Origin of the sequence: Mesobacillus zeae, from assembly GCF_003570705.1 — a bacterium.
GTDB lineage: Bacteria > Bacillota > Bacilli > Bacillales > Cytobacillaceae > Mesobacillus_C > Mesobacillus_C zeae.
Genome location: NZ_QWVT01000013.1, coordinates 57,672 through 115,342, shown reverse-complemented (window position 1 = coordinate 115,342; position 57,671 = coordinate 57,672). Strand labels below are relative to the sequence as shown.

Genomic DNA, 57,671 nt, shown 5'->3' with positions numbered 1-57,671 from the left:
AAACAAACCAATTGGAAAAGATTATTAAAGAAATTGGAAGCCATGTTGTCGATATGCATAGGTATGCCATAGTTTTTAAGACTTGACTGAATCATCATTGCATACCAATGAAGAATAAAAAAAATTAAAAATACTTGAAATATATTTATGTGACCTATAAAATGGAAAAGAATATAAGTGGAACGGAGGTGGGTAAGGATGTTTAATCAATCTGTTTTAGTGTGCGGCTTTTGGAATGAATTTTTATATTTTAGCCGTGCGAAATTTGCTGTTGCAGTTGTTAACGGGATACGTATGCCCTTTTTTAACAACTTAATAGCAGATCTAAAACGGTGAAAACATCTCTTAACCCACATTATATAAGACGGTTGAAGAGGAGCTTTTCATGCTCTTCTTTTTTTATGCCATCTTTTATTTAGCAAAAGCCATGGGGAAGTGCTGTGTTCCCTATGGCTTTTTTTGCGTATTTATATATTGAAGGAGGAGTAAACACATGATTGCATGCAGTGTGAACCAAGTAAAAAAGATGTACGGAGGCAGCTCCGTTTTTGACAATATATCATTTGAAATTATGGAAAAAGACAGGGTTGGTCTCGTTGGCCGGAATGGAAGCGGGAAGACGACGCTCCTTCGGTTATTAGCGGGTGAGGAAGTCCCTGATTCTGGACAAATCTCCTGGAAAAAGAATTGTAAGATTGGATATCTTGCGCAAATTCCTGACTTTAACAATAGCTTTACGACTAATGATGTTCTGAAGACGGCTTTTTCTGATCTCCAGCAAATAGAAGACAAGATGAGGAAGCTTGAGGAGGATATGGGCAGGGAAACAAACGAAGGGAAACTGCAAAAGTTCATGAATGAATACGGCAGCCTTCAAGAATATTTCATATTCAATGGAGGATATGAAACAGAAGCCAGTATTAAAAAGATCGTTAAAGGTCTGAATATAGATGATTTATTGGACAAACAATTTTCTATCCTGAGTGGTGGTGAAAAGACAAAGGTTGGTTTAGCTCTAATCCTTTTGAAGAATCCTGGTTTCTTACTGTTGGATGAGCCGACAAATCATTTGGATTTAATGGCAGTTGAATGGCTGGGCAGCTTTCTGAAAGATTATAATGGCACCGTGATCGTTATATCCCATGATCGTTATTTCCTGGACGAAGTGGCGACAAGGGTTATGGATCTGGAGGACGGAGAAATCAGTTGCTACCATACAAACTATTCGGGTTTTGTGAAAGAAAAAGAAGAGCGTTTGCTTAGGGAGTTCCATGCCTATGAAGAGCAGCAAAAGAAAATAAAGAAAATGAAGGAGGCCATTAAACGCCTGCGGGAATGGGCAAACAGGGCCAATCCTCCAAATGAAGGTCTTCATAAACGAGCAAGGAATATGGAAAGAGCATTAGAAAGACTGGAAAAATTAAATCGCCCCGCACTGAATCGAAAGAAAATGAATTTAGAGATGGTGTCTTCTAACCGGAGCGGGAAGGATGTAATCATGCTTCAAGGTGTATCAAAGAAATTTGGAGAAAAGCTGCTTTTCAGAAATGTCAATATGCATCTGATATATCAACAGCGTGCAGCAATTGTCGGGGAGAACGGAACGGGGAAATCGACCTTAATCAAATTAATTCTCCAGCAATTACATCCGGATGAAGGGGAAGTGAGAGTAGGAAGTAACGTGAAAATCGGATACTTATCACAGCATATTTTTTCAGATACTGAAGACGAGACAGTCATTGAGGCATTTCGCAATGAGGTAATCGTGACAGAGGGGGAGGCAAGACAAATTTTAGCGAAATTTTTATTTTATGGACATATGGTCTTTCGAAAAGTTGCCCAGCTTAGTGGGGGCGAAAGAATGAGACTTCGTTTAGCTCAACTCATGTATCAGGACATGAATGTACTGATTTTAGATGAGCCTACTAATCATCTGGATATTGAATCACGAGAAGTACTCGAAGATGCACTTGACGATTATAACGGAACGATTCTCGCAGTTTCCCATGATCGCTTCTTTCTAAATAAGTTATTTGAAAAGGTTTATTGGATTGAATCCAAAGAGGTTCATTGTTTTGAGGGAAACTATACTTGGGCCAAGGAGAAAATGTCTTGAAAAGGCTAAGCCCGCTCAATTTGCCACACAGCCGTGAATCTGATTTGTGGGCAGAATTGATAGCAGGATGACATATAAGTCTGATGTACAACAAACAAAAAAGCTGATGATTCCCTCGTATGGGAATCATCAGCTTTTTCCTGTCGGTATCAAACGTTCTTGAAACTTTCCAGAAAATGAGTCATGACCGACATTGTCTCCTCCAGCGACTGATGGTCTTCTGGTTTTTTTGTGCAATCCATAAAGCGGATTCATTGAGGGAACCTGAGAGAAAATGGAATAAAAGTGAAGCGAAACGCAGACAAAGAAATTGTCGCCTTCATGATTGTTTTTTATCAGGAAGAGAAAATGGAATAAACGCATTCTAATTGGTTGTAAAGAGTTTTTGTGAATTGCTTGTCACAAATTTCTCGAATTAGACCTTTTATTATTGCACGATACTTTGCTATGATATAGCTTGTAACGAACCTAATTGAAATGGTTAACTGGTAAAGGAAGTTGGTGAAATTCCAACACGGTCCCGCCACTGTGAAAGGCTGTATGCCTTAAGTCAGGTCATTTATCATTAACCCTATTGCATTCCAGCTTCGAGGTAAGGCTGTATTTGCAGGGGCTTTGGTGATTTGTTTTAATACCTCACTAAGGCCTTTTTGTGTTTCCAAAGGGGGAAGCCACTCTCATTTTTTTTTGAAAGGCTACATCAAAGAGAATCTGGAGATGAAGAAGATGAAGAAAGTTGTATCGTTGCTTGCGTTTTTTGTACTGGCGATCGGATTGCTGGCTGGCTGCGGTAATGGTCAACAGGCTGCCGAGAAGGACAAGAAAGCTGGAATGGAAAAAGAGCAGGCGACAATTGTCGTGAAAGATGCGGAAGGCAAAAAAACAGCCGAGGAAAAAGTCGACCTGAAAGGCCAGAATTTGCAGGACCTGATGAAGGAACACTTTAAAGTGAAGGAAAACAAAGGCTTTTTTGTTGAAATCGAAGGCATAAGCCAGGACGAGGCAAAAAACCTGTATTGGGTTTTTGAAATCAATGGTGAACAAGCGACCAAAGGGGCCAAGGATATTACCCCTGAAAAAGGCGACAAGATTGTGTGGGAGCTCATTGACTTTTCATAACAAATTCAGCTCAATCCCTGTGTCAAACACAAAGAGCATTGTCCTAATCGGCATGCTGACTGCCTTATCTGTCGCCGGCAGGATTTTCATGGCGCCGATTCCTAATGTTTCGCCGACTACTTCGATTCTCATCATTACAACGATCCTGTTGGGAGTCAAATATGGCATTATCCAGGCTGTCTTAACAATGGTCGTTTCCAATCTGATTCTTGGTATGGGAATCTGGACAATGCCGCAAATAGTGTCTTTATCGGTTATAGCACTTGTCACTGGGATATTAATCAGGCCGCTATTCAGCAAAATTCCTTTTTGGGCCATGGCACTCTATACAGGAATGGCAGGTCTGCTGTATGGCTTTGTCATTTCCCTGGCCCAAATTCCGCTGTATGGTTTCAAGTACTTCGTGTCTTATTATCTGGCGGGCCTGTCATTTGATATGATGCATGCGGCAGGGAATATCGGTTTCTATATCGTGCTTGCCCCAATCCTGTTTCCGCTGCTGGATAAATTACTCGTTAGGTATGTCAGCGGCATGAAGCTTAACCACTGATTTGGCTTTTTAGGTCCTCCCGGGGATGAACTCGGGGAATAGAAAAAACTACCCTACCGCACGGCTCCGCAGCTGTAGCCGTAAGGCAATGACGCCTGCTTCTTCATTTTTTATATAAAAAATTGCTTTGACTTGCTCGTTTTGAAAAGGTATAGTGAAATTGTGCACAAAGCTGTGTATTTAGCAATCAAAGCAACGAGGCTTTATAGATAAGACGTCTGTCTTTCTATAGAGCCTTTTTTTATGCAAAAAAAAATTTCCCGGAAGAAAGGGGCAATAGCAAGTGGAAAAGTTTTCGATGAACACAAATATTTTTATGGGCAAAAATTCATTGGACCGCCTCCTGGAATGGAAAAATAAGTCGATCATGCTGATTTCAGACCCGTATATCAGCAAGTCAGGGATGTTGAATGTGATTACGGATCGGTTGAAACAGGGAGATAACAGCATCCATCTGTTTGACCAGATTGTTCCAGACCCGCCTATTGAAACGATTGTTGAAGGCATGTCCTTGATGAGGAATTGCAGGCCGGAGATGGTAATAGCAGTCGGCGGCGGTTCAGCAATCGATGCTGCAAAGGCAATCAAATATTTTGCGGAAAAAGGGCTCGATTTTACTGATGTTCCTCTCATTGCCATTCCAACTACAAGCGGAACAGGCTCTGAGGTTACTTCCTTCTCGGTCATCACTGACGCCGGGAAAAATGTCAAATATCCACTCGTGGATGATGAAATGCTTCCTTCCGAAGCGATTCTTGATCCGAGCCTCGTACTTACTGTTCCTGCAGCAGTTACAGCAGATACGGGAATGGATGTACTGACACATGCGATTGAAGCCTATGTATCACTGAACGCAAACGATATTTCTGATGCAATGGCCGAAAAAGCTGTTCGGCTGGTATTCAGCTATCTGGAAGAGGCACACAAGAATGGCCAGAATTTAGTGGCCCGTGAAAAAATGCATATCGCTTCCTGTATGGCAGGGATCGCTTTTAATCAGACAAGCCTTGGACTTAACCACGGAATTGCTCATATCTGCGGGGCAAAGTTCCATATCCCGCATGGAAGGATCAACTCCATCCTTCTTCCGGCAGTTATCGAATATAATGCGGATCTAAAGGGATATAATGACCGGGATTATTCAATGGCAGCACAAAAGTATGCAGAACTCGCCAAAATTCTTGGACTTCCAGCTTCTAATCCAAGAACTGGAGTCAGGAGCTTGATTTCAGCCATTACTAAACTGCAAAATTCTTTGGGTATGCCTGTCAGTCTCCAAGCCTGCGGTGTAGAGGCAAAGACACTCTCAGAGCTGAAAGCTGAAATATCCAAGGCAGCGCTGAATGATGCCTGCACAAAGACCAATCCGCGCCAGCCGACAGAGGAAGAAGTACAGCAAATACTTGAAAAAATTTATTAAGACACAGAGTTTTAACAATTAAGCATATTGACTAGCTACTCGGTTAATCCTATAATTTAAGTAGCACAAAGGCGTGCCACCAATTTTCTAAGGCAATGGGGCTTTGAAAACAAATCGTTTTCATGGCCCCTTTTTGTTTTTTATTCGATGCTATCACGAGAAAAAATCATCATGAATCGGAGATGTTCCGCTTGGTTAGATTGCAAGAACGGAGGCACTTTTATATGTATGATCCGTCCTTAATCAGAAAGATTTGCAAAGAAGCCTCTTATTTAACTGAAGAAGAGATTGAGAAGATCATCGAGACTTGCCAGGCAATGGATGTTTGTGCAGAATCATTCGATTATGATGTTTTCATTGATATTCCGTCAAAATGCAGTGGGGAAGAAGCGATTGTCGTTTATCACGGAAATTCCGAAGCCCATACTTCACTTTACAATGAATCGCCAATCGGGAAAAAAGCATTAAGGGTAAACGAACCTGGTGTGTTGAGGACGATGGAGACAGGAGTCCATACGAAAAATATCAAGGCACGCACCCAGGAAAACCGCTATGTCATCCAGAATGTCTATCCCATCCGGCTAAACCAAAAGGTCATTGGCACAATTATCAACGAGCATGATACAGATTATGACATCCGTGCGAACTTCAATGTCCAGAGAAACAGCCTGCCGATGCTCACATCAACATTGAATTCAATTTATAGCATCAATAATCATCTGGTGGATGCCATACTCATCTTTGATAATAATGGGAATCTGCAGTTCAAGAATCTTAGGGCAGATACCATTTACAGGTCCCTTGGTTATATGGAGGATATTGAAGGAGTCCATTACGACAATTTGTCATTGGATGGCACCACCTTCAATGAAGTAATAAATCGTTCGGAAAGTCAGTACAAAGACAACCGGGAAGTAAAGATAGGTGATTACTTCTTCCTCGTCAAACAGGTAGTTGTTCCAGAGGATGATTTTCGGGTGGCAATGATTCTCCATGATATCACCCAGCTGAGAAACCGGGAAACCGAAATTGTCTTGAAGACGGTGGCCATCGGTGAAATCCACCATCGAATCAAAAACAACCTGCAAACCATTGCTTCCTTGTTAAGGATGCAAAGCAGGCGAAGCTCAAACAATGAATCAAAAACACTATTGAAGGACAGCGTCAACCGAATTCTTTCAATTGCAGCGACACATGAATTGTTGTCACAGCAATTGAATGATGACATCAGCCTTTGGGATGTTCTCCAAAATGTAGCAGGGAATATCCGGCGGTGCTATTCTGATAATGATCATATCAAGCTTGAAATATGCGCAAACGAAGATTTTAACATTGATAGTGATCGTGCAACCGTGCTGGCCCTGATTGTAAACGAGCTTGTCCAGAACTGCTATGACCATGCTTTTCACAATTTTGAGGAAGGCAAGATCAGGGTTGAAATCCAAAGACAGGGTAAAAGGGCGGGAGTGACAGTTACAGATAATGGCTCGGGATTCACAAATAATCAGAGTTTCGATCATTCACTTGGCCTAACCATTGTCAAAACGTATGTAAAAGACAAATTAAAAGGAACCATTGATTTTACGACAGAAGAAAATGGCACGACGATTAGTATATATTTCGACCTATAACAAAGTAGCTACAAGGCTGTAGCGAAAAATCTGAAGCAAAGAAGCTTAAGGTTATATGGTAAATTCCCGTAGCGGGATTACCTGTATCCTTAAGCTTCTTTGTTTCTAAAGGCAAGGAAGGCTTTTACGAAATGATGAATTATTTAGCGATAGACGCCAATTGTGAATAAAGGTACTGCCCGTAACTGGCTTGTCCCTTGTTTTCAAAAAGGCTGATTTATGAGAGGAGGATTTTTATGATTTTAAAATCAAAGCTTTTTGGTACAACGTATCAGTTTAAAGACATTGTTGATGTATTTGCAAAAGCCAATGAAGAAAAGTCTGGTGACCGTCTAGCCGGTATTACTGCCGGAAGTGCGGAGGAACGGGTGGCTGCGAGAATGGTTGTGGCCAACCTAACGCTTGAGGATATCCGTAACAATCCTGTTGTGCCATACGAGGAAGATGAAGTTACACGGATTATTCAGGATTCAGTCAATAAAAGAATTTTCGGTCAGATCAAAAATTGGACTGTCCAGGAACTGAGGGAATGGATCCTTGACGAGAATACGACTGGTGAAGATATCATCCGAATCTCACGCGGTCTGACAGCAGAAATGATTTCCGCTGTAACTAAATTGATGTCCAATCTTGATTTAATCTATGGAGCGAGAAAGATTCGTATTTCCGCCCATTGTAATACAACAATCGGTCTTGAAGGTACATTATCTGCAAGGCTTCAGCCAAACCATCCAACCGATGATCCCGATGGCATTGTTGCTTCCGTTATGGAAGGGCTTACCTACGGTATCGGTGATGCGGTAATCGGCCTTAACCCTGTAGATGATTCTGCTGAAAGTGTTGGCCGCATCCTGAGGAAATTTGAAGAAATTAAAAATAAATGGGAAATCCCGACTCAAATCTGTGTCCTTGCCCACGTAACAGACCAGATGGAAGCAATCAGAAGGGGCGCGCCGACAGACCTGATTTTCCAATCCATAGCAGGATCGGAGAAAGGCAATACAGCATTCGGTATCAGCGGAGGATTGATCGAGGAGGCACGTCAGCTTGCACTTAGTGATGGTACAGCTACCGGACCAAACGTTATGTATTTTGAAACTGGGCAGGGTTCTGAGCTAAGCTCGAACGCCCATCATGGTGTCGACCAGCTGACAATGGAAGCACGCTGCTATGGTTTCGCGAAAAAATACCAGCCGTTCCTTGTCAACACAGTAGTTGGTTTCATTGGACCTGAGTATTTATACGATTCAAAGCAAGTCATCCGTGCAGGCCTTGAAGACCACTTCATGGGTAAGCTTACCGGTATTCCAATGGGTGTTGATGCCTGCTATACAAACCATATGAAGGCAGATCAAAATGATATCGAGAATCTTTCCGTGCTGCTTTCTGCAGCTGGCTGTAACTTCTTCATGGGAATCCCACACGGAGATGACGTCATGCTGAACTACCAGACAACTGGCTATCATGAGACACCAACTCTGCGTGAATTGCTAAATCTGAAGCCAATCAAGCCATTTGAAGAGTGGATGATGAAAATGGGCTTTATCGATGAAAAAGGAAAAATGACTTCAAAAGCTGGCGACGCTTCAGTCTTTTTAAAGTAAAGGAGGGAGGAACAAACCATGGTGAATGATCAAGACCTTAAATCACTAGTAGCGACAATCGTAAAACAAATGATGAACGAAGATACTGTAGCCAACGTTAATCCAGCAGCAGAAACAGCAGCTGCTCAACAAAGTGCCTCATCTGAGGAACAGGATGCATGTCTTCCGGATATTACCGAGTTGGATCTTAAAAAGGAATTGCTTGTGCCAAATCCTTATGACCGTGAAGGATATTTGAAAATGAAGGAAAGAACTCCTGCGAGAATCGGAGTCTGGAGGGCAGGCCCTCGTTATAAAACAATGACTTCCCTAAGATTCAGGGCAGACCATGCAGCTGCGCAGGATGCTGTTTTCTCTTATGTCAGCGAGGATCTTGTTAAGAAGCTTAACCTTGTTCCAATTGAAACGCTTTGCAAGGATAAAGATGAATATTTGACAAGACCAGACCTCGGAAGGCAATTTTCCGATGAAACGGTTAACTTCATGAAAGTCAGAGTTAGAAGTCCAAAAGTACAAATTGTTGTCGGTGATGGATTAAGTTCTGCGGCAATCGAGGCGAATGCTGCTGATATCATTCCAGCCCTTAAGCAGGGACTGAAAATGTACGGAATTGAAGTTGGAGATATATTGTTTGTTAAGCATTGCCGCGTTCCTTCGATGGACGTAATTGGCGAAGCAACAGATGCCGATGTGGTTTGCCTTTTAGTCGGAGAGCGCCCAGGCCTGGTTACAGCTGAATCAATGAGTGCTTACATTGCCTATAAGCCAACGGTTGATATGCCTGAAGCAAGAAGGACAGTTGTTTCAAACATACACAAAGGCGGCACACCTGCTGTAGAAGCCGGTGCCCACATTTCAGAACTGATTAAAAGCATGCTCGATAAAAAGACTTCAGGAATCGACCTTAAATTATAGGAACGGAGGAATAAATAATGAAGAATTCGCCGATTCATGCCACAGTATTAAGCACGAAAATTATCTCGAATGTAAGTCCAGACTTGGCGGAAAAACTGGAATTAAAATCGCATCATAAAAGTTTGGGCATGATCACTGCAGACGTAGATGACATTACCTACACTGCGTTGGACGAAGCAACGAAGGCTGCTGATGTTGATGTTGTTTATGCAAAATCCATGTATGCCGGAAGTGCAAATGCCTCTACGAAACTCGCTGGGGAAGTTATTGGAATCATTGCCGGACCAAGTCCTGCCGAAGTAAAGAGCGGACTGAATGCAGTGGTGGAGTATATGGAAAGCGGTGTCCATTTCACCAGCGCCAATGAAGATGATTCAATTGCGTATTTTGCCCATTGTGTATCACGTACTGGCACATACCTTTCAAGTGTGGCTGGCATTAAGGAAGGCGAAGCCCTTGCCTATCTTATCGCTCCGCCACTTGAAGCCATGTACGGACTGGATGCGGCATTAAAGGCAGCAGATGTAAGTATTGCAGCATTCTACGGACCTCCATCTGAAACAAACTTTGGCGGAGGCCTCCTAACAGGCAGCCAATCAGCCTGCAAGGCAGCTTGCGATGCATTTGCAGCTGCAGTTGAATACGTCGCAGAAAATCCAACAAACTTCTAGGAGGTTGGCGATGAACTCTAAAGCGCTGGGTCTCATTGAAGTGAAAGGGTATCTGGGAGCAGTGCTGGCTGCGGATGCTGCATTGAAGGCTGCCAATGTGCGGTTAGTTAAGATCGAAAAAATTAAAGGTGCTTTAACAACCGTTATGCTAGATGGAGATGTCGGAGCGGTTTCCGCTGCAGTAGATGCAGGAGCGGCTGCCGTCACTGGAATTGCAACATTGATTTCTTCCCATGTCATTCCTAGAATGCATGAAGAGACGGAAATGTTAGTACGCACGCCAGTCCCGCAAAAAACTGAAGAACTAGAAGAGTGTCATCTGGCAGTTGATCCTGGTGAGCAAAAGGAAGAAGAACTTGTTCCGGTTCAGCTCGATGAGCAGGAAGAAATCCATCATCCAGAACAACTGGACGAGCAGGCAGAAAATCATGCCGTGGAAATGCTGGATACCCAAGAAGGGTATAAAGCTAAACCTGCAATAGAAAAAGCGCGTGCAGAAAGTTTAACAGCCATTCTTCCCGACTCTAGCGATCTTCCAAAACGGGTACAGCACCGTGAAAGGATGATTGTCGGGGGAAATAGTGTTAATCCTGACCTCCAGCGCAAAAGTGTCCAGGAACTGCGGACCATGGTTAGAAAGCTAAGAATTCCGGGAGTGAAACCGGCTTCAATAAAGTATTCCAAGAAAGAAGAATTAATTGTTCTTATTTCTAATCACTACAGAAAGGAGGATAAATAATGTCATTAGAAGATAAAGACTTATTATCCATCCAGGAAGCTAGAACGTTAGCGAAAAAAGCAAAAACAGCTCAGAAAAAGCTAGCCCAAATGAGCCAGGATGAAATAAACAGGATTGTAAAGGCAATTGCCGATGCTGCTTATGAAAACCGGGAAAGGCTTGCGAAGATGGCAAGCGAAGAAACCGGATTCGGCCGCTGGGAAGACAAAGTCATTAAAAACCTCTTTGGTTCCCGCGTGGTCTACGAAGAAATCAAAGATTTAAAGACTGTTGGAATTCTGAACGAAGATAAACAACAGGGGCTTATGGATATCGCTGTGCCAGTTGGTGTAATTGCTGGACTTATACCATCGACAAACCCAACATCCACTGTCATGTATAAAACGCTTATCGCAATCAAAACAGCTAATGCGATTGTTTTTTCTCCGCATCCTGGTGCATTGAAAAGTATCCTTGAAACAGTGAAAATCATTACTGACGCTGCAGAAAAAGCAGGTTGCCCTGAAGGCGCGATTGGATGTATGACAACTCCATCTGTGGCAGGAACATCAGAGCTGATGAAGAATAACGATGTGGCATTGATCCTGGCAACAGGAGGATCAGCAATGGTCAAGGCTGCCTATTCATCCGGCACTCCAGCAATTGGTGTAGGACCTGGTAATTCTCCTGCATTTATTGAAAGAACAGCTGATGTGAAAAAAGCAGTTAAGAGAATCCTAGATTCCAAGACTTTCGATAATGGGACAATTTGTGCTTCAGAGCAATCAATCGTTGTTGAAGAATGCATGAAAGAACAAGTTGTTCATGAACTGGTACAACAGGGAGCATACTTCCTTTCAGCCGAAGAAAAGAAAAAGCTTGAAGGATATATCATGAGGGCAAATGGCAGCATGAACCCTGCCATTGTAGGCAAAAGCGTCCAGCATATCGCAAACCTATGCGGCCTGAATATTCCTGCAAGCATTCGTGTCCTGATTGCTGAAGAAACAAAAATTGGTCACAACGTTCCTTTTTCAAGAGAGAAGCTTGCGCCAATCCTCGGTTTCTACACAGTGGAAAACTGGGAGGAAGCGTGCACGCTAAGCGCTGAAATCCTGAATCACGAAGGAGCAGGCCATACTTTCTCGATGCATTCAGAGAATGAAGAGATTATCAGGCATTTTGCCGTGAGAATCCCAGCATCGCGTTTCCTTGTAAACACTGCATCTGCACTCGGAGGTATCGGCGGAACGACTAATTTATTCCCTGCCCTTACACTTGGCTGCGGAGCGGTTGGCGGCAGTTCCACTTCCGATAACATCGGACCGATGAACTTGATCAATGTACGCAGGATTGCCAAAGGAATCAAGGAGCTTGAGGACCTGAAACCGAAATCCGGACAACAGGCATCGACTCCAGTCCAGTCAGATATGATTGAAATGATCGTGAAGCAAGTGGTCATGGAACTTTCAAAATAATAACAGCCTTAACCATAAAATTTTGAGGAGGAAATAAAAATGGCAAACGCAAACGCACTAGGAATGGTTGAAACTAAAGGCTTAGTTGGAGCAATCGAAGCTGCAGATGCAATGGTGAAAGCAGCAAGCGTTACATTGATCGGAAAAGAGCAAATTGGAGCAGGTCTTGTAACTGTTATGGTACGCGGTGATGTAGGCGCGGTTAAAGCTGCAACAGATGCAGGCGCAGCAGCAGCTGACCGTGTAGGCGAATTGGTTTCAGTCCATGTCATTCCACGTCCGCATACAGAAGTAGATGCAGTTCTTCCAAAGTATTCCGTTCAAAATTAATAACCCTTTGAATGCAGAGGCTGACTCTAAAGTCTAGGGTCAGCCCCGTATTCTTAAGCAAGGATGTGACAGAATGGGCTTGATTACCGAGAACGAATTAAGGAAGCTGCTAAAGGATCAGGATCTCTCCACTCTCAAAGAGTATAAGGTGGAAAAAGGGACCATAATCACTCCATCCGCCCAGACTTTTTTGACGGACCGCCATATTAAACTTTCCATTATTGATAAGTCTAAGGACGATCAACAGTCCAAAAACGAGAAGAGCAAAACTTCGAGCAAGGCTGACGAAAAAAATCAGTCCCAGAAGCCCGAACCGGTACAGCCTTTTAAATACCGCCTGCTGAACGGGGGATATACCAACCAAAAGCCGGAACAGATGACCGCGCTTTACGGGAATGTTCTTGTGAATAAGGATCATAACCGGATCATCTTTAGAGGGAAACTAGATTCATTCGAATCGAAAATTCTAGAATCCCAAATCAAAATTGCCCCAGTTTATCAAGGACTGGCAGATGATTTGCAGGAAGTGCTCGACTTTGTCAGGAACCTTGTCAGGTGCGAAGTCTTGAACAGCCCGGTTAAGGAAATCAAGCTTCTTGGGATGAGTGAACAGGAAATCAGGGAGATGTCCCACCATCCAAAGAAATTTTTTGGTGAAGGTCATTTCTTTCCAGATTACCGTCTGGGAGAGCCGGTCATTCTGCTGAATTCCCTTAGAAGCATGGTAAGGGAAGCGGAGATTGCAGCCTATCAGGCATTCAAAAAAGAGAATGGCGAGGCTGAGCGTGAAGATATTATCCAGGCTCTAAACCGGTTGTCATCGCTATTTTGGGTGCTAATGTTTAAAACCAAAACCGGAAGTTATAGTAAGTGAGGTGTGGTTCCATGGAGCCTTTTGATCAGGAAGTTGTAAAACGTGTTGTGGAGCAGGTAATCAGCACGGAGTTAATCGAAGTGGAGGCATCAGGCCGCCATGTCCATCTAGACCGCGAAACAGTGGATCTATTATTCGGCGATGGGTATCAGCTTACAAAGCTACGGGACTTATCCCAGCCAGGCCAATATGTGTGTGAAGAACGCATCACTTTGACCGGGCCGAAAGGGTCCATCAAGAATGTGGTTATATTAGGCCCTGAACGCAATAAATCCCAAGTTGAAATTTCCTTTACAGATGCTCTTATATTGGGAATCCGCAATGTTCCTGTAAGGGACAGCGGAAACACCGAGAACACCCCGTCCATCATTCTTGACTCTGGGAAGAACAGTGTTCAGCTTGAGAACGGAACGATTGTCGCCAAAAGGCATATCCATATGACTCCAGAAGACGCGAAACGATATCAGGTAACTGATAAGGAGATTGTCAGAGTGAAGATGTTTGGGATGCGGCCTCTCATTTTTGATGATGTGGTAGTCCGCGTCAATTCCAGATACGAGACAAGGATGCACATCGATTATGATGAAGCTAATGCCTGCGGATTTAAAAAAGGTATGTACGGCAGGCTGATTAAGAAACAGCCTGGGGGTGTCAATCAGTGAACATCGACGAATTAGTTGAGAGAGTAACTGAACTAGTCTGTCAGCAGCTGTCGGAAAACAGTAAGAGCGAGTGCCGGGCACCAGCGCGCAAGAAAGCGGTGGTTCTGGCCGACCAACCTGTCACCGGGATTGATGAAGCGCTTTCCTCTTGTTATTCAGTGAGGTATTACAGAGAAAAAGACAACGATTCTGACATTATCATCATTCCTTCATTGTCTGCAGCCATGATGGCAAACCTTGCAGCAGGTGTAGCTAGGACCTCCGGCGAGGAGTTTGTTCTGGCCATGCTGTTGCAGGGAAAGCGCGTCATTGCCCTGGCAGATGGTCTTGAATATAAGCGATATAAGAAGACTGCACCAATCCTCTTTTATAAAATGTATGAGGAATTGGAGCACAAGCTTGAGGGCTATGGAATCGAGTTTACTGGACTGGGCAACCTGAGTGAACTATGTGATAAAGTTCCGATGGAAACCGTCAAAACCCAGGGTGAAAAGGCTATACCAGAGTTAGAGGCGAAAGAAGAGACTGTTACGCAAAACTGCGCAATCGTCGATAGAAAGCTGATTACTGAAGTGGATCTGCGGAAGTTCTGCTTGAAAAACCAGAAGCTTGTAGCTGTCCGCCCTGATGCTATTATTACACCTCTTGCTAAAGATTATATCAGGACAAACAAGATTACGATCAAACGAGGATAGCGGAGGGATATTCGATGGAAATAGGCAAAGTTGTCGGAAGTCTCTGGGCGACCAGAAAAGATGAAAAGTTGAATGGCCTCAAACTCATGATCGTCAAGCTGTTATACTGCGGAGATAATGTCCGTCATATAGTGGCCGCCGATAATGCCGGTGCAGGTGTCCAGGATATTGTCCTTATTACAAGGGGAAGTTCTGCAAGGGTATCAGTCGGTGGAAGCGGCGTTCCGGTAGATGCTGTCATCGTCGGGGTTGTGGATTCAATCGATATGGTGGACGAGTAAGTTTAGCCCGCAGCAGCGCTTTTTTATGAAGTAATGCTCCGAAATGCTTTACACAGTAAGTGCAAGGAATCTTGAGTGAAAAAATATAAAGAGTCTGGGGGCAGATGACATTGAGCATAAATGAAATCATTATCTATTTAATGGTCATTTTTATGGTTGTCGGAGCTATTGATAAAATCTTTAATAATAAGCTGAAACTTGGAGAAAAGTTCGAGGAAGGAATTATGGCAATGGGTGCCCTGACGCTTTCAATGGTAGGGATTATTGTCATAGCACCAGTGCTTGCGAAGGTACTTAGCCCGATTATTGTTCCGTTGTACAGTGCAATGGGCGCTGACCCTGCAATGTTTGCCACAACCTTACTGGCAAATGATATGGGCGGCTTCCCTTTGGCAATGGAAATGGCAAAAGATCCGGATATCGGCCTTTTTGCAGGAACAATCCTTGGAGCCATGATGGGACCGACAATTGTATTTACAATCCCAGTTGCATTGGGAATCATTGAAAAGAAAGACCATAAGTTCCTGGCTACAGGAATTCTCGCAGGAATGATCACCATTCCGGTCGGATGTTTTGTCGGCGGTTTAGTAGCAGGTTTCGATCCGATTCTGCTCATTAAAAACCTTGTGCCAATCCTTATCGTTGCTGTTTTAGTCATCCTTGGCTTGTGGAGGTTCCCAGAAAAGATGATCAAAGGCTTCACTATTTTTGGCCAGGGAGTTGTCATTGTCGCTATTTTTGGCCTTGCTATAGGGATTATTGATGCCCTGACAGGTTTGACAGTAATTTCCGGCATTACTCCTTTGGAAGAAGGCATCCAGGTTGTCGGCAGCATTGCCATTGTCCTGGCTGGGGCTTTCGTTATGGTTGAAGTCATTACAAGAGTATTCAAGAAACCATTGATTAAGCTCGGTAAGGTTTTGGGTATGAATGATATCGCAGCAGCGGGAATGGTGGCAACACTTGCCAATAATATCCCAATGTTCATGATGATGAAAGATATGGATGACAGAGGAAAAATTTTGAATGTGGCTTTCGCAGTATCAGCTGCTTTTGTCCTTGGTGATCACCTTGGTTTTACAGCCGGTGTTGCAAAGGATATGATCTTCCCGATGATCGTCGGAAAGTTCACTGGAGGTATCACTGCCATCATGGTGGCAATGTTTATTGCGAACAGAATGCTTGGAAAAGCAAACCAGGATACAGATGGTGAAAAGAAAGTCGGCTAAAATTTAACGGTGCATGTCTTCTTGTACGCTAAGGAGGATAGGCACCGCTTTTCCCATCTTCTTGTAGGATTTTCATTTCGTGGAATTTCAGGGTGTTTTTATGCCGCCGACAGTAATAATGTGTCACAAATCAGTAATATTTTTTTTGCTATTATGCTTTAAGTTCTGATAGAATGAAAACATAACACAATGGCGTGTTGATTTAATTTCGAAGGCAACGGGGCTTTTGAAAAAGGAGAAACTTACTTTTTCAAGTGCCCCTTTTTTGTATGTCTTCAACTATTCATTAAATCAATAACAAGGTGGATTAAGATGGAAAAAAAAGAACGGGTTATACAAGAGTATGTACCTGGTAAACAGGTTACTCTATCCCATATTATTGCAAACCCTAACGAAGAACTATTTAAAAAGCTAGGCCTAACTAATTATAATATCAACGCGATTGGAATTCTGACGATCACTCCAAGTGAAGCATCGATTATTGCTGCTGATATTGCAACAAAATCAGGCAATGTCGACATTGGCTTTGTCGATCGATTCAGCGGTTCAGTCGTGATTACCGGTGATGTGTCATCGGTAGAGTATGCGTTAGATAAGGTCATTCATGATTTAACGGAAATATTGGATTTTACAATACCGAAAATTACAAGGACATAGGGTGAGATTATGAAAAAGATCATTCTCATCGGTAAGACAGGCAGTGGAAAAACGACTCTTTGTCAAAATATTCACGGCGAATTGATGGAATACAAGAAAACGCAAGCGATTGATACGCTTGAGAATGCAATCGATACACCAGGAGAATATATTGAAAATCGCTTTTATTACAAAGCACTGATTGTAACGGCAGCTGATGCCGATATCATCGGGCTTGTGCAGGACTGTACTGAAGAAGACAGCTTTTTCCCCCCATCATTTGGATCTGTGTTTCCAAAACCTGTGATTGGCATCATTACCAAAACTGATTTGGCAAAAGATAACGAAGACATTCTTCGCTCGGAACAATACCTGAAAATGGCCGGTGCAGAGAATATATTCGCTATTTCCTCAATTGAAGAAAAAGGTGTCGAGGAATTAAAAGAATATTTGCGGAATCCGATTTAAGAGACTTCTTTTAAGGAGAATAAACCTATGAGAAAACGAATTGTAATAGTCGACGATGAACCTATTACAAGGATGGATATACGTGAATTATTAAGTGAAGCAGGCTACGATGTCGTAGGGGAAGCTTCCGATGGTTTTGAAGCGATTGACGTTTGCCGGAAATTCACTCCAGACTTGGTGATAATGGATATTAAAATGCCAATCCTGGATGGATTGAAGGCCAGTAAAATGATTATGCGTGAAAAACTGGCCTCAAGTATTCTATTATTGAGTGCTTTTAACGATAGAGATTATATTCAGCAGGCAAAAGAGGTTGGAGCCTTAGGGTATTTGGTGAAGCCTCTTGATGAAAAATCATTTATTCCTACTGTAGAAGTGGCCATCGCGAGAGGGCATGAGATTCATAAATTGGAACATGATTTTGAAAACGTTTCACAGAAGTTGGACGACAGGAAAACAATTGATATTGCCAAAGGGCTATTAATGAAAGAAAAAAGTATAGTGGAAGACGAAGCGTATAATTTGTTAAGGAAACTTAGCATGGATCGCCGTTGTTCCATGGGGCAGATTGCCAGAGAAATCGTCATCATGTATGAATAAGAAAAACATCCGGTCCTGAATCATATCAGCTTACCAAGCTAAGATATGATTAAAATCATGGAAATGGTGAACCGTTAATATTAAGGAGAATAATTTCATATGATTTATACAGGACGCGATGAAGCGACTTAAATCCGAGAGCAATGAGGCTTAAGGTAAAAGGCATGTTTCCAATTCGGAAATACCTTTAACCTTAGGCCTCTTTATTTTTATAACCATAGTTCTTTTTATTTTGAGGAGGTGAAAAGAATGAGTGAAGAAATTTTAAGCGTTGGTATCGATATCGGAACATCTACGACTCAACTAGTCTTTTCAACGATTACGATTGAAAATATTGCTTCAAGTTTTTCGATACCGCGAATCACCATTGTTGATAAGGTTGTGCACTACAAGAGCAATATCATCTTCACGCCTCTTTTAGAGGATAACAAAATAGACGTCAAAAAAATTGAAGAGTTCCTCGTGACTGAATATGCAAAAGCAGGTGCGAATAAACAGGACATTCAAACAGGTGCTGTTATTATCACCGGAGAAACAGCCAGGAGGGAAAATGCCCAGGAAGTACTGCAAACACTAAGCGGTTTCGCGGGTGATTTTGTAGTGGCAACCGCTGGACCAGACTTGGAAAGTATCATTGCGGCCAAGGGCGCAGGTCTCCACACTTATTCAAAAGAGCACTCCACCACGGTCATCAACATCGATATTGGGGGAGGAACAAGCAACCTTGCTTTTTTGAACAGGGGTGAGGTAACCGATACAGGCTGCCTGGATATTGGCGGAAGATTAATTAAGCTCGATCCTTTAACGAAAGAGATTACCTACATATCTCCTAAAATTAAAGAGTTAATAGAGCTGAAAAAATTCTCCGTACACGTTGGGGATACAGTTACTGTAGAAAGATTGCTGCCTGTCATTCAGGAAATGGTCCATTTGCTTGAGGAAAGTGTAGGAATCAGGCCAGCTACTCCTTTCTTCGATACAATTGTCACCCATAGAGGGCTGCAAAATGTGCAGGAGGCTAAATGTATATCATTTACGGGAGGTGTTGCGGACTCCATATACAATCCTGTGACAGGTGATCCATTTATATATGGGGATATAGGAGTATTACTGGGAAAAGCCATTGCTCAATCTGACCTTATGAAACATTTTACCGTAGTTAAACCGGAAGAAACGATCAGGGCAACAGTAGTGGGAGCTGGCTCTCACACAACCGAAATTAGCGGAAGTACAATCACATACACAAAAGACCTGTTTCCGTTGAAAAACATTCCCGTCCTAAAACTGTCCGAGGAAGAAGAGCAACTGGATGACGATGCTTTCCATGAACTGCTCAAGAATAAGCTGAATTGGTTCAAGTTTGATGGCAAGCAGGAAAATGTGGCAATCGCTTTTAAAGGAAAAAGAAGTCCTTCTTTCCTTGAAATTCAACAGATCTCAAACAGGCTACTAGCAGGAATGGAAGAATTAATAGCTCAGAGCTTTCCGCTTGTCATTATTCCGGAGGAAGACTTTGCAAAAGCACTTGGCCAGTCAATGAAGGCCCAAGTATTTGCAAAAGATGATATCATCTGCATTGATGGAATCCATGTGGAGAATGGGGATTACATTGATATTGGAAAACCGTTAGCAGAAGGCAAGGTCGTCCCAGTCGTCATTAAAACACTGGTATTCCATTAAACAAGGATTTCCTGAACCCGTAATTGCGGGTTTGGTTAAATAATCAAATCTATAGTCAATAAAATAAATCCAATCACTCAAGGAGGAAACAAAAATGGCAACTTCAAACGCATTAGGAATGGTAGAAACAAAAGGTTTAGTTGGAGCAATCGAAGCAGCAGATGCAATGGTGAAAGCAGCAAACGTAGAATTAATCGGCAAAGAACAAATCGGCGCAGGATTAGTAACTGTAATGGTTCGCGGTGATGTAGGCGCAGTCAAAGCAGCAACAGATGCTGGTGCTGCAGCGGCAGACCGTGTTGGTGAACTGGTATCAGTCCATGTTATCCCACGCCCGCATTCAGAAGTAGCTGCGATCCTGCCTAAATCAAGCAGCTTTGCAGAGTAAGACTGCAGGGACTGGCTTGGAGGAGGGCCTATAATTGAACCTTGTTTGTTCAACTAAAGATTCCTTAAAAGAGCTGCCCTTTCTTTGAAAGTGAAATTCTAAAAGAATGGAGATGAATGTCGTAATGCAAGATTTGGATAAAGCGACTTTAGAATCATTAATCAGGAAAGTCATCGCAGAACAGTTGGGGAAAGAAGGAACAGCCCCGACCAATAGAACCGTTGATCCTAGCGGAATCATTTCCCTGAATGTACCAACTATTAAAGTAACTGAAGAAAACCGCCTTGATACTGGAAAAGAAGGGGATGTCGTTTACACAAAAGACCTCTTCACACTTGAAGAAAGTCCAAGACTGGGCAGCGGAATCATGGAAATGAAAGATACAACATTCGATTGGACCTTGGACTATGATGAAATTGACTACATCATTGAAGGCCAACTCGACATCATCATCGACGGAAGAAAAATCAGCGCTAAACAAGGAGAAGTCATCCTCATTCCAAAAGGAAGCAAAATCCAGTTCTCAGTAACCGGCCATGCACGCTTCCTATACGTAACATTCCCAGCAGACTGGGCCAATCAATAAAAAATATAGGCACCCCAAAAGGATTACTTTTGGGGTGTTTTTTTTGTGAAAAAAGCTCAAGCAAGAACAGTCTCATTGGACAGGGCAGAAAATAAATTGAAGGACAGTTGTAAGTTTTATCACTAACATGAAAGTTCGATTCTCTACTGATATTACTTAATAGTTTGAACAGCTCCATGACCTGGTATACGACTTTTTAGTAGTTTAAAAACCAATTGGCTGGCCAGGTAAAATGCCTTGTTAGGGGAAACTCTATTATAGGGTCTCCCTAATTTATCAACAATAACATAACAGAACCATTAGAAAAGCAAACTTTAGGGATTAATGAGGTTAAGAGGAAATCCCACTACTAGAATTTCAAAATCGGTTGAACTAGTCTTAAAGACGTGGTAATTTTATGTTTTGTTCCTTAGATCAGGCAAATGATCATGAAAATGTGAACACTGTACGATATTCACCTGAATTTGGCTCCGTTCTCTTGGTATCTTGCCGGGAAATAATTCATTCTCCCGGGAAATGGCGGCATTCGGACAAAAAACCTCAGGATTGGGACAAAAACCAGTTTTATTAGGACAAGAAATCGCGTGATTCGGACAGAAAACAGCCTCATTCGGACAATTAGACAATATATGTAAAAAAACAACATGAAGCTGCGAACAATAATATAATTTGTAAAAACTCGAAATGGACACGACACAAAATTGCCTTAATCTACACCATCCTCCAATAACACACAAAACTAGTAAAATCAATACTTGATAAAATCCGCATTTTTCAGTTAAATATAGATAGAAGTGAATATGATATTTTAAGAGTGCCCAAGTTTTACAGCTTGGGATAATAGGGAAACCGGTTGAAATCCGGTGCAGCCCCCGCTACTGTAATTGCTGATGAAATTGTCGCGAACCCACTGGCCTCGCCGGGAAGGGGACAAGAGTAAAGTGAAGCATGAGCCAGAAGACCTGCTTTTAAAATTCTTTCATTATTCTTCGGAGGGAAGGATGAGTAGGACAATTTAGCGGCGATGCCGTTTGACTGGACTGTCTCATGCCTTAACTTGGAGAAAAGTTAAGGCTTTTTATTTTGCTCAAGCCCTCGTGGCAGGGCTCTTACAACAGAATAGCTCTAGCATAGGTGTGCGGCGATTTAACAGCTGCACTTAAAAGGGAAGTCCGGTGAAAATCCGGCACGGTCCCGCCACTGTAATTGGGGAGTTTCGCTGCAGCATGTCACTGGATATTCCGGGAAGACGCAGCAAAATGATGAACCTAAGTCAGGAGACCTGCCTATGTTACACTTCTTCAACTCCTACGGGTAATAGGCAGCAGAAGTACAATTTTCCGGCACCGGCCATGGCCGCGCGTTATGCGTGTACCAGAAGACAGCCAGATCCGGAATCTTGTCCTTTTTTCAGCACCTCTATCCAATGGATAGAGGTGCTTTAATTTTGAAAAAAAGGAGAGAAAACAATGACAACCTGGAATTTATCAGGAGTAAACAGCCATATCCTCATTTGCAACGGCTCAAGCTGCATGCGCAAAGGTGGGGAAGAAGTCACAGAAGCAATTCGCCGCGAAATCGCGGAACTCAATCTTGATTCCCGCATCCACACCACGAGGACGAGGTGCAATGGGAGATGCAAGGATGCCTGCATCGTCATCGAGTATCCGGAAGGAACATGGTACAAGGAAATGACGCCGGAGCTTGGCCGCAGGCTGGCCCGGAACCATATTGAAAGTGATCAAGGCCTGCACGATTCCGTGCTGTACAGCTACGAGGACAGTCAATACGTCCAGATCAGCAGTGAGTCGGAAAAAGGAAAAGACAAACCCATCAAGGTAGGTGGCTGAGGTATGGAATTAGTATCGTTTGCCTTGTTAGCCATTCTTATCGGAGCACGCCACGGGATGGACAGTGACCATGTCGCAGCCATCGCCGATATGGTAGGAAGCGAAGGAAATCGAAGCAAACAAATATCCCTTGGCGTCATGTATGCGCTCGGCCATGGCCTCATCGTTTTCATGATCGGGCTGCTGACATTATTTGTCGGTGCTAAGCTTCCAAAAAGCGCGCAAAACTCTGTTGAAATCCTTGTGGGCATTACGCTGCTTGTGCTGGGCGGATTCATTATCTATTCCATTTTCAAAAACAGAGAAAGCTATGAGCATAAAGGCCGGTTCACCATTATGTATGAAGGTTTGACAAGGCTGACAAAAAAACTTGGCTTTGGCGAAAAAAAGCTCTCGCCCTTGAAGCTCGGCGTGATTGGTGCTTTTATCATCGGCGTCATTCATGGCGTTGGCGTGGAAAGCCCAACCCAAATCGCAGCCATTACTAGTGCGGGAGGGCTGGACAGCGCTACTGCAGCAACTGCCCAGCTTGTCCTGTTCGTAGTCGGTCTGTTGATGTCAACCATTCTCATGACATTCCTCATCTCGTGGGGCTTCATGAAGTCAAGGCTGAAACGCCAGGTATTTATCGTGCTTGGATCGGTAACAGGAATTTACAGTATCATCCTCGGCCTCTCGATGCTCGCCGAAATGATAAAGGGAGGAATTTAAGTTGAAAGGAAAATTGCTTATCGTCGGTTTCGGACCAGGAAGTGCAGAGCATATCACCAAACGGGCAAAAGATGCAATAGGGGAAAGCGATACGATCATCGGCTACAAGACATATGTTGATCTTATCAGCGAACTCATCACCGACCAGGAAATGGTCAGCACGGGAATGTCCGAGGAAGTGACCCGGGCCCAGGCAGCTGTCCGGTTTGCGGAAAAAGGAAAGAAGGTTGCCGTTATCTCAAGCGGCGATGCTGGTGTGTACGGGATGGCGGGACTGATTTATGAAGTACTCGCCGAAAAAGGGTGGAAGGAAGAAAGTGGTATTGAGGTGGAAGTGATTCCCGGCATCTCAGCGATTCAATCATGCGCCTCGTTGCTCGGAGCCCCAGTGATGCACGACGCTTGTACGATCAGCCTGAGTGACCATTTGACTCCATGGGCTATCATCGAAAAAAGGTTGGAGGCCGCCGGTATGGGAGACTTTGTTGTCGCCCTTTATAATCCGAAGAGCGGAAGAAGGACAAAGCAGATTGCCGAAGCGCAAAGGACCCTGCTGCAATACCGTTCTCCCGAAACACCCGTAGGTCTTGTGAAAAGTGCTTACCGCGACACCGAAAAAGTTGTCCTGACAACGCTAGCGAACATGCTTGAGCACGAAATTGGCATGCTGACAACCGTACTCATCGGGAATTCCTCCACCTTCCTGCACGACGGTAAAATGATCACCCCGAGGGGATATCGAAGAAAATACACACTGCATCAAGAAGAGCAGGCGCTTCGTCCGCACGAGCGGCTCCGGCCGGAAAACGAGCCATGGGCTTTGCATGAAGGGAAAGAGGAGAAAGGCCTTGGTGCCAAAAAGCAGGATTCATCACTGCAGATTGTCATGGAGGCGCTTGAAAAACTTGGCGAGCCCAAGCAGGCACAGTATATACTCCACCCTCAAATCGAATCCATTTTCGAATTGGCGGTAAGCCCGGGGGTTGCGAATAAGAAGTTTACACCAAAGCAAATGATTTTGCTTGCAGAATTAGCCGGTGACAGTGGAACCATCGAGTATACGCCGCACCACCATATTTTGCTTAAAATTCCGACGGGAAATCCCGAAAATGTGACTGCCGCCCTTACAGAGGCAGGATTTTTACTCGCTCCTGTCGGGGATGTCGCACAGTTAAAGGCCTGCGATTTTTGCGATGGTGAAAAGCAAGACGCTATCCCATACGCTGAGGAAATTCAGCGGAAAATTGGCGGTTCGGAAATGCCAAAGGAGCTGAAAATTGGCTTGAATGGATGTGGAATGGCTTGCTATGGCGCAGTCCATGAGGATATTGGCCTTGTTTTCCGAACAGGGAAATTCGATTTATTTTTGGGTGGCAAAACAGTTGGCAGGACGGCTCACCCGGGACAGCCAGTAGCTGAAGGAATCGAGCCGGAACGAATTGTTGAAGTGATTGAAAGAATTGTGGGCGAATATCAAGCGAATGCACACCCTAATGAACGGTTTTATAAATATTTTAAAAGGGTCCAGAAAGTGCAGGGATTCTGGCACAGCGATTCGGCTCCTGCCATTGAACTGGAACCGGCGCCGTGCGGAGAATAAGAATGGGGGTATATAGATGAAAGCAGTACTGCTAGTGGGGCATGGAAGCCGCGACCCGGAAGGAAACAGCCAAGTCAGGGAATTTATCGAAGAACTGAAACCTAGGCTTGATCCTGAATTACTCGTTGAAACTTGTTTTCTTGAATTTGAAGCACCGACGATCGGCCAGGGAATTGATGCCTGCGCTCAAAAAGGAGCGAGCAAAATTGTTGTGATTCCGATTATGCTCCTACCGGCAGGCCACTCGAAAATACATATTCCTGCTGCGATTGATGAAGGGAAAGAGAAATACCCGAAGATTGGATTCACTTACGGACGGCCGATTGGCATCCATGAAGAGACCATTGAAATTTGCCTGTCGCGGCTCCGGGAGATTGGCGAGGATCCGGATGAGGCGGAGAAGGATACAGCAATCATTTTTCTAGGGCGGGGAGGAAGTGACCCTGATGCCAACAGTGAGCTCTACAAGATTGCCCGCCTGTTCTGGGAAAAAACAAAATATAAACTCGTAGAACCAGCGTTCATGGGGGTTACCGGGCCGCTTGTGAAGGAAGGAATTGAGCGCTGCATCAGACTTGGAGCCCAAAAAATCATCATCCTTCCATACTTTCTGTTTACGGGAATATTGATCAAGAGACTTGAAAAGCTTGTCTGTGATTTTCAGTCGGAATATCAGCAGCAGGAAATCAAACTGGCCGGATACTTTGGGTTTCACCCCCGCCTGCAGAATATTATTGAGGACCGCATAGAAGAAGCGCTCCAGGGAGAAGTGAAAATGAACTGCGATACATGCCAGTACCGGATCATGGCGATGGAACATGTAGAGCATCACCATCATCACGACCACGACCACGACCATGGCCATCATCATGAACATGATCACAACCATCATCTTGAACATGTGGAACATCATCATCCCAAAGATGACCACGAAGATAATCGTGTCCCTGAAGAGGTGGCAAAGGTATGATTCTCTTTCTTGCTGGAACGAGTGATGCCAGGGCGCTGGCACTTGAGATTAAACATGCTGGCTATGGCTTGCTGACAACGGTCGTCACAGAAAATGCTGCAAATGAGCTGAAGAAACAGGGACTTACTGTTACCGTCGGCCGGCTTACAAGCGAGGATTTTAAAAAGATGGTGGTCAATCAAGGGATTGCGGCAATTGTGGACGCAAGCCATCCTTTTGCAGAAGAAGCCAGCAGGAATGCCATGGCTGCCGCAAATGAAAGAAATATCCCTTATATCCGTTATGAACGCGAGTCGCAGGTTTTTGAAGACGAAAAACTGACGATTGTATCCTCCTATGAGGAAGCAGCAAACGTGGCGTACCGAAAAAAAGGAGTTATCATGCTGACAACGGGAAGCAAGACACTTGAGATCTTCGCTAGAAAGCTTCTTGGAGTTCAGGGCATCAGAGTAATCGCCCGGATGCTCCCAAGACAGGACAATATGGAAAAATGTGCGAAACTTGGCTTCCCGCAGAAGGACATGATCATGATACAGGGTCCTTTCTCAAAGTATTTTGATAAGGCGCTTTATCAGCATTACGGTGTCACGACAATGGTAACAAAGGAAAGCGGTAAAGTCGGTTCGGTGGATGAAAAGCTTGAAGCAGCAAAAGAGCTTGGAATCGAAACGGTTTTAATCAAAAGGCCGAGTATCGAGTATGGCACGAAGTTTTCAAGTTTTCAGGATGTCATTAGGCATCTGGCTGAAATTTTCCCGAACAATGAGAGGAGGCAAACCAGTGGACTTCAAAACAGAATTTAAGCCTATCACGGTGCACCCGGAAATGATTGAAGTGAAAAGCTTTGAAATGATTGATGAGGAAATGGGGGAGCACAGCTTTACCGATGAGCAGTACCCAGTGGTTCGGCGTGTTATCCACGCATCAGCCGATTTTGAACTTGGAAAAAGCATGCTGTTCCACCCTGACGCAATTTCGGCAGGTATAAAGGCCGTCCGAAGCGGAAAAACAGTTGTCGCCGATGTCCAAATGGTTCAGGTAGGCATCAGCAAACCAAGGATCGAAAAGTACGGAGGCGATGTTAGGGTATATATTTCCGACGCTGATGTGATGGAGGAAGCGAAGCGGCTCCAAACAACAAGGGCCATCATATCCATGCGAAAAGCAATCAAGGAAGCGGACGGAGGTATCTTTGCCATCGGTAATGCACCGACTGCACTCCTCGAGCTGATTCGCCTCATCAAAGAAGGCGAAGCAAAGCCGGGGCTTGTCATTGGCCTTCCGGTCGGATTCGTTTCTGCTCCGGAATCAAAGGAAGAGCTGGCGAAGCTGGATATCCCCTATATCACAAATATTGGAAGGAAAGGCGGAAGCACGGTCACCGTTGCCGCGTTGAACGCTATTTCACTGCTCGCCGAAAAGGATTAAAACATGAGTGCGAATGCTGAAAAAAAACTACGGCAGGGCTTTACAACAGGAGCATGTGCCACGGCAGCCACGAAGGCTGCCTTAACGGCTCTTATTACAAAAGAAGAACAGCTTGAAGCCACCATTTCTTTGCCGGTCGGCATTTTTTCCACTTTCGTAATGGAAGAGTGCCGTATCGAGGAGAGTCGCGTTGTAGCTGGAACGATTAAGGATGCAGGCGATGACCCTGATGCTACGCACCAAGCCTTAATCCGTTCTGAAGTCTTCTGGCATGGAGAAGAGGGAATTGTGCTTGATGGCGGCATTGGCGTAGGACGTGTGACTAAGGAAGGCCTGCCGGTGCCTGTAGGGGAAGCTGCCATCAATCCTGTCCCAAAGCAAATGATCATGGAAACAGCGCGGGAAGTACTCCGTCAATTTCGAATCACAAAAGGTATTAAAATCGTCATTTCTGTGCCCGATGGGGAGGAAATTGCCAAAAAGACATTGAACGGTCGCCTTGGAATACTTGGCGGAATCTCCATTCTTGGAACAAGGGGCACGGTCTTTCCGTTTTCTACATCGGCCTATAAAGCAAGCATCGTATCAGCTATCAATGTAGCAAAATCATGCGGCTGTGATCATGTTGTTATTACAACTGGAGGGAGAAGCGAAAAATATGCGATGCTTCAGTATCCTTCCCTGCCAGAGGAAGCTTTTATCGAAATGGGCGATTTCGTCGGCTTTACATTGAAGCAGTGCAAGCGGGCCGGAATGAGGAAAGTTTCCACGGTTGGGATGATGGGCAAATTCTCTAAATTTGCTCAGGGCGTGATGATGGTCCATTCAAAAAGCGCACCGGTTGACTTTAATTTCCTTGCAGATGTAGCGCTGTCTGCCGGGGTGGAAGACGGACTCGCAGAACAAATCAGGGGTGCCAACACTGCCTCTCAGGTCGGGGACATGGTGGCGGATCACCATAGTTTTTTCGAAAAGCTCTGTGAAAGCTGCTGCTTGTCAGGATTACAAGAGGTGAAAGGCGGAATTACGATAGAGACAAGCTTGTATTCCATGAAAGGAAGCTTGCTGGGAAGGGCGGAGTTAGATGGCAAATAGAATCAAAATGATTGGAATTGGTGATGAAGGTAGGCAGAGTCTTTTACCGCTCTATGAAAAAATCATTGGAAATAGCGAGGTGCTCGTCGGCGGTGAAAGGCATCTTGCCCATTTTCCAGAATACAAAGGGGAGAAAATACCAGTCAAAGGCGGAATCGGAGTGCTGGCGGACAGATTAGTGCAGGAAAGTAGGCGCGTCGTGATTCTTGCATCAGGAGATCCTTTGTTTTATGGAATTGGCGGTTATCTTTCGTCCAAAATGGATCTCGAAATTTATCCTTACTTCAGTTCCATCCAACTTGCATTTGCGAGAATGAAAGAAAGCTGGCAAGATGCTTATTTTACCAGTGTACACGGCCGCAGCATGAAGGGCCTGGCCCAGCGGATAGACGGCCAGATCAAGATTGCCCTGCTGACAGATGAAGAGAACAGTCCATCAAAGATTGCGGCATACTTAAAATCTTTTGGCATGACTGAATACAGAGCGTTCGTGGCCGAGAACCTGGGCGGGGAGAACGAACGGACAGGCTGGTACGAACTCAAGGACATGGAGAACACGGTGTTCTCGCCGTTAAACGTTGTGATTCTAAAAAAAACCGGGCCATCTCCCGAGTGGCCGTTTGGCATCCCAGATGAAGAATTTTCCCAGCGGAAGCCCGATAAAGGACTGATTACGAAAAGAGAGATCAGGACATTGAGCTTAAGTGAGCTGAAAATTAAGCCTGACAGCACTGTTTGGGATATTGGGACATGTACAGGCTCGGTTTCCATCGAAGCTGCAAAACTAGCGCGTGAAGGGGCAGTTTACAGCGTTGAGAAAAATGAACATGACCTTGTGAACTGTTATGAAAATATGAAAAAATTCCGGACTGATTTTACGGTCGTCCACAGTTTGGCACCTCAAGGACTTGGGGAATTTCCTGACCCTAATGCTGTTTTTATTGGAGGAACAGCCGGTGGGATGGACGACATCCTTGATGTCTGCTGCAGCCGGTTAAAGCAGAATGGAAGAATCGTTTTAAATGCGGTTACGGTTGAATCATTGTCCGGCGCCATGGAAGCTTTTAAAGAACGGAACTTTAAAGTATCTGTCACATTGGCACAAATATCGCGAAGCAAACCAATCTTGCAGTTAACAAGATTTGAAGCATTAAACCCTGTTTACATTATCACTGCAAGCCGGAAGGAGGAAATATAAATGATCGGAACATTATACGGGCTTGGCGTAGGCCCCGGGGACCCGGAGCTGATTACGGTAAAAGCTTTTCGGACATTAAAGGAATCGCCAGTCATCGCCTATCCGAAGAAACTGAAAGGCAGTAAAAGCTACGCCCACCAAATCATTGATGTCTACATAAACCCCGACGAAAAAGAAATGCTTGGCCTTATTTTTCCAATGACTAAAGATCCAACCATCCTTGAGCGAGAGTGGACCTTAACCGTTGAAACCGTTTGGGAAAAGCTGAAGGAAGGCAAGGATGTCGCTTTTGTAACAGAAGGAGATCCGCTATTATACAGTACGTTCATACATATGATGAAGCTGATGGAAGAGCGCCATCCTGAGGTGCCAATTAAAACGGTCCCAGGAATATCATCGATAAACGGGGCCGCTTCAAGGCTTGGCATTCCGCTTGCTGAAGGGGACGACCATGTAGCCATCATCCCTGCTCAGGACGACTATGAAAAAATGAAAAAAGCAATTGTGGATAACGACTGCGTGGTATTTATCAAAGTGGCAAAAGTAATGGATTTGATGCTTGCTGTTCTCCGTGAGCTTGACTTGGTTGATAAAGCTTCGGTGGTCACAAAAGTAACGTCGGACGAAGAAGTCGTCTGGAAGATGGAAGAGCTGGACCGCACGGAGCTTGAGTACTTAACATTGATGGTGGTGAGGAAATAATGAAGGTAACGATTATCGGGGCAGGCCCGGGAGCGCCTGATTTGATTACAGTAAGAGGACTTCGCCGTTTGAAAGAGGCAGATGTTGTGCTTTACGCCGATTCGCTTGTGAGTGAAGACCTGATTTCGGAAGCGCGGGAAGGTGTCGAGGTGATCAAAACTGCCGGGATGCATTTGGAAGAAATGGTGGAACTGATGGCAGGGCGCTTAAGGGATGGGAAAAAAGTTGTCCGTGTTCACACCGGCGACCCGGCAGTATACGGGGCAATACTCGAGCAGATTGCCCTTTTGAAAGAAGCTGGTGCGGAAGTTGAAATCATCCCTGGGGTCAGCTCAGTGTTCGCCTCCGCTGCTGCGCTCGGTGCCGAACTTACGGTTCCCGACCTTACGCAGACTGTCATCCTAACAAGGGCAGAGGGGCGCACGCCTGTGCCCGATGGAGAAAAGCTGCGCGATCTGGCAAAACATCAGTGCACAGTTGCGTTATTTTTAAGCGCTACTTTGACAAAAAAAGTGGTGAAAGAGTTCCTTGATGCGGGTTGGAGCAAGGATACGCCGGTTGCGGTCGTATATAAAGCGACATGGCCAGACCAAAAATTGGTCCGAAGCACGCTTGAAAACCTTGATGATGACATGCGGAAAAACGGAATCAGGAAGCAGGCTATGATCCTTGCCGGCTGGGCATTGGATGAAAAGATACACGAAAAGAACTTTCGCTCAAAATTATACGATAAAGAGTTTACGCACGGATTCAGAAAAGGAGTAAAATCATGACGCTCCTTCTGGAAGAAGGGAAATTACCAGAAGTCGATGTGCGAAACGCTTATGCAATCGTAGCAATCACCAAGCACGGAACTCTATTGGCACGGAAGCTTCATGTGCTGTTCGAAAATGCAGACCTCTATTATATGGGGAAGTTTGAGAAAGGCGATGAAGCTGAAAAAAGCATTACGCTGTTTAACGGGAGTGTACGCCTCTTGCTGCCGTCGCTGTTTGGGGCGTACAAAGGAATTATTTTAATCATTTCCCTTGGTGCGGTTGTCAGAATGATTGCCCCCATCCTGAGGGACAAGAAAACTGATCCAGGCATCGTCGTGCTCGACGACAAGGGAGAACATGTGATTAGTGTGCTTTCAGGCCATTTAGGCGGAGCAAACGAGCTCACGGCAGAAGTGGCAGCGCTGCTTGGAGCAAGGCCTGTCATTACGACTGCCTCCGATGTGCAAAAAACGATACCCGTCGATTTATTCGGGAAACGATTTGGCTGGGTGTGGGAATCTGCCGAAAAGCTGACGCCAGTCAGCGCCTCGGTCGTCAATGAAGAAAAAGTCGTTGTCATTCAGGAATCGGGTGAAAGAAATTGGTGGCAGCATGACAGGCCTCTCCCTGCAAATATAGTAATATACAAAAGTATTCCCGAGGCTTTGGCGGAAAAGCCGGATGCAGCTCTCGTTGTTACACATCGGCTACTCCGGGAGGACGAACAAAGAATTCTTGATAACGGTGTGCTTTACCGGCCGAAAGTCATTGTCCTCGGAATTGGCTGCAACCGAGGAACTTCTGCCTCCGAGATACTTTCAGTCATAAAGGAAACACTAGTGGAATTGCAGCTTTCGTTCAAAAGTGTCAAGGCGGTTGCGACAATCGATTTGAAAAAGGACGAAGAAGGGCTGCTTGAGGCTGTACAGGAGCAAGGCTGGGAGTTCCGTTGTTATACACCGGAGGAGCTAAACTCGGTTGATATCAAGGACCCGTCCGAAACAGTCTATAAGTATACGGGAGCATACGGAGTCAGTGAACCTGCAGCTCTCTTGTGCAGTAAAGAAAGTGATTTGGAGCTTGTGAAAAAGAAATCCGGTAATGTCACGATTTCAGTGGCAGTCATGAAGCATGATGGCCGGTAATAATTTGGAGTGGTGAACTTGGAGAAGAGACTTTTGATTGCCGGAACAGGCAGCGGCGTTGGAAAAACGACATTGACAATTGGGCTCATGGCAGCCCTGAAAAAAAGAGGTCTTCAAGTGCAAGGCTTTAAGTGTGGTCCGGATTATATCGATCCGACCTATCACACCGCAGTGACAGGCCGTTCTTCCCGCAACCTCGACAGCTGGATGCTTTCGGAAGACATGGTAAAAGAAATTTGCGCTCGTGGTAGCAGAGATGCCGACATCTCGATCATTGAAGGGGTTATGGGTTTCTTTGACGGGAAAGATCCTCTCTCAAGCATGGGAAGCTCTGCGCACGTCAGCATGATCACCGGCTCGCCCGTTATCCTTGTTGTCAACTGCGCCAGCATGGCGAGAAGTGCTGCAGCTATCGTAAAAGGGTTCCAAACTCTTGAAGACGGCCCGAATATTGTCGGTGTGATTGCGAACAGGGTGGGGAGCGAAGGGCATTACAAGCTTGTGAAAGCTGCGATTGAACAAGAGTGCGGCATTCCTGTCGTTGGCTATCTCAAGAGGGAAAATGGAATTGAAATTCCCGAAAGGCATCTTGGCTTGATTCCTTCGATTGAGAGAGGCGAGCTTGATCCGTTTTTCCAACAGTTAGGTGAGCTTATCGAGAACAGTTTTGACCTCGAAAAGTTGTTGGAGCTGGCTGATGCTGCACCGATCATGGCAGAAGAAGCTTCTTTTTTTGATAAAACAGAGAAACCATCTGTCCGCATTGCCGTGGCAAAAGATGCGGCTTTCAACTTCTACTATCAGGAAAACCTGGATTTTCTTGAAAGCTATGGAGCAGAGCTTGTATATTTTTCGCCGCTTGCTGGTGAAGCTTTGCCGGAGAATGTGCACGGATTGTATCTTGGGGGCGGCTTCCCGGAGGAGTTCGCCGCAGAGTTAAGCTCCGGTAAGGATGTTCAACTATCTATTAAAAAGGCAATTGAAGATGGGCTGCCAACGCTGGCAGAGTGTGGCGGATTCATGTATTTGACTGAATCTATCCAAACAACAGATGGACAAGTATACAAAATGACTGGCATCATTCCGGGGAAAGTTGTGATGCAGACAAAGCTTGCTGCACTTGGCTACCGGGAAATTACTGGGGAGCCAGGGAACTTTCTTTTGCCGGAAGGAGTTTCGGCAAGAGGCCATGAATTCCATTATTCTACTTTTGAAGGGAATGGGGAGAGACGCCCTGCCTATAATGCGGCTGGAATGCGCGGCGCGAGAAAAGAAGGCTTCATGGAAAGAAATCTGATTGCAGGATATACACACTTCCATTTTGGATCATGCCCAGAACTAGTACAGTGCTGGATTTCAAAGTGCAGGGAGCGGTTATCCTGAGTGCGTATCCGATTCATTTACAGTTAAAAGACCGGCCCGCCGTCGTGATTGGCGGTGGGAAGGTAGCTGAGAGGAAAACTCGCAGCCTTCTAGATGCCGGAGCAGTCATTACCGTCATCAGCCCTGTCGTAACCTCTGCTATACAGTCATGGGTGGGGGAAGGAAGGGTTATATGGAAAAATAAAACCTTCCAGCGGGATGATGTGAAGGACGCTTTTCTCATTATTGCGTGTACAAACGACCGGAGTGTGAACGGAGAAGTGTATGAAGCCTGCAATGGCCGCCAGCTTGTAAATATTGCTGATGATCCGGAAAAAAGCACTTTTACCGTACCGGCAGTGCTGCACCGGGGCAGGCTGTGTCTATCGGTTTCAACCTCGGGAGCGAGCCCCGGACTTTCAAAGCAAATTGTCGAGCGGTTAGAGAGTGAGTTCGATGAATCCTATGAAGAATATCTTGAATTTCTTTTTACAGCGAGAAAAAGGATTCTGGGAGCTGAATCTGATCCCATCCGAAAAAAACAACTGCTGTCACAGCTTCTTGATGCCCGTTTTGCCGAGTTGACAAAGCAAAGGGAAATGAAGGAAAGGAACAGACTTTTGAACCGATTAATATCTGAAGGGAAGCTGGATACATAATGGAGAAGGGAACCGTCTATCTTGTTGGCGCAGGGCCTGGCGATATCAAATTAATCACGGTATATGGCCTTGAATGCATAAAGCGCGCTGATGTCATAGCTTATGACCGTCTGATCAATAAAGAGCTGTTGAATTATGCCAAAGAAGACGCCGAGCTGATTTATGTCGGCAAACTGCCTGGACGACATGCGCTGATTCAGGAGGAAATCCATGAGCTGCTTGTTGAAAAAGCATTGACAGGAAAGAATGTCACACGATTAAAAGGCGGTGATCCGTGTGTATTCGGACGGGTTGGAGAGGAAGCGGAAGTGCTGGCAGAACATGGAATTCGGTTCGAAATCGTACCGGGCGTGACTTCGGGCATTGCAGCCCCGGCTTATGCAGGGATTCCTGTCACCCACCGTGATTATGCGACATCCTTTACGATTGTGACAGGGCACGGGAAAAAGGAAAGAGGAATGGATGGAATCCACTGGAGGGCGCTTGCTCAGGGGAGCGACACGATCGCTTTTTACATGGGAGTGTCCAATCTTCCCCATATTTGCCGCGAGCTCATCACTCATGGCAAAAGCCCGGCGACCCCTGTTGCGGTCATTCAGTGGGGAACAACGGCACGGCAGCACTGCGTTACAGCGGAGTTATCCACAATTGAGGAAAAAGTGCGTCAGGCGCAAATCAGTCATCCAGCCATTATCCTCGTGGGCGAAGTTGTCAGATTAAGAGAGAAGATACAATGGTTCCTGGAAGATGGGGCTGCTGTTTTATAAGATTAATCGTCACTTCCATAATGGGGTGACGATTTTTTAAATGGAAGCTTTGTACGGCGTGAGGAAAGTATTTTTGCTTGAAATTGTACGGTATAAATCGGAAATGGTGAAAAAACACTTCTTTGCTGCTTCCACAGACTATCGGTACATACAAGGTTTATATTTTTATATCTGTAAGCTGGTTACAAAACTGTTTTACCAGGAAGCATCTTCACTTCGAAACTGGATATTCCCGATTGCGAGACATATATTCCCGATTGCGAGACATATATTCCTGGTTAGTCACACGAAATTCCCGATTAGCATGAATATATTCCTAGGAGTTGTATTTCAGTTCTATATATACCTTTTCATGGTAAACCAAAATGGGTAATTCCATCATCTCTTGTCGAATCCGCATAAATATCAAAATAGTATATGAAGTTTGTAAATTAGTAGAAACCTTTTACCAAATAATTTAAAATAGAAATGTAACACTTTTTGTCTTAAAATATCGTTTTTTGAAGGAGGGGTAGGATACAAGAAGCCTGCGAGGATTTTCTTTGTTGTCCTGTTCTTTAAAAAGAACGAGTATCGGCTGATTCATTCGTTATTTTGCATCTAAAGTCCTATTTGTCATCTAGGTCTATTGTATTGTGCGAAAGAAGAAATGAGATTGTGCCCCAAAACCAATACTATTACATAGGAGGAGAAGGAATTGAGAATCAGGAAAAATCCATTCTTTATTTTAGCTGCCGTCCTGATGCTGCTGGTGAACTGCGTTCTGCCGTTTGCATCGTCTGCAAGTGCTGCAGAAACGATTACAGTAGCACAGGCCATTGCCAGCAACACCGGGACAGCTTCAGTAAAAGGCTATATTGTTGCCTACACAACAAGCGGCCCAACCTATAAATTTACTGAACCGTTTAACGATGATACAAACTTCGCTATTGCCGACAGTCCGGGAGAAACCGATAAAACCAAAATTCTCCCGGTTCAGCTGCCAGCATCGTTCCGTGCCCAGTTCGGTCTGAACACAAATCCGGGCAATATCGGAAAATCGGTTACTGTGACCGGTACGCTGACAAGCTATTTTGGCGCTCCCGGGCTTAAAGCTCCGACAGCGGTCACATTTGCTGACGGCGGCCAGGAACCAACTGACCCGCCTGCAACCGGCGTGGAAGGGCTGAAAATACATGATATTCAGGGCCAGGGTCATGCCTCTCCTTATGCAGGCCAGAACGTAAAAGGTGTTGAAGGGATCGTCACAAAAGTGGCGGACGCCAACAACTTTTACATGCAGGAAGCTAACCCTGATGACAATGCAAAAACGTCCGAAGGAGTCCTGGTTTATAAACCAAGCCATGGCCTGAAGCAAGGAGACAGTGTGTCCGTCACAGGCCAAGTGAAGGAATGGATCCTCGATGGCTATAATGACAAGCTTCAGACAGATCTGGCCGTTACAGAAATCAATGCCCAAAATGGTGCTATAACCAAAGCAGCAAGCGGACAGCCTTTACCGGCTCCAGTTATCATTGGCAAAGACGTAATCCCGCCCGCAGCGATTACAGACAATGACCAGTTTGCCCAGTTTGATCCCGAGCAGGACGGGATTGATTTTTACGAAAGCCTTGAGGGCATGCGGGTAGCGGTTGAAAACCCAACGGCCGTCGGGCCTCAGAAGTATGGAGAGGTACCAGTCATTGCTGGACGGGTAGATGGGAAGCCATATACGACACCGGGAGGCATTTCGATTACGAAGGACAACTTCAACCCGGAACGTCTTCATCTTCTTTTCGGAAATCGTGATTTTGTAACGAAAACAGGCGACAAATTCGATGGAACGGTTACAGGGGTAATGAGCTACTCCTTCCAGAACTTTAAAATATTGACGGATGAAGCCCAGCTTCCTCCGCTCGTTGCAAGCAACTACCAGCGGGAAGTGTCTGACATTGCAAAAACGGAAGACAAACTGACCATTGCAACGTACAATATGGAAAACTATACAGCGGCAAATGCAGAAAAAACAAACAAAATTGCCGAGTCGATTGTCCACAATCTGAACTCTCCGGACATCCTTGGACTTGTCGAGGTCCAGGATAACGACGGAACAGGGACAGGGGAAACGGATGCTTCGAAAAACTATGAGGCTTTAATTGATGCCATCAAGGCAAACGGAGGCCCGGCTTACGACTGGACCGATATAGCTCCTGAAAACAACAAGGATGGGGGAGCGCCGAACGGGAACATCCGCGTCGGCTTTATCTACAATCCGGAACGGGCCAAGCTTGCGGATGCTATGAAAGGAACGGCTACGCAGGCAGTCGGCTATGAAAACGGGTCACTTACTGTGAACCCTGGACGCATTGATCCTGCAAACCCTGCGTTTTCAAGCAGCCGGAAGCCGCTTGCAGCCGAATTTGAGTTTAACGGTGAAGAAGTGATTGTCATCGCCAACCACTTTAATTCCAAAGGCGGAGACCAGCCAATCTTTGGAAAAAACCAGCCGCCGAAACTTGGCAGCGAGGCGCAGCGGATGGAAATTGCCAAGGCGGTAAATGGATTTGTCGGTGATGTCCTAAGCAAAAATGAGGACGCCAACATTGTCGCTCTTGGAGACTTAAATGACTTTGAATTTTCCAATCCGCTTAACGCACTAAAAGGGGATGACCTGGATAACCTTGTGGATAAAGTGCCTTTACCTGAGCGGTTCACCTACAATTACCAGGGTAATTCACAGGTTCTTGACCACTTGCTAGTATCGAAAAACCTTTCAGAGAAAGCAGCTGTGGATATTGTCCATATCAATTCTCCGTTCATGGAAGCGCACGGCCGCGTCAGCGACCATGATCCGGTACTTGCCCAGCTTGATTTTGAAGAAGGACCGTTCACGCTATCCATGATGCATACGAACGACAGCCATGCAAATGTCGAACAGTATCCGAAGCTTGTGACTGCAGTGAACGAAACAAGGGCTGCCAAGCCGGATTCACTGCTGCTTGATGCAGGAGATGTATTCTCGGGAACATTGTACTTCAATCAATATGAAGGACTTGCAGATCTTGAGTTCCTGAATAGTCTTGGCTATGATGCAATGACATTCGGAAACCATGAATTCGATAAAGATTCTAATGTGCTCGCAAACTTCATTAAGAAAATGAAGTTTCCAATGGTCAGTGCAAACGTGAATATTACGAAGGATACAGTCCTAGGACCGTTATTCAAAGAAGAGGTCGCAACAAATCCTGAAGGCGGCGCTGTATATCCGGCAATTGTGAAAAAAGTGGACGGGGAAAAAGTAGCGATATTCGGTTTGACGACTGAAGATACCACTTTCCTTGCAAGTCCTTCAAAGGATATCATTTTTGAAAATGCAGCCGAAAAGGCTCAATCAACGGTAAGCATGCTTGAAGATCAAGGAATTGATAAAATCGTTGCGCTGTCCCATCTCGGGTACGGAAGTGATAAGGAACTTGCAAATAAAATCGATGGTATTGACATTATTGTGGGTGGTCATACGCACACGAAACTCGATAAGCCTGTCATCGTTGAAAAAGCGGAGCCGACAGTAATTGTCCAGGCAAATGAGTATTTGAAATATCTTGGTGTCCTCGATGTCACATTCGATGATGCCGGTGTCGTGACAGTTTCTGACGGCAAGCTTCTGGATTTGGCCAAGTTTGCCGAAGACCCTGCTGCAAAGGCACGGGTCAATGAACTGAAAGCACCGCTTGATGAGCTGAAAAACAAGATTGTCGGCCGAAGTGATGTGTTCCTGAATGGTGAACGCGCCGACATTAGGACGAAGGAAACGAATCTTGGGAACCTGATTGCAGATGCTATGGTTGAAAAGGCGAACGAATCTGTACCGACCACGATTGGCATGCAGAACGGCGGCGGAATCCGCGCATCCATTCCTGCGGGCGATGTCTCGCTGGGTCAGGTACTGACTGTCATGCCATTCGCGAACCAGCTTGTCACTTTGAACCTCACTGGGGAAGAAATCTGGCAGGCGCTGGAACACAGCGTAAGCGAAGTGGAGAGGGCGCAAGGGAAATTCATGCATGTATCAGGTCTGAAATTCAGCTACGACCCTGCTAAACCGGCATATGACCGGGTATGGAAGGTAGAAGTGAAGACAGGAAACGGCTATGAGCCAATCGATCCTGCCAAAAGCTACAATGTGGCAACAAACGCTTTTGTAGCTGACGGCGGAGATGGGTTCACCGTCTTCAAAAAAGCAAAGGATGAAGGCCGGATTAAAGAGCTTTACGTCGTTGACTACGAGCTGATTTCATCCTATCTCACCAATAACAACCCTGTTGCCCCAAGTGTCGAAGGACGTATTGCAACAGGTGAAGAGCCTCCGCAATATACGGGCTGGGTAGAGCTGGATGGTCAGTGGTACTACTACAACGATAATGGAGTAAGAAAGTTCGGCTGGCTTGAGCTTGATGGCAAAAAGTATTATCTTGACCCTGCCTACGATGGCGCAAGGGCAGAAGGCTGGACGGAGATTGATGGAAACTCGTATTACTTCGATCCGAAAACCGGCGCCATGGCAACAGGCTTTGTCACGATTGACGGCAAGAACTATTATTTTGACGAAGCAACCGGCATACTGAAAACAGTCAAGGGCGTCATGGCAGGGCTGAGCGACAGCATGGAGAGTTACCTGGATTCTGATGACATTAACGGACCGATCGCTTCCAAGCTTTCAAACACCTTGAGGCAGGCGGATCATCATTACAGCAAAGGAAAAACAAGGGAAACGATCAATTTCCTTGAGAAATTTACGGTTCAAATACATCTTAAACCGGGATATGTCTCAAAAGAAGCAAAGCAAAGCCTTACCAGCCAGACTCAGCTGCTGATTCAAATGCTGAGAAAAGGAGCTCAGTAAGCTCTATATGAAAAGCCGGACATGCTCTTTTCCAGCATGCCCGGCTTTTATTTTTACAGAGTGTGGGAAAAATACAGCGAAAAAGGAAAAGAGATTTGTCTGTTTTCTGACATTTGCCCTATAAATAGAAGATATGGTTGTTATTGGTGCGGACTTGATTGTGAACCCGCTTTATGAAGATGCGGCTGAGTTTATCAAGCGGGAAGTTGGCGGCGTACAGGCTAGCATTTGTACAGCAGTATCCAAACCTGCATTCGACCAGGCATACCGTGCTCTAAAACGCGGAGGAAAATGTGTGGCTGTGGGATTGCCTCCTGAAACGATGGAAGTGCCGATTTTTGGTACAGTACTGAATGGCGTCAGTATAGTAGGTTCCATTGTTGGAACCCGCAAAGACCTGCAGGAAGCGCTCGACTTTGCGGCAGACGGAAAAGTAAAGACAATGATCCATACTGCCAGACTTGAAGAAATCAATGATATATTCGAGCAGCTCGAAAAGGGTGAAATAAACGGGCGGATCGTTCTCACAATGGGTGAATAATCGAGAAGGGCTGCCTTGGAGCAGCCTCTTTTATTTGATAATATATCAGCAACAGGCCTTGAGTACTTTGCTTAACGGGCGTTTACGTTTTACTTATTATTCCTCTGCTGATAGCGTCTGCCTTTATTTTTGCCGACAACAACGAAGTCCATTGAATGGATCACCCTGAGAGTAGTGGAAGGAGAGGACAGGCAAAGGAACTCCCTCAAGCATTTGTTTGAGAGATTTGAATTTATAAGCAGGAAATAGTCAGATATCACTTGGAAATGAGCATCCTTTGTTCTATTTTTACAGGCTGGACAGCACCAGATACCCGCAACTCTTTTCATGTGGAAATTTCCACATTCCGTGCAATGCACTCCTTTTAATATATTGTCCTCGCTCAAATTGTAATAATTCAGAATATCAATCTCGCTTTCTGGGCAATGTCTTTTTGCTATAATTTTCGCCAAGCTCTTTATTTCTTTTGAGGTAGCCGTGGGTTTAGAATAGCTTTTTTCAATGTAGGTTATTTTATCGAGAAACTGATTTAGTCTGCATACCCTGGAATAGTAGGCGGGAGAAGAGGTTTCAATGTGGACTGCAGGGTTGGTAAAAATAACGAGGTGGTCAAGCGGCAGAGAGAGCTTGGAGTGATTTTGCAGCCATTCTTTTAACAGTGACTGTTGAAGCTTTACTTGCAATAGTGGATCGTTGTAATTGATTGCTGTATTTTGCTGATAGGTATGCGTCATTTGATTGTATTTGGGGTCAAGGGCTATGTTACCGCTGTGGTTTTTAACTTCGATAACAAGGATGAAGGCTGGGGAGAGCAGCAGTGTATCAATTTGAAAAAAAGAATCACGGACAGGAAGTCTGATATTTCGTAAAATCGTGTATTGGTGAGCTAAATACGTATCCATATGTTTATCCAAAGCTACTTCACCGTAATATCCTGATTTCCTTTTTCGATAAGCTTCTGTTACCACAGCTTTCATGGGATTGGAATGAGGAAGTCGGCGGTCCAGTGCCTCAAGTTTTTGCAGCCTCAGCGGCATTTCTCGTTCTTTCGCAATCAAATCCTATTCCTCCTTATGCTTTTTTTATAGAATTCGTGTTTTGCAGCAGTAATCCTTCCTTTATAAATGTGAAATTTAAATAGGTGTATTTAAGAATCCTTTGAAAAGGCTAGTTTATAAGATTATTAACGGATTAGGGGTTCTGCACTGTGGAACTTTAAAGTTAGGATATCAACCAGCCTCCCAAAGAAATCGACCAACTTTTCAAGGAAATCGACCATCTGAATGCAGATATCAACCAACCGTGTAAGGAAATCAACCAAACAAATGGAGATATCAACTAAACGATTGTGAGCACCCGGTAAATAAAAAAAGTAACTGGAAATCTCTGAAATTGAGGCGCTCCGCACACATGGTTGAGGACCTCCAAGTAAGGATATCAACCAGCCTCCCAAAGAAATCGACCAACTCTTCAAGGAAAGCGACCATCTGAATGCAGATATCAACCAAACATGTGAGGAAATCGACCAAACAAATGAAGATATCAACCAAACGATTGTGAGCACCCGGTAAATAAAAAAAGTAACTGAAAATCTCTGTAACTGAGGCTCCGCACACCTGGATGAGAACCTCCAATTAAGGATATCAACTAGCCTCCCAAAGAAATCGACCAACCTTCCAAAGAAATCAATCATCTGAATGCAGATATCAACCAAACGTGTGAGGATATCGACCAAACAAATGAAGATATCAACCAAGCGATTGTGAGCACCCGGTAAATAAAAAAAGTAACTGAAAATCTCTGAAATAGAGGCTCCGCACACCTGGTTGAGACCTCCAATTAAGGATATCAACCAACCTTCCAAAGAAATCGACCAACTCTTCAAGGAAATCGACCATCTGAATGAAGATATCAACCAAACGTGTGAGGAAATCGACCATCTGAATGAAGATATCAACCAAACGATTGTGAGCACCCGGTAAATAAAAAAAGTAACTGAAAATCTCTGTACTTGAGGCTCCGCACACCTGGATGAGGACCTCCAAGTAAGGATATCAACCAGCCTCCCAAAGAAATCGACCAATCTTCAAGGAAAGCGACCATCTGAATGCAGATATCAACCAAACGTGTGAGGAAATCAACCAAACAAATGAAGATATCAACCAAACGATTGTGAGCACCCGGTAAATAAAAAAAGTAACTGAAAATCTCTGTACTAGAGGCTCCGCACACCTGGATGAGGACCTCCAAGTAAGGATATCAACCAGCCTCCCAAAGAAATCGACCAACTCTTCAAGGAAATCGACCATCTGAATGAAGATATCAACCAAACGTGTGAGGAAATCGACCAAACAAATGAAGATATCAACCAAACGATTGTGAGCACCCAGTAAATAAAAAAAGTAACTGAAAATCTCTGAAATTGAGGCTCCGCACACCTGGATGAGGACCTCCAAGTAAGGATATCAACCAACCTTCCAAAGAAATCGACCAACTCTTCAAGGAAATCGACCATCTAAATGCAGATATCAACCAAACCTGTGAGGATATCGACCAAACAAATGAAGATATCAACCAAACGATTGTGAGCAACCGGTAAATAAAAAAAGTAACTGAAAATCTCTGAAATTGAGGCTCCGCACACCTGGTTGAGGACCTCCAATTAAGGATATCAACCAACCTTCCAAAGAAATCGACCATCTGAATGCAGATATCAACCACCCATGCTAGGAAATCGACCAAACAAACGCAGAAATCGACCAAACAAACCCAGATATCAACCAAACGTTCGCAAGCACCCGGCAAAATCAAAAAAAGTAGCAGCAAAGCTCCGAAATTGAGTTTTCGCACACCGGTGGCAGCACCCCTAAGGCAGGTAACAAGCCAACCATCTAACCGAGAAAATCAACCAACTGAATACTCAGATCAACGTAGGCATAAAAAGACAGTTCCTTCACCATGGCTTAACATCTGCTTCATATTCACCTGTTATATTGGCCTTGTAACGATGTAAGGCAACTAAATTGTGAATAGGAGGGTGCAATCATGCTGACTAGAGTGGGAGTCAACTTTCTTCTGATCATGATGCATTTCTATATTGCCTAAGAAACATCGGAACATTGTATGAATAAGCGAACTACAGCGGCAGAATTGCCGGCTTTTTTTATTTAACGAAAAAAAACGGCTCATTGCTTTATAGGCAATGGCCGTTTCTGTATTTGAACTCGCCACTGGACGGGCGCGAACGTTTTTCTTTCATTATTCTCCAAGGTCCACGTTGTGGTATACCTGGCGGACATCCTCAAGATCCTCAAGGACATCGATCATTTTTTCGAATTTTTCTTGTGCGTCTTCAGGAAGTGTGATGTCATTTTGCGCGAGCATCGTCAATTCAGCGACGGTAAAGTCAGTGATCCCGACATTCTTGAATACTTCCTGAACAGCGTGGAATTGGTCTGGCTCTGCATACACGATGACTGAATCATCTTCTTCCATGATGTCACGGACATCCACATCCGCTTCCATCAGTAGTTCGAGGGCCTCATCAGCAGTTTTACCTTCAATGCCGAAGACTGCTGTTGCATCAAACATATAGGCAACCGAACCACTGACGCCCATATTGCCGCCATTTTTGCCGAATGCAGCCCGTACGTCAGATGCTGTGCGATTGACGTTATTCGTCAGTGCGTCAACAATAACCATCGAACCGTTTGGCCCGAAGCCTTCATAGCGAAGCTCGTCATAAAGCTCTTCAGCGCCGCCTTTTGCTTTTTCAATCGCACGGTCGATAATGGCCCTTGGGACATTGTATGTCTTTGCGCGTTCAAGCACAACACGCAAATTCTGATTCAGTTCAGGGTCTGGCTCGCCCTGTTTTGCCGCTACGTAAATCTCGCGGCCGAACTTTGCGTAAATACGGCTTGTATTTGCATCCTTTGAAGCTTTTTTATCCTTGATATTGTTCCATTTACGACCCATTATGTCCACTCTCTTTCAACTTTATCTACAGGAAAATATTAATATGAAACAAGGAGATGTTCAACACTTTTCAAAAAAAAGGCAAAAGTGTTGGTGATTCGACATCATTTATTATACCTTAATTACCCTGTTTGTAACGAAATGGAGCCTGTATTATTCTTTTCTTTTTCCTCTAGGCATATATTAATTGACAACAGATTATTGAGCGGGTAAAGTGTTAGTGGTGAATAGTTAATGTGTTGAACTATTAAATAATAGAACCATTTCAAGTGAGGTGAAAATGAAGCATGTCGGACAAATTGATCCAGCAGCTTGTAGACAGGTATATCGCCGTATCCTTCTCCGTTACAAAAAGGGGCGAATCGCTTATTAAGCAACAAATAGGGAGCGACCTTACGAGTGACCAGCACTATACGCTGCGATATATCAACAAAGTGGGTTCATGTACGTCTTCCGAGCTTGCTGAGGTATTTGATGTGCAAAAAAGTGCCATTACAGCGATTATCCAGCGAATGTGGGAAAAAGGGCTTATCCAGCGTACAAGGGATGAAGATGACCGCAGGGTAGTTTACCTTGCGTTGACTGATAAAGGGAACGACCTGTTCCAGGGAACGGAACTGAGGATCCACAAGCTTGTCGAATCAATCATCAAACGTTTTGATATGGCTGAAATCCAGCAGTTCATCGAAACGTATGAAAAGCTCGATTCCGTACTGAATGAAGTAAAAGCTGACCAGCTAGTCTAGTCCAATGGAAAGAAACTCAACTTGGGGGAATCAGAATTGTATACAATTATCAAACAGAAGTGGCTTGTTCTCCTGGCGTGGATTGTTTTAGCTGTCGGCCTGTTCATGTTGGCACCGGACATGGCCGGCCTTGTGCGTGAAAAAGGACAGGTCGATGTTCCGGAAGGCTACTCGTCCAGGCTTGCGGGAGAGATTATGGAGAATGTGCAAAAGCAGGAAGGAGGAAAGGATGTTTCCTCGGCAGCACTTGTTTTTCATGATGGTAAAAAACTGTCTTCTGTAGAAATCAAAGAAGCAGAACAAGCAATCCGGGAACTTGAACGCAACAAAGAAGAACTTGGGATTACTGAAATCCTCACACATTTTAACGAAAAGAACCTGAAGGACCAGCTTGTATCAAAAGATGGGAAGTCTATCCTTGCATCCATCAGCTTCAATTGGAACGACCGTGAGCCGAAGGAAGTCAGCGAAGAGCTTTATGAGACGATAGAGGATGCAAAGGTGGATCATTATTATACAAGCAACTGGATGATCAACGAAGATTTGATGACGAGCTCAGAAGAAGGGCTTAAAAAGACAGAAGGTATTACCGTTGTCTTTATCCTGGCCGTCCTGCTGCTCGTTTTCCGATCCGTCGTAGCACCGCTTATACCCCTGTTGACGGTTGGCTTCAGCTATCTTGTCTCCCAGTCCATTGTGGCAATGCTTGTGGATCGGTTTGATTTCCCGATTTCGAACTATACACAAATTTTCCTCGTTGCAGTCCTTTTCGGGATTGGAACGGATTACTGCATTTTGCTGCTCAGCCGCTTTAAGGAAGAGCTCGCGGACAGGGAAAGCTTAACAGAAGCAATTGTGGAAACCTACCGCGCTGCAGGCCGGACGGTATTTTTCAGCGGATTGGCTGTTATGATCGGTTTTGCAGCAATCGGATTTTCTCAGTTCAAAATTTATCAGTCTGCTGCTGCAGTCGCCGTAGGCGTAGCAGTTCTCTTGATCGGTTTGTTTACAATTGTTCCGTTTTTCATGGCGGCGCTTGGCACTAGGCTTTTCTGGCCTTCGAAGCAGGTGGCAGGCCATGCAGAAAGCAAGCTTTGGGATACGGTCGGCAAATTTTCGCTGTCACGTCCATTTCTTGCGCTATTAATTGTTGCGGCAATATGTGCACCTTTCCTTTTCTCCTATGATGGAAAACTATCGTTCAATTCCCTCGAGGAAATTGACAGTGATGTCCCATCCATCAAGGCATTCAACAGCATTTCGGACAGCTTTGGGCCTGGAGAATCAATGCCTGCAGAAGTAGTCCTGGAAAATGATGATGAATTGGATTCTGCAGAGTATGTTGCTCTTGCGGAAAGTATCAGCCAGGAGCTGGAAAAAATTAATTTGGTTGATTCGGTCCGTTCAGTCACAAGGCCGACAGGAGAACCGATACAAGATCTGTTTGTCTCCAGTCAGGCGGAAGAACTTGGCAAAGGCCTTGGAGATGGAAAAGAAGGAATTGATAAAATCAGCGGAGGCCTCCAAGAAGCAGGCAGTGAGCTTGCGAAATCCGAGCCGCAGCTGAATGAAGCAGTCAATGGAATCAATTCACTTATTACAGGAACAGATGGTGTGAGAACGGGTCTGTCAGAGGTTGAAAAAAATCTTGCGCTGATTGAAAACGGCATCCGACAAGGATCAATGGGATCCTCGGAAATCAAGAAAGGGCTTGAACAGGCAAGAGATGGAGCCCAAAATCTTCTTAACGGTTATACAAAGCTTCAAAAAGGCTACAGTGATGCCGGGTCCGGCCTAAACGAGCTCAGCAATCAGTACAACCAGGTGGGCACGGGGCTAGCTTCCCTGTCTACTGCCCTGAAGGATACCCACAATTCATTGTTTGGTTATATTGAAACAAAGGATCCTTCTCTATCTAATGATCCCACATACAATCAGTTGAAAAATGGCTTGCAGGGCAATGAAGGAATTCAAGGTAAGCTGGAGGGAAGTTCTGCAGGATTGGCAGAACTGAACAAAGGTTTGGCCAAGGCCAATAGCGGCATTGCAGCAGCTAACTCTAGTTTTACAGAGGCAAATGCCGGCCAGCAGGCGATCTTAACAGGTCTTGGCAAATTGATTGAAGGAATCGAAAAACAGCAGGCAGGACTGAATCAGCTCGCTGACGGACAGGGTAAAATCGTCGATAATATGCCGAAGCTGACTAATGGGCTGAATAGCATCAATGGTGGCCAGCAGCAGCTCTTGGTAGGCTTCGGGGGTATTGGCGGGCAGATGACACAGCTGAACGACGGGCTTACGAAAAGCGCCGACGGGCTTAACAAGGTATCAAACGGGCTTGGCTCGGCTAAGGATTATTTATCCGGCTTGTCAGAATCGAAAAATATGGATGGTTTTTATATTCCAAAAGAAGTGCTCGAGAGCAAGGACTTCGAGCAGGCTCTAGATGCCTATATGAGCAAAGACCGCAAAGTCATGACATTCGATGTAGTTTTTGATGTTAATCCATATTCGAATGAGGCAATGCAGCAAGTTGATGATATTAAAGAAGCGGTGGCAAGGGCGGTCAAAGATACGAAGCTTGAAAATGCGAAAGTTGCAGTAGGTGGGATTACAAGCATTAACGCCGATCTCGACACAATTTCGAGCAGCGATTATTCCCGGACTGTCATCCTGATGCTGTCGGGCATCGCGATTATTCTTGTCTTCCTTTTCAGGTCGATCATCATGCCGGCATATTTGATCGGATCGCTGATTTTGACCTACTATACAGCCATGGCAATAAATGAAGTTTTGTTCGTTGATATTCTTGGATATACAGGTATCAGCTGGGCTGTCCCATTCTTTGCTTTTGTCATTCTCTTCGCACTGGGCGTGGATTACAGCATTTTCTTAATGGACCGCTTTAATGAATATAAGGATCTTTCTGTTGCAGAAGCGATGCATATCTCCATGAAAAAAATGGGGACGGTCATTATCTCGGCAGCAATCATCCTAGGCGGAACGTTCGCGGCAATGATGCCATCCGGCATGCTGTCCCTTCTGCAAATAGCCTCAATCATCCTCGTTGGGTTGATGCTATACGCATTTGTGATGCTGCCGCTATTCGTACCAGTCATGGTGAAAAATTTCGGCCAGGCAAACTGGTGGCCATTCAAACGATAAGCTATTCAGGCATTTACGGGCAGTAAGGAACAACATACTGCCGTAAATGCGCCATAACAAAAAGTAACTTGCGGAAGCTCTTGTCAGGAGCTGGAAAATAAAAAAAGACACCTGTTGCCAGGTGTCTTTTTGCGTATTGAGGCGGCGGACTGCACGCCACATCGTGCATTTCCAATAAAGGAGTGTCCGACGACTTACACAACTCAGCTCATCGCTAAGTTAATATATCACGATTATCTTACCATAGCAAGTGGATTATTTTTCAAGGAAGGGTGGAGGAGGCTTTTATCCCTTTTGTGGATAAGGGTTTTTGATTTTGAGGAAGATAATTGTAGTTGAAGAAATATGTACATATGACTAGTGGTATAGACAACTATATAAATATTGCTATAATAGAGGTATGAATAAAAAGGAGTGATCGCCATGCACAACTCCAGCTCCATATTATTGAAGAATGCTGTGATTTACACTGAAGATAAAGTGATCGAACAAGGTTTTTTACAGATAAAAGATGGGAAGATTGCCGCTGTCGGCACAATGGAGAAGCTGTCTGAGCTACCAACGGGGGAAGATTATGAGACTGTAGATCTTTCGGACAAGTCCAAGGTTATTCCGGGTTTTATCGATCTGCATATTCATGGAGCAAATGGCGCTGACACAATGGATGCGAGCGATGATGCGATAACCAAAATTGCTTCAAGCCTTCCTAGAGAGGGTACAACAAGCTTTTTGGCCACAACCATTACCCAGGACAAAGCCTCGCTGTCAAAAGCGCTTGCGATTGCTGGAAAGTATATAAATAAAAGACAAGCTGACGGGAATGCAGAAGTTCTTGGCATTCACCTTGAAGGTCCTTTTATTAATCCAGGAAAAGCAGGAGCGCAGCCGGTTCAGCATATTATCCAGCCGGACAAGCTGCAATTTGAAAAATGGCTGGATGAATCGGAAGGCACAATCAGCCTTGTCACAATGGCGCCTGAACAGCCTGGTGGTGTGGAACTTGTTCGATTTTTAAAAGAAAAGGGGATTGTCGCTTCGGTGGGCCACTCTAACGCGACATTTGATCAGGTCGGAGAATACATTAATGACGGCCTTTCGCATGTCACGCACCTGTTTAATCAAATGCGAGGACTCCATCACCGTGAACCCGGAGTTGCAGGAGCTGCTTATTTAAAGGATGAACTGAAGGTAGAACTGATTGCCGATGGGATTCATGTTGATCGGGAAATGGTGAAGGTTTCGTACAGGCAGATTACTTCAGACAGGATGATTCTCATTTCGGATGCAATGCGGGCAAAATTCCTTCCTGATGGCGAGTATGAGCTTGGCGGACAAAAAGTATTTGTCGAGGAAGGGAAGGCGCTTCTCGAGGATGGGACATTGGCTGGAAGTGTGCTCACGCTGGATGCTGCTTTCAGGAATATCATTCGCTTTACCGGCTGCTCCATCGCGGATGCAGTGCGGATGAGTTCGGAGAATCCAGCAAGGCAAATAGGGGTATTGAATTCCAAGGGAACGCTGAGACAAGGGAAGGATGCGGATATCGTCATCCTTGATGAAAACCTGGAAGTACAGATGACTTTTTGCAGGGGAAGATTAGCTTTTCAAAGGGAGGCTTAAACATGAACATCATTAGAGTTGAAAACTATGAGGAAATGAGCAAGGAAGCAGCTGGCTATATATTAAAGAAGCTTAGGGAAAACCCGCGTATAACTTTGGGTCTTGCGACTGGCGGGACACCGACGGGAACTTATCAGCATTTAATTGAAGATCACCTTAAAAACGGCACATCCTACAAGGACGTTTCAACGGTTAACCTTGACGAATATATCGGGCTTAATCCAGATCATCCTAACAGCTATCGTTTTTACATGAATGATGCACTTTTTAACCATATTGATATCCCCTTGGAACAGACGTATGTCCCACAGGGAAATGCAGTAGATTGCCAGGAGGAATGCGAACGCTATGAAAAATTGATCAAAAACCTTGGCGGAATAGATTTGCAGCTTCTCGGAATTGGGAGTAACGGGCATATCGGGTTCAATGAACCTGGAACAGAGTTTGGCAGCAGGACGCATATTATCGACCTGGAACCATCAACAAGGGAAGCCAATGCAAGGTTTTTCGCATCACTTGAAGAGGTGCCGGAGAAAGCAATTACGATGGGGATTGCATCCATTATGAAAAGCAGGGAAATCCTCCTTCTGATTTCCGGTGCCAGCAAGAAGGAAGCCATGGTACAACTGCTGCATGGGGAAGTCACAGAGAAATTCCCGGCATCTATCCTGCAGCTGCATCCGAATGTCACTATTATAGCAGACGAAGAAGCGCTGGGCCTGGAGGCGGATAGCCGTGATTGACAAATCTTCACCCCTCCCTATTTATTATCAGTTGGAAGAGCTGATTAAAAAGCAAATTGAAACCGGTGAACTTGAACCAGGAGATGCGCTGCCGTCCGAGCGGGAGTACTCCGAGACTTATCAAATCAGCAGGATGACTGTCAGGCAGGCGGTCAATCAGCTAGTTCAAAACGGTATGCTCTATAGACAGCAGGGAAAAGGCACGTTTGTTGCAGAACGGAAAATTGAGAAGCAGCTTCTTGGGCTGACAAGCTTTACGGAGGACATGCAAGGCCGCGGGGTGCAAACGAGCAGCGATGTCGTGGAGTTTAACATTGTTTTAGCAAACGCGTATATTGCGGGACAGATGCAATTAAAAAAAAAGGATCCAGTATATGAAATCAAAAGGATCCGGCTAGCGGAAAACACACCAATGGCTTATGAAATAACGTACTTGCCAGCAACCCTGTTAAATGGGCTGACAAAAGAAGCTGCTGCCCAATCCATTTACCGCTATATTGAACAGCATTTGAATTCTCCGATCGGACAGGCAAAGCAGACAATCGAGGCATCCGCAGCGGATGATGTGGAAGCAGAATATCTGCAAATTGCCAAAGGATCACCAATCCTGCTTATTGAAAGAAACACAAGGCTCAAGGATGGGACGCCAGTTGAACTGGCCAAATCAGTCTACAGGGCAGACCGCTATAAGTTCAAGGTTGATATTAGCCGGTAAAATGGCCTCAATTAACTTTTATGAATTCTCTTAACCCGGCTTCCGATGAGCCGGGTTACTTGAACTGGAAAGTGTGCGGAGACTGTGGGAGTTGGTTGATATATTGCGTATCTGTAATCCGACAAAAAGCAAATGGCCTTTTTCCATGAATCTGGCATTGGAAAGAGCTAAGGATAGAGGGTTCGGTTGATATATTGCGCTCGCTGGTCGATATCACTTGAAGGTTGATCAATAAAGATGATAGTTGATTGATATCCCAAAAGAGTTGGTTGATATAGCACAAAAGTTGGTTGATATCCGAAAAAGGCGGCCCCCTGGTAATCTCCTCGAGAGCGGAAAGTGCCTTCCCGAAAGGATTTTCATCGTAAAAGACAAGCTTCAGCACTATCCAGGTATTCTTCAGCAAAAAAATCCGCAATCCGCCAGCCCCAAACCAAACAAAAAGCAAATGACCTTTTCCAATAAATCTGATATTGAAAAGAGCTTATTCTGCACACTAAATAAAAGGCGGTTCACATGGACCGCCCTTAGATTTCGGTTATGGCTTCAGTACGACTTTGATGACATCGTCTTCGTGGTCGTTGAAAATTTTGTAGGCTTCGCTCGCCATATCGAGCGGCACCTTGTGTGTGATGATTTCAGTAGGGTCAAGGTCGCCGGCTGCAATCATTTTATACATCTTCGGCATATAGTGGATGACTGGCGCTTGTCCCGTTTTCAGGGTGATATTGCGTTCGAACAGGTTTCCAAGCGGGAACATGTTGTACACCGAGCCGTATACCCCTGTCAGCTGGATGGTGCCGAACTTCTTTACGGCGTCTTTTGCAATCTGAATGGCGCTTAGCGTTCCGCCCTGAAGCTTTAGCTTTTGCTCCACTTTTTCGATTGGGGATTTCTTCCCATCCATTCCTACGCAGTCAATGACAACATCTGCGCCGCCCTGTGTGATTTCTTTTAAATATTCTCCTGGCTTGTCATGGTCTTCGAAATTGTAAATCTCTGCGCGGTTCATCTGCTTTGCATGGTTCAGCCGATAGGCCAGATTGTCCACGGCAATGACCCGTTTGGCACCTTTCATCCAGGCAAACTTCTGGGCCATCAGCCCGACTGGGCCGGAGCCAAGAACAATAGCTGTATCGCCAGGCTTCAAGCCGGAATTTTCCACGCTCCAGTAAGCTGTCGGAAGAACGTCGGACATAAATAGCAATGCTTCGTCTTCAAGCTCGCACGATTCGGGAATGACAAAGGGCATAAAGTTTCCATAGGGAACGCGCAGCAACTCTGCTTGCCCCCCTGGATAGTTGCCGTATTGCTCTGTAAAACCTAAATAACCGCCAGTATCCTTTGTCGGGTTCGGATTGGAATTGTCACACTGGCTTTCCATTTCATGCTGGCAGAAAAAGCATTGGCCGCAGGAAACATTAAATGGAATGACGACCCTGTCGCCTTTTTAACTTTAGTCACTTCAGGGCCAACTTCCTCGACAATCCCCATTGGTTCATGCCCGATGACATATCCCGGGCGGGCTGGCATGGCCCCAAGGTAAATATGGAGGTCAGATCCGCAGATGGCCGTAGAAGTAATGCGGACGATAATATCATCCTTTTTCTGGAGAACGGGGTCTTGAACATTCCTCACCTGTATGTCTTTTGCCCCTTGGAAAGTAACAGCTTTCATAGATAACCTCCTAAAGTTTAGAATACTTTTCCTATACCCATTATCTCCTTGCGTATCCCTTAAAATCCGTGCACGAAAATTCTATAGTTGACATATACTGTACTGGGGTATAGTATTGGTTTGAAAAGAGAAACTAATACGCAATATTGAAATATATAAAGGAGGGACCATAATGGACTCCCAGGAAAAGGCCAAAGAGATAAAGGAAGCGCATCTCCCGATTACCGGCATGACTTGTGCGGCCTGCTCGACACGAATAGAAAAGGGTCTGCGGAAAATGGATGGTGTCGAGGAAGCGAATGTAAATCTTGCTCTTGAAAAAGCAACCATCAAGTACAATGCCGAACAGGTTAAAACAGCTGATTTTGAAAAAAAAATCAGAGATCTTGGCTACGATATCGCATCCGAAAAAGCAGAGCTGGAAATCACCGGAATGACCTGTGCAGCTTGCTCAGCGCGAATTGAGAAAGGCTTGAACAAGATGGAAGGCGTGAACAATGCAACGGTCAATCTTGCACTTGAAACGGCATCCATCGACTTTAATCCTTCCCAACTGGGTGTCCGGGATATGATAGGGAAAATCGAGAAGCTTGGCTATCGTGCAAAGGTAAAGTCGGATCGCATCGCGGAAGGGAAAGATCATCGCGAAAAAGAGATTGAAAGGCAGAAAATGAAGTTTTTCGCTTCTCTCATTCTGTCCTTACCTCTTCTATGGGCAATGGCAGGACACTTTTCTTTTACATCGTTCATCTATGTCCCCCAACTGTTCATGAATCCGTGGTTCCAGCTGGCGCTTGCAACTCCTGTTCAATTTGTCATTGGACGCCAGTTTTATATTGGGGCTTATAAGGCGCTGAAAAATGGCAGCGCGAATATGGATGTCCTTGTGGCGCTGGGAACATCTGCAGCCTATTTTTATAGCTTGTACCTATCGATCATATCAATTGGATCGCACGGGCATATGCTTGAGCTATATTTTGAAACAAGCGCTGTTCTGATCACCCTGATCCTTCTTGGGAAATTGTTTGAAGCAAAAGCCAAAGGCCGGTCATCAGAAGCCATCAAAAAACTAATGGGGCTGCAGGCGAAAACAGCAACAGTCCTGAGAGATGGTGCAGAAGTGACGATTCCCCTCGAGGAAGTGGCTGAAGGCGACATCCTTTTCATCAAGCCAGGGGAAAAAATTCCAGTAGACGGAGAAATCACTGAAGGCCGTTCAGCACTTGATGAGTCGATGCTCACAGGTGAAAGTATACCAGTGGACAAAGCACCGGGAGACACGGTTATCGGTGCCACTATCAACAAAAACGGCTTTCTAAAAATTAGAGCCACCAAGGTGGGCAGAGATACAGCCCTTGCCCAAATCATTAAAATAGTCGAGGAGGCGCAAGGATCGAAAGCGCCGATCCAGCGACTTGCCGACAAGATTTCCGGGATATTCGTCCCGATTGTCGTTACCATCGCCGCTATCACATTTCTCGTCTGGTATTTGTGGGCCAGTCCTGGTGACTTTGCCGAAGCACTGGAAAAAATGATCGCGGTTCTTGTCATAGCATGTCCGTGTGCCCTCGGCCTGGCTACACCAACTTCAATCATGGCCGGTTCCGGAAGGGCGGCTGAATTCGGAATATTATTTAAAGGTGGTGAGCATCTTGAACTCACCCATCTCATTGATACAGTCATTCTTGATAAAACTGGGACCGTAACGAATGGAAAACCGGTCCTGACAGATGTGATTCTGGCAGAAGGAGCCGTGGACGAGGAATTGTTCCTTAAGCTTGTTGGTTCCTCCGAAAGACTGTCCGAGCATCCGCTTGCCGAAGCGATAGTAAAAGGGGTCAAAGAAAGAGGGATCAATCTTGATGAACCAAACGAATTTGAAGCAGTCCCAGGCTATGGAATCAAAGCGGTTGTCGAAGGAAAAGAAATACTGATTGGGACAAGAAAATGGATGACGGAATCCGAAATCGGCATTGAGGCTGCAATACCTATGATGGAAAAGCTTGAAGACAGCGGGAAAACAGCCATGCTTGTCGCCATAGGTGGAGCGTATTCCGGTATAGTGGCCGTTGCAGATACGGTAAAAGAAACATCAAGGGCAGCCATCAAGAGAATGAAAGACATGGGACTTGAAGTCATTATGATAACAGGGGATAACAAGCGGACAGCGGAAAGCATCGCAGCGCAAACCGGTATAGATTACGCAATTGCCGAGGTGCTTCCTGAAGGGAAAGCGGAAGAAGTCAAAAAGCTCCAGGACAAAGGGAGAAAAGTTGCGATGGTCGGCGATGGAATCAATGATGCGCCGGCACTTGCCGTTGCGGATATCGGGATGGCGATTGGCACCGGGACGGATGTAGCGATGGAAGCAGCGGATATTACGCTGATGCGGGGAGATTTGAACAGCATTGCTGACAGCATCCTCATGAGCAAAAAGACAATCCGAAATATCAGGCAGAACCTTTTCTGGGCATTCGCCTATAATGCGCTTGGTATTCCGGTTGCCGCCCTGGGATTCCTTGCACCCTGGCTTGCAGGGGCCGCCATGGCCTTCAGTTCAGTCTCTGTCGTCCTGAATGCATTGCGTCTGCAGCGAGTGAAGCTAAATCAAAGGCAGGTATAGAGCAATTTTCATGAAACCGACATTTGAGTACTGTACTGGGGTATACTAAAATGAGGATGGAAGGGAGGGATTGGCATGGATATTCCTGAAATTGAAATGGCTGAAGACTCAGCATGTGCCGGCCATTGTGAAACAACAGGACGCAAAAGCCATCACTCTGAGAGCACGAAAAAGAACCTTGTGACGAGGCTGAACAGGATTGAAGGCCAAATACGCGGAATTAAGGGACTTATTGAAAAAGATACGTACTGTGATGACGTAATCACCCAGATTGCAGCGACACAGGCAGCACTGAACAGCGTAGCAAAAATGCTGCTAGAAGGCCATATGAAAACATGTATTGTAGAACGAATCCAGGAAGGCGACAGTGAAGTTGTTGACGAACTGCTCGTCACGATTCAAAAACTGATGAAAAAATAAAACAAGGAGGGAAAATCACAATGGAAAAAACAACATTAAACGTTAAAGGCATGTCATGCGGACACTGTGTAAAAGCAGTGGAAGGAAGCGTAGGGAAGCTAGAAGGAGTTCAAAGCGTTAAGGTCGACCTTGAGAGCGGAAAAGTGACAGTCGACTACAATCCTGACAAGGTCTCAGTTGAGCAATTGAAAGAAACCATCGACGACCAGGGATACGATGTAGAATAACAGCCAACGCGCCCATTTCCGGGCGCGTATTTTTAATGGGAATTTCCGTTTGCATAGTCACATCCAGTTCTGCCGCCGTTCAAGTCATGAAAAGGTTCATCTTTACACCTTTTTTCAAAAATTATTTAGAGAAGGACCAAGCGAAGGAAATTTGAAATTATCATATTTACTATCATGAACCCAATTCCCATTAGCAACAGGGTTAATAGTTCAAGAAATTTCCGAATTGGCCAAGCAAACTTTCTTGATTTTTTGTAAAAGTAAATAGCGATACCCATCATGAGATTCATTAGCAGGTTAACTAGTTTCTCTAACCAGTTTTCTGGGGGGAATATGTCCCAAATTCGCACCATCTGAGGTATGTATCTCCTAAAAAGAATAGGGTCATACTAAAAATCCATTGCACTCCCATAGTTATTGATAATAATATTTCGAAAGATCTAATAATAGTCTTCATTTTAATTTATTCTCCTGTTGTCTAATTTCAAAAAGACAAGATACAGCTATAAATAGTGCATTTTAGCTATTGAAAAATTTTATTTGAACTATTTCCTAATTGATCTAAATTTCTTTCCAACCTCTTTCCCGATAGCTCCTCCAATATCTTTAATTTTTATCCCTGGCTTTGGTACTTAATGTAGCACCAACAAGGCCCCAAATTGGACGCCAACAATGATTCCCACAGACCCTCCAACACGATTGTTGCTCCAACTCCAACTCTAATTGCAAGAAAATCCGCTCCAGCTCCAGCCATCAACCTTCCAAATTTTTTAGAGAAGGATTTAACTTACTTTCTGTATCAAAAAAATTTGTTGAATTTCAAGCTATAATTATAGCGTTTCCGACAAACTTGGGGAGAGATTAATGAAAAGCCAATGTCATCAAACAATATAATGTAATGCAACAACAAATAACGCGTCCGGCTACGGTGCGGACTCCTTCAATTGTAGCTTCCCACTCTGAAAAGCCAAAAAGCAAGCATTCTTAGGGCTGGCTAAGCCTATAAGGCTATCATGCCCGCTTCTCCATATAAAGTGCACGTATCGTCCGTTTTACTTTTCAGGGTGGCTCCCTAAATGGCAGAGGTGGTTCTTTTTACATGGCAGTAATCACATCCATTAGTTTTCTCTCCTTTAACAAACTAAACTCTCTTATTTTTATTTTAATACGACATTAAATACGCCCGCTTTAAATGAGAAAAAATTCCTGGTGTGTCTAATACTTTTTCAATAAAAAACTTTGTGGTAGTGCTTGAATATTTTTTTGGAAGAGTCTATTATTATTCGTGAAGATAATTAATTAATTTAATTAAGTAAGAAGCACCAATTAATACAAAAGTTGAGGTGGGAGTATGAACGGAACGATATATAGGCATATTCAATTGCTGTTGGACTATGGTGTACAGGAAGGTTTGTTGGAGAAGGAAGACCTGGTTTAC

At 44.8% G+C, this 57,671-nt stretch carries 50 protein-coding genes, 2 pseudogenes and 3 riboswitches (1 of these 55 only partly in view); of the genes and pseudogenes, 49 read left to right on the top strand and 3 right to left on the bottom strand.

Features of this window, described 5'->3' with window-relative positions:
• The first annotated feature begins 198 nt into the window (after window positions 1-198).
• The 39 genes and pseudogenes from D1970_RS23275 to D1970_RS07250 form a co-directional block, all read left to right on the top strand.
• Window positions 199-336 carry an RAxF-45 family protein gene (locus D1970_RS23275; protein ID WP_281373541.1) on the top strand — a complete coding sequence of 46 codons (138 nt, stop codon included), beginning with the start codon at window positions 199-201 and terminating at the stop codon, window positions 334-336.
• A 157-nt stretch (window positions 337-493) separates the two neighbouring features.
• The gene (abc-f, locus tag D1970_RS07440) at window positions 494-2,116 is read left to right on the top strand and encodes a ribosomal protection-like ABC-F family protein (RefSeq protein ID WP_119112255.1); all 1,623 of its coding nucleotides are present in this window, start codon (window positions 494-496) and stop codon (window positions 2,114-2,116) included.
• 466 nt (window positions 2,117-2,582) lie between these two features.
• Window positions 2,583-2,727, top strand: a riboswitch (adenosylcobalamin (AdoCbl) riboswitch).
• A gap of 115 nt (window positions 2,728-2,842) precedes the next feature.
• On the top strand, window positions 2,843-3,235 hold the full coding sequence (locus D1970_RS07435; RefSeq protein WP_209796911.1) for a DUF4430 domain-containing protein: 393 nt from the start codon (window positions 2,843-2,845) through the stop codon (window positions 3,233-3,235).
• Entirely contained in the window at window positions 3,222-3,785 is a 564-nt protein-coding gene (locus tag D1970_RS07430; protein ID WP_119112254.1) for an ECF transporter S component, read from the top strand. Before D1970_RS07435 ends, D1970_RS07430 begins: the two co-directional genes overlap by 14 nt.
• A 283-nt stretch (window positions 3,786-4,068) precedes the next feature.
• Window positions 4,069-5,205, top strand: coding sequence for a 1-propanol dehydrogenase PduQ (locus tag D1970_RS07425; RefSeq protein ID WP_119112253.1), 1,137 nt, complete (start codon window positions 4,069-4,071; stop codon window positions 5,203-5,205).
• Between the two features lie 224 nt (window positions 5,206-5,429).
• Entirely contained in the window at window positions 5,430-6,836 is a 1,407-nt protein-coding gene (locus D1970_RS07420) for a sensor histidine kinase (protein ID WP_181213385.1), read from the top strand.
• Between the two features lie 236 nt (window positions 6,837-7,072).
• Complete coding sequence (locus tag D1970_RS07415; RefSeq protein WP_119112251.1) at window positions 7,073-8,440, top strand: ethanolamine ammonia-lyase subunit EutB; 1,368 nt, start codon at window positions 7,073-7,075, stop codon at window positions 8,438-8,440.
• A gap of 21 nt (window positions 8,441-8,461) precedes the next feature.
• Window positions 8,462-9,355, top strand: coding sequence for an ethanolamine ammonia-lyase subunit EutC (gene eutC / locus D1970_RS07410; RefSeq protein ID WP_119112261.1), 894 nt, complete (start codon window positions 8,462-8,464; stop codon window positions 9,353-9,355).
• Window positions 9,356-9,372: 17 nt separating this feature from the next.
• Window positions 9,373-10,026, top strand: coding sequence for an ethanolamine utilization microcompartment protein EutL (eutL, locus tag D1970_RS07405; RefSeq protein ID WP_119112250.1), 654 nt, complete (start codon window positions 9,373-9,375; stop codon window positions 10,024-10,026).
• A 10-nt stretch (window positions 10,027-10,036) separates the two neighbouring features.
• A complete protein-coding gene (locus D1970_RS23270; RefSeq protein WP_119112249.1) occupies window positions 10,037-10,765 on the top strand; it encodes a BMC domain-containing protein in 729 nt (242 codons plus the stop codon).
• On the top strand, window positions 10,765-12,222 hold the full coding sequence (locus tag D1970_RS07395; RefSeq protein ID WP_119112248.1) for an acetaldehyde dehydrogenase (acetylating): 1,458 nt from the start codon (window positions 10,765-10,767) through the stop codon (window positions 12,220-12,222). The genes D1970_RS23270 and D1970_RS07395 overlap by 1 nt, the downstream gene beginning before the upstream one ends.
• Window positions 12,223-12,261: 39 nt before the next feature.
• Window positions 12,262-12,552, top strand: coding sequence for a BMC domain-containing protein (locus D1970_RS07390; protein WP_119112247.1), 291 nt, complete (start codon window positions 12,262-12,264; stop codon window positions 12,550-12,552).
• Between the two features lie 73 nt (window positions 12,553-12,625).
• Entirely contained in the window at window positions 12,626-13,426 is an 801-nt protein-coding gene (locus tag D1970_RS07385) for a cobalamin adenosyltransferase family protein (RefSeq protein ID WP_119112246.1), read from the top strand.
• An 11-nt stretch (window positions 13,427-13,437) separates the two neighbouring features.
• Window positions 13,438-14,088 (top strand): ethanolamine utilization phosphate acetyltransferase EutD, encoded by a 651-nt coding sequence (gene eutD, locus D1970_RS07380; protein ID WP_119112245.1) that lies wholly within the window; start codon window positions 13,438-13,440, stop codon window positions 14,086-14,088.
• Entirely contained in the window at window positions 14,085-14,783 is a 699-nt protein-coding gene (locus D1970_RS07375; protein ID WP_119112244.1) for a hypothetical protein, read from the top strand. The genes eutD and D1970_RS07375 overlap by 4 nt, the downstream gene beginning before the upstream one ends.
• A gap of 14 nt (window positions 14,784-14,797) precedes the next feature.
• Window positions 14,798-15,064 carry a EutN/CcmL family microcompartment protein gene (locus D1970_RS07370; RefSeq protein ID WP_119112243.1) on the top strand — a complete coding sequence of 89 codons (267 nt, stop codon included), beginning with the start codon at window positions 14,798-14,800 and terminating at the stop codon, window positions 15,062-15,064.
• Window positions 15,065-15,174: 110 nt separating this feature from the next.
• Window positions 15,175-16,293, top strand: a complete 1,119-nt coding sequence (gene eutH, locus D1970_RS07365; RefSeq protein WP_119112242.1) for an ethanolamine utilization protein EutH — start codon at window positions 15,175-15,177, stop codon at window positions 16,291-16,293.
• A 312-nt stretch (window positions 16,294-16,605) separates the two neighbouring features.
• Window positions 16,606-16,950 (top strand): ethanolamine utilization microcompartment protein EutS, encoded by a 345-nt coding sequence (gene eutS / locus D1970_RS07360; protein ID WP_119112241.1) that lies wholly within the window; start codon window positions 16,606-16,608, stop codon window positions 16,948-16,950.
• Between the two features lie 9 nt (window positions 16,951-16,959).
• On the top strand, window positions 16,960-17,397 hold the full coding sequence (locus D1970_RS07355) for a EutP/PduV family microcompartment system protein (protein WP_119112240.1): 438 nt from the start codon (window positions 16,960-16,962) through the stop codon (window positions 17,395-17,397).
• Window positions 17,398-17,424: 27 nt separating this feature from the next.
• Window positions 17,425-17,997, top strand: coding sequence for an ANTAR domain-containing response regulator (locus tag D1970_RS07350; RefSeq protein ID WP_119112239.1), 573 nt, complete (start codon window positions 17,425-17,427; stop codon window positions 17,995-17,997).
• A gap of 249 nt (window positions 17,998-18,246) precedes the next feature.
• Window positions 18,247-19,677, top strand: a complete 1,431-nt coding sequence (gene eutA / locus D1970_RS07345) for an ethanolamine ammonia-lyase reactivating factor EutA (protein ID WP_119112238.1) — start codon at window positions 18,247-18,249, stop codon at window positions 19,675-19,677.
• A 94-nt stretch (window positions 19,678-19,771) separates the two neighbouring features.
• The gene (locus D1970_RS07340; RefSeq protein ID WP_119112237.1) at window positions 19,772-20,065 is read left to right on the top strand and encodes a BMC domain-containing protein; all 294 of its coding nucleotides are present in this window, start codon (window positions 19,772-19,774) and stop codon (window positions 20,063-20,065) included.
• Between the two features lie 124 nt (window positions 20,066-20,189).
• Complete coding sequence (locus D1970_RS07335) at window positions 20,190-20,651, top strand: EutQ-related cupin domain-containing protein (protein WP_119112236.1); 462 nt, start codon at window positions 20,190-20,192, stop codon at window positions 20,649-20,651.
• A gap of 795 nt (window positions 20,652-21,446) precedes the next feature.
• Window positions 21,447-21,635, top strand: a riboswitch (cobalamin riboswitch).
• A 131-nt stretch (window positions 21,636-21,766) separates the two neighbouring features.
• A riboswitch (cobalamin riboswitch) is annotated at window positions 21,767-21,955 on the top strand.
• A 165-nt stretch (window positions 21,956-22,120) separates the two neighbouring features.
• Entirely contained in the window at window positions 22,121-22,501 is a 381-nt protein-coding gene (locus D1970_RS07330; protein ID WP_119112235.1) for a (2Fe-2S) ferredoxin domain-containing protein, read from the top strand.
• Window positions 22,502-22,504: 3 nt separating this feature from the next.
• Complete coding sequence (locus D1970_RS07325) at window positions 22,505-23,212, top strand: HoxN/HupN/NixA family nickel/cobalt transporter (protein ID WP_119112234.1); 708 nt, start codon at window positions 22,505-22,507, stop codon at window positions 23,210-23,212.
• 1 nt (window position 23,213) lies between these two features.
• Entirely contained in the window at window positions 23,214-24,812 is a 1,599-nt protein-coding gene (gene cobJ / locus D1970_RS07320; protein WP_119112233.1) for a precorrin-3B C(17)-methyltransferase, read from the top strand.
• 16 nt (window positions 24,813-24,828) lie between these two features.
• A complete protein-coding gene (locus D1970_RS07315; protein ID WP_119112232.1) occupies window positions 24,829-25,782 on the top strand; it encodes a sirohydrochlorin chelatase in 954 nt (317 codons plus the stop codon).
• Window positions 25,779-26,585 carry a precorrin-6A reductase gene (gene cobK / locus D1970_RS07310; protein WP_119112231.1) on the top strand — a complete coding sequence of 269 codons (807 nt, stop codon included), beginning with the start codon at window positions 25,779-25,781 and terminating at the stop codon, window positions 26,583-26,585. Before D1970_RS07315 ends, cobK begins: the two co-directional genes overlap by 4 nt.
• Window positions 26,563-27,210, top strand: coding sequence for a precorrin-8X methylmutase (locus D1970_RS07305; RefSeq protein WP_119112230.1), 648 nt, complete (start codon window positions 26,563-26,565; stop codon window positions 27,208-27,210). Before cobK ends, D1970_RS07305 begins: the two co-directional genes overlap by 23 nt.
• Before the next feature lie 3 nt (window positions 27,211-27,213).
• Entirely contained in the window at window positions 27,214-28,305 is a 1,092-nt protein-coding gene (locus tag D1970_RS07300) for a cobalt-precorrin-5B (C(1))-methyltransferase (protein WP_119112229.1), read from the top strand.
• Complete coding sequence (cbiE, locus tag D1970_RS07295; protein ID WP_119112228.1) at window positions 28,295-29,503, top strand: precorrin-6y C5,15-methyltransferase (decarboxylating) subunit CbiE; 1,209 nt, start codon at window positions 28,295-28,297, stop codon at window positions 29,501-29,503. Before D1970_RS07300 ends, cbiE begins: the two co-directional genes overlap by 11 nt.
• A complete protein-coding gene (gene cobI, locus D1970_RS07290; protein ID WP_119112227.1) occupies window positions 29,504-30,205 on the top strand; it encodes a precorrin-2 C(20)-methyltransferase in 702 nt (233 codons plus the stop codon).
• Entirely contained in the window at window positions 30,205-30,978 is a 774-nt protein-coding gene (cobM, locus tag D1970_RS07285) for a precorrin-4 C(11)-methyltransferase (RefSeq protein ID WP_119112226.1), read from the top strand. The genes cobI and cobM overlap by 1 nt, the downstream gene beginning before the upstream one ends.
• Window positions 30,975-32,108 carry a cobalt-precorrin 5A hydrolase gene (locus D1970_RS07280; RefSeq protein WP_119112225.1) on the top strand — a complete coding sequence of 378 codons (1,134 nt, stop codon included), beginning with the start codon at window positions 30,975-30,977 and terminating at the stop codon, window positions 32,106-32,108. Before cobM ends, D1970_RS07280 begins: the two co-directional genes overlap by 4 nt.
• Before the next feature lie 12 nt (window positions 32,109-32,120).
• Complete coding sequence (locus D1970_RS07275) at window positions 32,121-33,491, top strand: cobyrinic acid a,c-diamide synthase CobB (protein ID WP_119112224.1); 1,371 nt, start codon at window positions 32,121-32,123, stop codon at window positions 33,489-33,491.
• A complete protein-coding gene (locus tag D1970_RS07270; protein ID WP_259339591.1) occupies window positions 33,470-34,129 on the top strand; it encodes an NAD(P)-binding protein in 660 nt (219 codons plus the stop codon). Before D1970_RS07275 ends, D1970_RS07270 begins: the two co-directional genes overlap by 22 nt.
• Window positions 34,129-34,896 carry a uroporphyrinogen-III C-methyltransferase gene (gene cobA, locus D1970_RS07265; RefSeq protein WP_119112222.1) on the top strand — a complete coding sequence of 256 codons (768 nt, stop codon included), beginning with the start codon at window positions 34,129-34,131 and terminating at the stop codon, window positions 34,894-34,896. The genes D1970_RS07270 and cobA overlap by 1 nt, the downstream gene beginning before the upstream one ends.
• Window positions 34,897-35,593: 697 nt before the next feature.
• Window positions 35,594-39,778: a 5'-nucleotidase C-terminal domain-containing protein gene (locus D1970_RS07255; protein ID WP_119112220.1), complete on the top strand. Its 4,185-nt coding sequence runs from the start codon at window positions 35,594-35,596 to the stop codon at window positions 39,776-39,778.
• A gap of 142 nt (window positions 39,779-39,920) precedes the next feature.
• Window positions 39,921-40,319, top strand: a pseudogene (locus D1970_RS07250) (zinc-binding dehydrogenase); the annotation flags it as partial.
• 89 nt (window positions 40,320-40,408) lie between these two features.
• On the opposite strand, the gene D1970_RS07245 reads toward D1970_RS07250, so the two are convergent.
• On the bottom strand, window positions 40,409-41,377 hold the full coding sequence (locus D1970_RS07245) for a nuclease-related domain-containing protein (RefSeq protein ID WP_119112218.1): 969 nt from the start codon (window positions 41,375-41,377) through the stop codon (window positions 40,409-40,411).
• Between the two features lie 768 nt (window positions 41,378-42,145).
• Here D1970_RS07245 and D1970_RS22225 point away from each other — a divergent pair.
• On the top strand, window positions 42,146-42,301 hold the full coding sequence (locus D1970_RS22225) for a hypothetical protein (RefSeq protein ID WP_181213386.1): 156 nt from the start codon (window positions 42,146-42,148) through the stop codon (window positions 42,299-42,301).
• A 1,276-nt stretch (window positions 42,302-43,577) separates the two neighbouring features.
• Here the strand turns inward: D1970_RS22225 and D1970_RS07230 are convergent.
• A complete protein-coding gene (locus D1970_RS07230) occupies window positions 43,578-44,297 on the bottom strand; it encodes a YebC/PmpR family DNA-binding transcriptional regulator (protein ID WP_119112215.1) in 720 nt (239 codons plus the stop codon).
• A 287-nt stretch (window positions 44,298-44,584) separates the two neighbouring features.
• Between D1970_RS07230 and D1970_RS07225 the strand changes: the two genes are divergently transcribed.
• From D1970_RS07225 to D1970_RS07205, 5 genes are all read left to right on the top strand, one after another.
• Window positions 44,585-45,043 carry a MarR family winged helix-turn-helix transcriptional regulator gene (locus tag D1970_RS07225; RefSeq protein ID WP_119112214.1) on the top strand — a complete coding sequence of 153 codons (459 nt, stop codon included), beginning with the start codon at window positions 44,585-44,587 and terminating at the stop codon, window positions 45,041-45,043.
• 36 nt (window positions 45,044-45,079) lie between these two features.
• A complete protein-coding gene (locus D1970_RS07220) occupies window positions 45,080-48,208 on the top strand; it encodes an MMPL family transporter (RefSeq protein WP_119112213.1) in 3,129 nt (1,042 codons plus the stop codon).
• Between the two features lie 423 nt (window positions 48,209-48,631).
• Entirely contained in the window at window positions 48,632-49,828 is a 1,197-nt protein-coding gene (nagA, locus tag D1970_RS07215; RefSeq protein WP_119112212.1) for an N-acetylglucosamine-6-phosphate deacetylase, read from the top strand.
• Window positions 49,829-49,830: 2 nt separating this feature from the next.
• The gene (gene nagB / locus D1970_RS07210; RefSeq protein ID WP_119112211.1) at window positions 49,831-50,571 is read left to right on the top strand and encodes a glucosamine-6-phosphate deaminase; all 741 of its coding nucleotides are present in this window, start codon (window positions 49,831-49,833) and stop codon (window positions 50,569-50,571) included.
• Window positions 50,564-51,286, top strand: coding sequence for a GntR family transcriptional regulator (locus D1970_RS07205; protein WP_119112210.1), 723 nt, complete (start codon window positions 50,564-50,566; stop codon window positions 51,284-51,286). The genes nagB and D1970_RS07205 overlap by 8 nt, the downstream gene beginning before the upstream one ends.
• 538 nt (window positions 51,287-51,824) lie before the next feature.
• On the opposite strand, the pseudogene D1970_RS07195 reads toward D1970_RS07205, so the two are convergent.
• Window positions 51,825-52,963, bottom strand: a pseudogene (locus tag D1970_RS07195) (zinc-dependent alcohol dehydrogenase).
• A 172-nt stretch (window positions 52,964-53,135) separates the two neighbouring features.
• Here D1970_RS07195 and D1970_RS07190 point away from each other — a divergent pair.
• From D1970_RS07190 to galT, 4 genes are all read left to right on the top strand, one after another.
• Window positions 53,136-55,586, top strand: coding sequence for a heavy metal translocating P-type ATPase (locus D1970_RS07190; RefSeq protein WP_119112208.1), 2,451 nt, complete (start codon window positions 53,136-53,138; stop codon window positions 55,584-55,586).
• A gap of 75 nt (window positions 55,587-55,661) precedes the next feature.
• On the top strand, window positions 55,662-56,006 hold the full coding sequence (locus tag D1970_RS07185) for a metal-sensitive transcriptional regulator (RefSeq protein ID WP_374978544.1): 345 nt from the start codon (window positions 55,662-55,664) through the stop codon (window positions 56,004-56,006).
• A gap of 20 nt (window positions 56,007-56,026) precedes the next feature.
• Entirely contained in the window at window positions 56,027-56,233 is a 207-nt protein-coding gene (gene copZ / locus D1970_RS07180; RefSeq protein WP_119112207.1) for a copper chaperone CopZ, read from the top strand.
• 1,351 nt (window positions 56,234-57,584) lie between these two features.
• A protein-coding gene (gene galT, locus D1970_RS07170) for a UDP-glucose--hexose-1-phosphate uridylyltransferase (RefSeq protein ID WP_119112205.1) crosses the window boundary here: on the top strand, window positions 57,585-57,671 show its start. It continues 1,452 nt past the right edge of the window; 87 of the gene's 1,539 nt are visible here — the first part of the coding sequence; its start codon is at window positions 57,585-57,587; the stop codon falls past the right edge of the window.

Bases quoted from the DNA above. Each gene is read 5' to 3' on its own strand.
- D1970_RS07230 (WP_119112215.1), bottom strand. From the start codon at position 44,297: ATGGGTCGTAAATGGAACAATATCAAGGATAAAAAAGCTTCAAAGGAT.
- eutD (WP_119112245.1), top strand. From the start codon at position 13,438: ATGGAGCCTTTTGATCAGGAAGTTGTAAAACGTGTTGTGGAGCAGGTA.
- copZ (WP_119112207.1), top strand. From the start codon at position 56,027: ATGGAAAAAACAACATTAAACGTTAAAGGCATGTCATGCGGACACTGT.
- cobM (WP_119112226.1), top strand. From the start codon at position 30,205: ATGAAGGTAACGATTATCGGGGCAGGCCCGGGAGCGCCTGATTTGATT.
- D1970_RS07415 (WP_119112251.1), top strand. From the start codon at position 7,073: ATGATTTTAAAATCAAAGCTTTTTGGTACAACGTATCAGTTTAAAGAC.
- D1970_RS07385 (WP_119112246.1), top strand. From the start codon at position 12,626: ATGGGCTTGATTACCGAGAACGAATTAAGGAAGCTGCTAAAGGATCAG.
- D1970_RS07390 (WP_119112247.1), top strand. From the start codon at position 12,262: ATGGCAAACGCAAACGCACTAGGAATGGTTGAAACTAAAGGCTTAGTT.
- D1970_RS23270 (WP_119112249.1), top strand. From the start codon at position 10,037: ATGAACTCTAAAGCGCTGGGTCTCATTGAAGTGAAAGGGTATCTGGGA.
- D1970_RS07225 (WP_119112214.1), top strand. From the start codon at position 44,585: ATGTCGGACAAATTGATCCAGCAGCTTGTAGACAGGTATATCGCCGTA.
- cobA (WP_119112222.1), top strand. From the start codon at position 34,129: ATGGAGAAGGGAACCGTCTATCTTGTTGGCGCAGGGCCTGGCGATATC.
- D1970_RS07350 (WP_119112239.1), top strand. From the start codon at position 17,425: ATGAGAAAACGAATTGTAATAGTCGACGATGAACCTATTACAAGGATG.
- D1970_RS07330 (WP_119112235.1), top strand. From the start codon at position 22,121: ATGACAACCTGGAATTTATCAGGAGTAAACAGCCATATCCTCATTTGC.
- D1970_RS07280 (WP_119112225.1), top strand. From the start codon at position 30,975: ATGACGCTCCTTCTGGAAGAAGGGAAATTACCAGAAGTCGATGTGCGA.
- nagB (WP_119112211.1), top strand. From the start codon at position 49,831: ATGAACATCATTAGAGTTGAAAACTATGAGGAAATGAGCAAGGAAGCA.
- D1970_RS07420 (WP_181213385.1), top strand. From the start codon at position 5,430: ATGTATGATCCGTCCTTAATCAGAAAGATTTGCAAAGAAGCCTCTTAT.
- cobI (WP_119112227.1), top strand. From the start codon at position 29,504: ATGATCGGAACATTATACGGGCTTGGCGTAGGCCCCGGGGACCCGGAG.
- D1970_RS07355 (WP_119112240.1), top strand. From the start codon at position 16,960: ATGAAAAAGATCATTCTCATCGGTAAGACAGGCAGTGGAAAAACGACT.
- D1970_RS07325 (WP_119112234.1), top strand. From the start codon at position 22,505: ATGGAATTAGTATCGTTTGCCTTGTTAGCCATTCTTATCGGAGCACGC.
- eutS (WP_119112241.1), top strand. From the start codon at position 16,606: ATGGAAAAAAAAGAACGGGTTATACAAGAGTATGTACCTGGTAAACAG.
- D1970_RS07395 (WP_119112248.1), top strand. From the start codon at position 10,765: ATGTCATTAGAAGATAAAGACTTATTATCCATCCAGGAAGCTAGAACG.
- D1970_RS07185 (WP_374978544.1), top strand. From the start codon at position 55,662: ATGGATATTCCTGAAATTGAAATGGCTGAAGACTCAGCATGTGCCGGC.
- D1970_RS07340 (WP_119112237.1), top strand. From the start codon at position 19,772: ATGGCAACTTCAAACGCATTAGGAATGGTAGAAACAAAAGGTTTAGTT.
- D1970_RS07300 (WP_119112229.1), top strand. From the start codon at position 27,214: ATGAGTGCGAATGCTGAAAAAAAACTACGGCAGGGCTTTACAACAGGA.
- eutL (WP_119112250.1), top strand. From the start codon at position 9,373: ATGAAGAATTCGCCGATTCATGCCACAGTATTAAGCACGAAAATTATC.
- nagA (WP_119112212.1), top strand. From the start codon at position 48,632: ATGCACAACTCCAGCTCCATATTATTGAAGAATGCTGTGATTTACACT.
- cbiE (WP_119112228.1), top strand. From the start codon at position 28,295: ATGGCAAATAGAATCAAAATGATTGGAATTGGTGATGAAGGTAGGCAG.
- D1970_RS07315 (WP_119112232.1), top strand. From the start codon at position 24,829: ATGAAAGCAGTACTGCTAGTGGGGCATGGAAGCCGCGACCCGGAAGGA.
- D1970_RS07190 (WP_119112208.1), top strand. From the start codon at position 53,136: ATGGACTCCCAGGAAAAGGCCAAAGAGATAAAGGAAGCGCATCTCCCG.
- abc-f (WP_119112255.1), top strand. From the start codon at position 494: ATGATTGCATGCAGTGTGAACCAAGTAAAAAAGATGTACGGAGGCAGC.
- D1970_RS07370 (WP_119112243.1), top strand. From the start codon at position 14,798: ATGGAAATAGGCAAAGTTGTCGGAAGTCTCTGGGCGACCAGAAAAGAT.
- D1970_RS07335 (WP_119112236.1), top strand. From the start codon at position 20,190: ATGCAAGATTTGGATAAAGCGACTTTAGAATCATTAATCAGGAAAGTC.
- eutA (WP_119112238.1), top strand. From the start codon at position 18,247: ATGAGTGAAGAAATTTTAAGCGTTGGTATCGATATCGGAACATCTACG.
- cobK (WP_119112231.1), top strand. From the start codon at position 25,779: ATGATTCTCTTTCTTGCTGGAACGAGTGATGCCAGGGCGCTGGCACTT.
- D1970_RS23275 (WP_281373541.1), top strand. From the start codon at position 199: ATGTTTAATCAATCTGTTTTAGTGTGCGGCTTTTGGAATGAATTTTTA.
- D1970_RS07435 (WP_209796911.1), top strand. From the start codon at position 2,843: ATGAAGAAAGTTGTATCGTTGCTTGCGTTTTTTGTACTGGCGATCGGA.